The sequence below is a fragment of the Sphingopyxis sp. GW247-27LB genome (assembly GCF_002277025.1).
In the GTDB taxonomy this organism is placed as follows: domain Bacteria; phylum Pseudomonadota; class Alphaproteobacteria; order Sphingomonadales; family Sphingomonadaceae; genus Sphingopyxis.
This window is the reverse complement of the sequence record NZ_NIWD01000009.1, coordinates 1-55,222: the sequence shown is the minus strand read 5'-3', so window position 1 is coordinate 55,222 and position 55,222 is coordinate 1. Positions and strand designations below refer to the sequence as shown.

57 protein-coding genes and 1 tRNA gene (1 of these 58 cut by a window edge) are annotated in these 55,222 nt (G+C 64.6%); 36 read left to right on the top strand and 22 right to left on the bottom strand.

Annotation, left to right across the window (positions count from 1 at the left end):
• From CD928_RS12585 to CD928_RS12580, 3 genes are all read right to left on the bottom strand, one after another.
• A protein-coding gene (locus tag CD928_RS12585) for a hypothetical protein (RefSeq protein ID WP_095387474.1) crosses the window boundary here: on the bottom strand, positions 1-371 show its 5' portion. Its footprint begins 127 nt before the window's first position; only the first 371 of its 498 coding nucleotides appear in the window; its start codon is at positions 369-371; its stop codon lies beyond the left edge, outside the window.
• A 186-nt stretch (positions 372-557) separates the two neighbouring features.
• A complete protein-coding gene (locus tag CD928_RS23405) occupies positions 558-707 on the bottom strand; it encodes a hypothetical protein (protein WP_176473571.1) in 150 nt (49 codons plus the stop codon).
• A 64-nt stretch (positions 708-771) separates the two neighbouring features.
• Positions 772-1,857: a DUF2332 domain-containing protein gene (locus CD928_RS12580; protein ID WP_095387473.1), complete on the bottom strand. Its 1,086-nt coding sequence runs from the start codon at positions 1,855-1,857 to the stop codon at positions 772-774.
• Positions 1,858-1,895: 38 nt separating this feature from the next.
• Between CD928_RS12580 and hisG the strand changes: the two genes are divergently transcribed.
• The 5 genes from hisG to CD928_RS12555 all read left to right on the top strand — a co-directional run bounded on the left by hisG (position 1,896) and on the right by CD928_RS12555 (position 7,661).
• The gene (gene hisG, locus CD928_RS12575) at positions 1,896-2,552 is read left to right on the top strand and encodes an ATP phosphoribosyltransferase (protein ID WP_095387472.1); all 657 of its coding nucleotides are present in this window, start codon (positions 1,896-1,898) and stop codon (positions 2,550-2,552) included.
• Positions 2,539-3,837, top strand: coding sequence for a histidinol dehydrogenase (hisD, locus tag CD928_RS12570; RefSeq protein WP_095387471.1), 1,299 nt, complete (start codon positions 2,539-2,541; stop codon positions 3,835-3,837). The genes hisG and hisD overlap by 14 nt, the downstream gene beginning before the upstream one ends.
• Positions 3,834-4,280 carry a transcription antitermination factor NusB gene (gene nusB / locus CD928_RS12565; protein WP_095387470.1) on the top strand — a complete coding sequence of 149 codons (447 nt, stop codon included), beginning with the start codon at positions 3,834-3,836 and terminating at the stop codon, positions 4,278-4,280. The genes hisD and nusB overlap by 4 nt, the downstream gene beginning before the upstream one ends.
• A 146-nt stretch (positions 4,281-4,426) precedes the next feature.
• Positions 4,427-5,356, top strand: coding sequence for a thiamine-phosphate kinase (gene thiL, locus CD928_RS12560; RefSeq protein WP_095387469.1), 930 nt, complete (start codon positions 4,427-4,429; stop codon positions 5,354-5,356).
• 193 nt (positions 5,357-5,549) lie between these two features.
• A complete protein-coding gene (locus tag CD928_RS12555; RefSeq protein ID WP_095387468.1) occupies positions 5,550-7,661 on the top strand; it encodes a sodium-translocating pyrophosphatase in 2,112 nt (703 codons plus the stop codon).
• 250 nt (positions 7,662-7,911) lie between these two features.
• On the opposite strand, the gene CD928_RS12550 is transcribed toward CD928_RS12555, so the two are convergent.
• Positions 7,912-8,730, bottom strand: coding sequence for an SDR family NAD(P)-dependent oxidoreductase (locus CD928_RS12550; RefSeq protein ID WP_095387467.1), 819 nt, complete (start codon positions 8,728-8,730; stop codon positions 7,912-7,914).
• A gap of 315 nt (positions 8,731-9,045) precedes the next feature.
• Between CD928_RS12550 and CD928_RS12545 the strand changes: the two genes are divergently transcribed.
• Positions 9,046-9,573 carry a CarD family transcriptional regulator gene (locus CD928_RS12545; protein ID WP_095387466.1) on the top strand — a complete coding sequence of 176 codons (528 nt, stop codon included), beginning with the start codon at positions 9,046-9,048 and terminating at the stop codon, positions 9,571-9,573.
• A gap of 83 nt (positions 9,574-9,656) precedes the next feature.
• Here the strand turns inward: CD928_RS12545 and truA are convergent, their stop codons facing one another.
• Positions 9,657-10,397, bottom strand: a complete 741-nt coding sequence (gene truA / locus CD928_RS12540; RefSeq protein ID WP_095387465.1) for a tRNA pseudouridine(38-40) synthase TruA — start codon at positions 10,395-10,397, stop codon at positions 9,657-9,659.
• Entirely contained in the window at positions 10,394-11,314 is a 921-nt protein-coding gene (fmt, locus tag CD928_RS12535; protein WP_095387464.1) for a methionyl-tRNA formyltransferase, read from the bottom strand. Before fmt ends, truA begins: the two co-directional genes overlap by 4 nt.
• A gap of 176 nt (positions 11,315-11,490) precedes the next feature.
• Between fmt and recR the strand changes: the two genes are divergently transcribed.
• Genes recR through def form a run of 3 tightly spaced genes read left to right on the top strand, consistent with a single transcriptional unit; the run spans position 11,491 to position 13,080 of the window.
• Complete coding sequence (recR, locus tag CD928_RS12530; RefSeq protein ID WP_095387463.1) at positions 11,491-12,087, top strand: recombination mediator RecR; 597 nt, start codon at positions 11,491-11,493, stop codon at positions 12,085-12,087.
• Between the two features lie 8 nt (positions 12,088-12,095).
• The gene (locus CD928_RS23045; protein WP_141237152.1) at positions 12,096-12,515 is read left to right on the top strand and encodes a hypothetical protein; all 420 of its coding nucleotides are present in this window, start codon (positions 12,096-12,098) and stop codon (positions 12,513-12,515) included.
• 31 nt (positions 12,516-12,546) lie between these two features.
• On the top strand, positions 12,547-13,080 hold the full coding sequence (gene def / locus CD928_RS12520; RefSeq protein ID WP_095387461.1) for a peptide deformylase: 534 nt from the start codon (positions 12,547-12,549) through the stop codon (positions 13,078-13,080).
• A gap of 106 nt (positions 13,081-13,186) precedes the next feature.
• Here def and grpE read toward each other — a convergent pair whose 3' ends face one another.
• Together grpE and hrcA are read right to left on the bottom strand one after the other, a co-directional pair.
• Complete coding sequence (gene grpE / locus CD928_RS12515; RefSeq protein WP_095387460.1) at positions 13,187-13,735, bottom strand: nucleotide exchange factor GrpE; 549 nt, start codon at positions 13,733-13,735, stop codon at positions 13,187-13,189.
• A gap of 4 nt (positions 13,736-13,739) precedes the next feature.
• Positions 13,740-14,783, bottom strand: coding sequence for a heat-inducible transcriptional repressor HrcA (gene hrcA, locus CD928_RS12510; RefSeq protein WP_095387459.1), 1,044 nt, complete (start codon positions 14,781-14,783; stop codon positions 13,740-13,742).
• A 126-nt stretch (positions 14,784-14,909) separates the two neighbouring features.
• On the opposite strand from hrcA, the gene CD928_RS12505 reads away from it, so the two are divergent.
• The 6 genes from CD928_RS12505 to CD928_RS12480 all read left to right on the top strand — a co-directional run bounded on the left by CD928_RS12505 (position 14,910) and on the right by CD928_RS12480 (position 19,975).
• Entirely contained in the window at positions 14,910-15,710 is an 801-nt protein-coding gene (locus CD928_RS12505) for a dienelactone hydrolase family protein (protein WP_095387458.1), read from the top strand.
• Between the two features lie 48 nt (positions 15,711-15,758).
• Positions 15,759-16,475 carry a ribonuclease PH gene (gene rph / locus CD928_RS12500; RefSeq protein WP_095387457.1) on the top strand — a complete coding sequence of 239 codons (717 nt, stop codon included), beginning with the start codon at positions 15,759-15,761 and terminating at the stop codon, positions 16,473-16,475.
• Positions 16,476-16,571: 96 nt separating this feature from the next.
• A complete protein-coding gene (gene rdgB / locus CD928_RS12495; protein ID WP_255247154.1) occupies positions 16,572-17,216 on the top strand; it encodes an RdgB/HAM1 family non-canonical purine NTP pyrophosphatase in 645 nt (214 codons plus the stop codon).
• Positions 17,217-17,274: 58 nt separating this feature from the next.
• Entirely contained in the window at positions 17,275-17,787 is a 513-nt protein-coding gene (locus tag CD928_RS12490; protein WP_095387455.1) for a DUF2239 family protein, read from the top strand.
• Positions 17,788-17,819: 32 nt separating this feature from the next.
• Entirely contained in the window at positions 17,820-18,965 is a 1,146-nt protein-coding gene (gene hemW, locus CD928_RS12485) for a radical SAM family heme chaperone HemW (protein WP_095387454.1), read from the top strand.
• A 119-nt stretch (positions 18,966-19,084) separates the two neighbouring features.
• Positions 19,085-19,975 (top strand): tyrosine recombinase XerC, encoded by an 891-nt coding sequence (locus tag CD928_RS12480; protein WP_176473570.1) that lies wholly within the window; start codon positions 19,085-19,087, stop codon positions 19,973-19,975.
• On the opposite strand, the gene CD928_RS12475 is transcribed toward CD928_RS12480, so the two are convergent.
• Genes CD928_RS12475 through rsmI form a run of 4 tightly spaced genes read right to left on the bottom strand, consistent with a single transcriptional unit; the run spans position 19,972 to position 22,762 of the window.
• Entirely contained in the window at positions 19,972-20,571 is a 600-nt protein-coding gene (locus tag CD928_RS12475) for a DedA family protein (RefSeq protein ID WP_095387452.1), read from the bottom strand. The two genes, CD928_RS12480 and CD928_RS12475, sit on opposite strands and share 4 nt — an antisense overlap.
• Before the next feature lie 23 nt (positions 20,572-20,594).
• Positions 20,595-21,545, bottom strand: coding sequence for a glutathione synthase (gshB, locus tag CD928_RS12470; protein ID WP_095387451.1), 951 nt, complete (start codon positions 21,543-21,545; stop codon positions 20,595-20,597).
• Between the two features lie 9 nt (positions 21,546-21,554).
• Positions 21,555-21,905 carry a YraN family protein gene (locus tag CD928_RS12465; protein WP_095387450.1) on the bottom strand — a complete coding sequence of 117 codons (351 nt, stop codon included), beginning with the start codon at positions 21,903-21,905 and terminating at the stop codon, positions 21,555-21,557.
• Entirely contained in the window at positions 21,902-22,762 is an 861-nt protein-coding gene (gene rsmI / locus CD928_RS12460; protein ID WP_095387449.1) for a 16S rRNA (cytidine(1402)-2'-O)-methyltransferase, read from the bottom strand. The genes CD928_RS12465 and rsmI overlap by 4 nt, the downstream gene beginning before the upstream one ends.
• Positions 22,763-22,823: 61 nt before the next feature.
• Here rsmI and CD928_RS12455 point away from each other — a divergent pair, with 61 nt between their 5' ends.
• A complete protein-coding gene (locus tag CD928_RS12455; RefSeq protein WP_095388031.1) occupies positions 22,824-23,951 on the top strand; it encodes a penicillin-binding protein activator in 1,128 nt (375 codons plus the stop codon).
• A gap of 173 nt (positions 23,952-24,124) precedes the next feature.
• Positions 24,125-24,661, top strand: a complete 537-nt coding sequence (infC, locus tag CD928_RS12450) for a translation initiation factor IF-3 (protein ID WP_095387448.1) — start codon at positions 24,125-24,127, stop codon at positions 24,659-24,661.
• 228 nt (positions 24,662-24,889) lie between these two features.
• On the opposite strand, the gene CD928_RS12445 is transcribed toward infC, so the two are convergent.
• Complete coding sequence (locus CD928_RS12445) at positions 24,890-25,585, bottom strand: NRDE family protein (protein ID WP_095387447.1); 696 nt, start codon at positions 25,583-25,585, stop codon at positions 24,890-24,892.
• 124 nt (positions 25,586-25,709) lie between these two features.
• Between CD928_RS12445 and CD928_RS12440 the strand changes: the two genes are divergently transcribed.
• Positions 25,710-26,156 (top strand): hypothetical protein, encoded by a 447-nt coding sequence (locus CD928_RS12440; protein WP_095387446.1) that lies wholly within the window; start codon positions 25,710-25,712, stop codon positions 26,154-26,156.
• Between the two features lie 41 nt (positions 26,157-26,197).
• Here the strand turns inward: CD928_RS12440 and CD928_RS12435 are convergent, their stop codons facing one another.
• From CD928_RS12435 to uvrB, 4 genes are read right to left on the bottom strand one after another with little or no spacing between them, the layout of a single operon-like run.
• A complete protein-coding gene (locus tag CD928_RS12435; RefSeq protein ID WP_095387445.1) occupies positions 26,198-26,485 on the bottom strand; it encodes an addiction module antidote protein in 288 nt (95 codons plus the stop codon).
• On the bottom strand, positions 26,463-26,828 hold the full coding sequence (locus CD928_RS12430) for a type II toxin-antitoxin system RelE/ParE family toxin (protein ID WP_095387444.1): 366 nt from the start codon (positions 26,826-26,828) through the stop codon (positions 26,463-26,465). The genes CD928_RS12435 and CD928_RS12430 overlap by 23 nt, the downstream gene beginning before the upstream one ends.
• A complete protein-coding gene (locus CD928_RS12425) occupies positions 26,825-27,259 on the bottom strand; it encodes a hypothetical protein (RefSeq protein ID WP_095387443.1) in 435 nt (144 codons plus the stop codon). Before CD928_RS12425 ends, CD928_RS12430 begins: the two co-directional genes overlap by 4 nt.
• A gap of 47 nt (positions 27,260-27,306) precedes the next feature.
• Positions 27,307-29,493: an excinuclease ABC subunit UvrB gene (gene uvrB, locus CD928_RS12420; RefSeq protein ID WP_095387442.1), complete on the bottom strand. Its 2,187-nt coding sequence runs from the start codon at positions 29,491-29,493 to the stop codon at positions 27,307-27,309.
• Positions 29,494-29,591: 98 nt separating this feature from the next.
• Here uvrB and CD928_RS12415 point away from each other — a divergent pair, with 98 nt between their 5' ends.
• The 9 genes from CD928_RS12415 (at position 29,592) to CD928_RS12375 (ending at position 38,379) form a co-directional block, all read left to right on the top strand.
• The gene (locus tag CD928_RS12415) at positions 29,592-30,137 is read left to right on the top strand and encodes a DUF3617 domain-containing protein (RefSeq protein ID WP_176473569.1); all 546 of its coding nucleotides are present in this window, start codon (positions 29,592-29,594) and stop codon (positions 30,135-30,137) included.
• Positions 30,138-30,706: 569 nt separating this feature from the next.
• A complete protein-coding gene (locus CD928_RS12410) occupies positions 30,707-32,443 on the top strand; it encodes a tetratricopeptide repeat protein (protein WP_095387440.1) in 1,737 nt (578 codons plus the stop codon).
• A gap of 183 nt (positions 32,444-32,626) precedes the next feature.
• Positions 32,627-32,863 (top strand): acyl carrier protein, encoded by a 237-nt coding sequence (locus CD928_RS12405; RefSeq protein WP_003039428.1) that lies wholly within the window; start codon positions 32,627-32,629, stop codon positions 32,861-32,863.
• 168 nt (positions 32,864-33,031) lie between these two features.
• A complete protein-coding gene (gene fabF, locus CD928_RS12400; RefSeq protein WP_095387439.1) occupies positions 33,032-34,294 on the top strand; it encodes a beta-ketoacyl-ACP synthase II in 1,263 nt (420 codons plus the stop codon).
• A gap of 3 nt (positions 34,295-34,297) precedes the next feature.
• Positions 34,298-35,227, top strand: a complete 930-nt coding sequence (gene mltG, locus CD928_RS12395; protein ID WP_095387438.1) for an endolytic transglycosylase MltG — start codon at positions 34,298-34,300, stop codon at positions 35,225-35,227.
• A 117-nt stretch (positions 35,228-35,344) separates the two neighbouring features.
• The gene (locus CD928_RS12390) at positions 35,345-36,097 is read left to right on the top strand and encodes an alpha/beta fold hydrolase (protein WP_095388030.1); all 753 of its coding nucleotides are present in this window, start codon (positions 35,345-35,347) and stop codon (positions 36,095-36,097) included.
• A gap of 225 nt (positions 36,098-36,322) precedes the next feature.
• Entirely contained in the window at positions 36,323-36,814 is a 492-nt protein-coding gene (locus CD928_RS12385) for a 2'-5' RNA ligase family protein (protein ID WP_095388029.1), read from the top strand.
• Between the two features lie 56 nt (positions 36,815-36,870).
• A tRNA-Met gene (locus CD928_RS12380) sits at positions 36,871-36,947 on the top strand.
• A 178-nt stretch (positions 36,948-37,125) separates the two neighbouring features.
• Positions 37,126-38,379 carry an integrase arm-type DNA-binding domain-containing protein gene (locus tag CD928_RS12375; RefSeq protein WP_095387437.1) on the top strand — a complete coding sequence of 418 codons (1,254 nt, stop codon included), beginning with the start codon at positions 37,126-37,128 and terminating at the stop codon, positions 38,377-38,379.
• 15 nt (positions 38,380-38,394) lie between these two features.
• Here CD928_RS12375 and CD928_RS23400 read toward each other — a convergent pair whose 3' ends face one another.
• Complete coding sequence (locus CD928_RS23400) at positions 38,395-38,592, bottom strand: DUF5818 domain-containing protein (RefSeq protein WP_255247153.1); 198 nt, start codon at positions 38,590-38,592, stop codon at positions 38,395-38,397.
• Positions 38,593-38,604: 12 nt separating this feature from the next.
• The gene (locus tag CD928_RS12370; protein WP_095387436.1) at positions 38,605-39,264 is read right to left on the bottom strand and encodes a lytic transglycosylase domain-containing protein; all 660 of its coding nucleotides are present in this window, start codon (positions 39,262-39,264) and stop codon (positions 38,605-38,607) included.
• Positions 39,265-39,390: 126 nt separating this feature from the next.
• Here CD928_RS12370 and CD928_RS12365 point away from each other — a divergent pair, with 126 nt between their 5' ends.
• From CD928_RS12365 to CD928_RS12350, 4 genes are all read left to right on the top strand, one after another.
• Positions 39,391-40,299, top strand: coding sequence for a toprim domain-containing protein (locus CD928_RS12365; protein WP_095387435.1), 909 nt, complete (start codon positions 39,391-39,393; stop codon positions 40,297-40,299).
• A 103-nt stretch (positions 40,300-40,402) separates the two neighbouring features.
• Complete coding sequence (locus CD928_RS12360) at positions 40,403-44,635, top strand: strawberry notch family protein (RefSeq protein ID WP_095387434.1); 4,233 nt, start codon at positions 40,403-40,405, stop codon at positions 44,633-44,635.
• Between the two features lie 61 nt (positions 44,636-44,696).
• The gene (locus CD928_RS12355; RefSeq protein ID WP_095387433.1) at positions 44,697-45,110 is read left to right on the top strand and encodes an MbcA/ParS/Xre antitoxin family protein; all 414 of its coding nucleotides are present in this window, start codon (positions 44,697-44,699) and stop codon (positions 45,108-45,110) included.
• Positions 45,107-45,826, top strand: a complete 720-nt coding sequence (locus CD928_RS12350; protein WP_095387432.1) for an RES family NAD+ phosphorylase — start codon at positions 45,107-45,109, stop codon at positions 45,824-45,826. The genes CD928_RS12355 and CD928_RS12350 overlap by 4 nt, the downstream gene beginning before the upstream one ends.
• 105 nt (positions 45,827-45,931) lie before the next feature.
• On the opposite strand, the gene CD928_RS12345 is transcribed toward CD928_RS12350, so the two are convergent.
• A complete protein-coding gene (locus CD928_RS12345; RefSeq protein ID WP_095387431.1) occupies positions 45,932-46,702 on the bottom strand; it encodes a hypothetical protein in 771 nt (256 codons plus the stop codon).
• A 53-nt stretch (positions 46,703-46,755) separates the two neighbouring features.
• The gene (locus CD928_RS12340; RefSeq protein ID WP_095387430.1) at positions 46,756-46,941 is read right to left on the bottom strand and encodes a hypothetical protein; all 186 of its coding nucleotides are present in this window, start codon (positions 46,939-46,941) and stop codon (positions 46,756-46,758) included.
• Between the two features lie 209 nt (positions 46,942-47,150).
• Here CD928_RS12340 and CD928_RS12335 point away from each other — a divergent pair, with 209 nt between their 5' ends.
• Both CD928_RS12335 and CD928_RS12330 read left to right on the top strand, forming a co-directional pair.
• A complete protein-coding gene (locus CD928_RS12335) occupies positions 47,151-48,530 on the top strand; it encodes a DUF4365 domain-containing protein (RefSeq protein WP_095387429.1) in 1,380 nt (459 codons plus the stop codon).
• Positions 48,527-49,984 (top strand): hypothetical protein, encoded by a 1,458-nt coding sequence (locus CD928_RS12330; protein ID WP_095387428.1) that lies wholly within the window; start codon positions 48,527-48,529, stop codon positions 49,982-49,984. Before CD928_RS12335 ends, CD928_RS12330 begins: the two co-directional genes overlap by 4 nt.
• Positions 49,985-50,410: 426 nt before the next feature.
• On the opposite strand, the gene CD928_RS12325 is transcribed toward CD928_RS12330, so the two are convergent.
• The gene (locus CD928_RS12325; protein ID WP_095387427.1) at positions 50,411-51,493 is read right to left on the bottom strand and encodes an IS5 family transposase; all 1,083 of its coding nucleotides are present in this window, start codon (positions 51,491-51,493) and stop codon (positions 50,411-50,413) included.
• Positions 51,494-51,743: 250 nt separating this feature from the next.
• Between CD928_RS12325 and CD928_RS12320 the strand changes: the two genes are divergently transcribed.
• Genes CD928_RS12320 through CD928_RS12310 form a run of 3 tightly spaced genes read left to right on the top strand, consistent with a single transcriptional unit; the run spans position 51,744 to position 55,025 of the window.
• Positions 51,744-54,077 carry a heavy metal translocating P-type ATPase gene (locus tag CD928_RS12320; RefSeq protein WP_095387426.1) on the top strand — a complete coding sequence of 778 codons (2,334 nt, stop codon included), beginning with the start codon at positions 51,744-51,746 and terminating at the stop codon, positions 54,075-54,077.
• Positions 54,074-54,499, top strand: coding sequence for a Cu(I)-responsive transcriptional regulator (gene cueR / locus CD928_RS12315; protein ID WP_095387425.1), 426 nt, complete (start codon positions 54,074-54,076; stop codon positions 54,497-54,499). The genes CD928_RS12320 and cueR overlap by 4 nt, the downstream gene beginning before the upstream one ends.
• A gap of 10 nt (positions 54,500-54,509) precedes the next feature.
• Complete coding sequence (locus CD928_RS12310) at positions 54,510-55,025, top strand: DUF411 domain-containing protein (protein ID WP_369679305.1); 516 nt, start codon at positions 54,510-54,512, stop codon at positions 55,023-55,025.
• The last annotated feature ends 197 nt before the right edge of the window (positions 55,026-55,222 follow it).

Sequence of the window (55,222 nt, the reverse complement as noted above, 5' to 3'; positions counted from 1 at the left end):
GCCGAGAGCGGGATGTTGTAGAGCTTGCCGTCGCTGACGACGACGGCGTTGTCGCCATCGATGCTCTGCACCGTGCCGATGCTGTTGCCCTTGGAATCGCTCACATTGGCGCCCGCGCGCACCTCTTCACGCGTCGCGAGCTTGAGGTCGGCGGTGTCGGTCGCGTCTTTCGCGGTCTGGTCGACCTGGTCGACCGCGTCGCCGACGGGCTGGGTCGCGTCCTGCACGACGTCGCCGGCCATCCGGCCTGGATCGACGCTGCCGCCGACCGTTCCGCCGACCTGGCCTGCGACGCCGGTATCGACCTGAGCGAAGGCGGGAGCGGTGAAGGCTGCGGTGCTCGCAGCGAGAAGGATGAGGGTCTTGCGCATGATCGGTCTCCTGCTGTTCCCCTGTTCCTGAAATCGGATCGGCCGCCCGCGCGAAGGGACCCGCGCGGGCGGCGTTGCGAGGAGGTAACGAACGGAGACGCCCGCTTGTTTCCTTGCGGACGCGCGAACGCGGCGGGCGGGTGCAGCGATGCGACGAACGCCCGCCGCCTTCGCGCCGATGGGCCGTCAGTGCGGCTTGCGGGTGGGGGCGATCAGCTGGTTGAGCGTCGCGATTCGTTGCCGCTCGCGGGTCCAGTCGCGTTCGGGATGCGCCTGGATCTGGTCGAGGAGGACGGCGAGTTCCTTGCGGCGGTCGCCTTCGGTTACGGCCTGCATGGGCTTTCTCCTTTCCGCGCGCAGCATAGCATGAGTCGAGGTTATGCCCAAAAGCGCGGGCGCTTCATTGCGGCGCGGTCCATTCGATCCACGCGCCGTGCGGGTGCGCGTGGCCGAGCATCACCGGCTCGCCGCCGCCGGGCCAATAGCGCACCGTCATCTCGTGCCGGTGCATCGTCCGGTTGGCCTCGAGCGCGATCCAGGCGAGCGGCCGCTCGGGCGTGGCGCGCGCGCCCGCCGCCTCCATCGCCGCCGTCACCCGCGCCTGCTGATCGGCCGGAACATATTGCCAGACGATCGAGTGCATCAGCACGCGCGTCGTCCCCTCGGCCTGCGGCTTCGCCAGCTCGGCTTCGACGAAATCGGCGGCGGTCATCCGTACGAGATCGGGCGGATCGGCCTCGGCGGCGGCGATCGCGGCCTCGATGCGGCCGAAGCGGATGTGATGCTCGGGCCAGATATAGGCCTTGAGCCGCAGCGCCTGCGCGGGATCGGTGAGGTCGACCGGCGCGACGTCGCATCCCCTGGTGCTGTCGATGGTCATCGCATGTTGCGGCGGATGCGCGCCGTGCCATTCGGGGACGAAGGCCATCACGCCGGGCTGGGGCCCCACCTGCACCCCGGCGAGGTCGTAATGATAGCGCCCGAGCATCAGGTTGATTCCCGCGCTCGACCCGATTTCGAGGCATTGGAAGCACGGCGGCAGTCCCTTGTCGGCGAGCCACAGCATCGCCGCGACGAAGTTCGACGAACGCCCCGCCTCATTGGTTTGCGGCGGCCCGTCGAGCCAGGGGAGCAGCGCAGCCTCGTGCCGCTGCACGACCCCCGCGACGATCGCGGCGTCGTTGATATCCTCGGCATCGGCATAGATGGGCGCGAGCTCGGGCGCCGCGCCGGTCAGGTGCAGCGCGTGGAGCCCACCGGCGACGCGCAGCGGCAGGGCGTCGGCGAGCGGCGCGCCCGGCCAGTCGGCGATGTGGCGCGCGAAGCCGGTCGCGGGATGGTCGAGCAGGCTCGCGGCCGCGGCGACGATCCGCGCGGTCACCGGCGCCTCGGCGGCGCGGCAATAGGCGACCTGGTTCGAGAAGGCGGTGCGTACCGCCTCGCGCCCGGTCTCCGCCATGTCGACAAACTGATAGCGCTCGCTCATTGCCCTTTCTCCCGCTGCCGCTTAAAGGCACGGCGCTTATGCCCGAACCGATCATCTTTGCCATCCCCAAGGGACGCATCCTCGACGAGGCGCTGCCGCTGCTCGCGCGCGTCGGCATCGAGCCCGCGGCGGACTTCTTCGATCCGAAGAGCCGCGCGCTGGTGTTCGGGACGAACCAGCCGCATATCTCGCTGATCCGCGTCCGCGCCTTCGACGTCGCGACCTTCGTCGCGCACGGCGCGGCGCAGCTCGGCATCGTCGGGTCGGACGTCGTCGACGAGTTCGACTATTCGGAGCTTTACGCACCGGTCGACCTCGGCATCGGTCATTGCCGGCTGTCGCTCGCCGGGCCCGAGGGCAGCGCGCCGCCGGGGCTGGGCGAAAGCCATATCCGCGTCGCGACCAAATATCCGTCGACCACGCGCCGCTGGTTCGAGGCGCAGGGCATCCAGGCCGAATGCATCAAGCTCAACGGCGCGATGGAGATCGCGCCGAAGCTCGGGCTCGCCTCGCATATCGTCGATCTCGTCTCGACCGGGCGCACGCTGGTCGAGAATGCGCTCGCCGAGCAGACGGTGATCAGCGAGGTGTCGGCGCGGCTGATCGTCAATCGCGCGGCGTTCAAACTGCGCTCGGCCGAAGTGCCCGCGCTGGTCGAGAAATTCCGGCAGGCGGTCGGTCATGCGGCGGCTTGACGCCTCGGATCCCGGTTTTGCCGCCGAGTTCGACGCGCTGGTGAACGACCGGCGCGAGAGCGCGTCCGACGTCTCGGCCGACGTCGCCGCGATCGTCGCGCGGGTGAAGGCCGAGGGCGACGCGGTGCTTGCCGACTATACGGCGCGCTTCGACCGCTTCGATCTCGACGCGAGCGGCTGGAGCATCTCGAAAGAGGAATGCGCCGCCGCCTATGACGCGCTGGCACCCGAGCTTCGCGGCGCGCTCGATCTCGCCGCGGAGCGCATCCGCGCCTATCACGCCGCGCAGCGGCCCGAGGATCGCGACTATCGCGATGCCGCCGGTGCCCGGCTCGGCGCGCGCTGGCGCGCGGTCGACGCGGCGGGGGTCTATGTCCCCGGCGGGCGTGCCGCCTATCCCTCGTCGGTGCTGATGAACATCATTCCCGCGAAGGTCGCGGGGGTCGAACGGATCGTCATGGTCACCCCGACGCCCGACGGCGCGGTCAATCCGGTCGTCATGGCGGCGGCGCATATCGGCGGGGTCGACGAGATCTGGCGTGTCGGCGGCGCGCAGGCGATCGCGGCGCTCGCCTATGGCACGCAGAAGATCGCGCCAGTCGACGTCGTCACCGGCCCCGGCAACGCCTGGGTCGCCGAGGCGAAGCGCCAGCTTTACGGCGTCGTCGGTATCGACATGGTCGCGGGGCCGAGCGAGATCGTCGTCGTCGCCGACGCGAAGAACGAACCGCACGTCATTGCCGCCGATTTGCTCAGCCAGGCCGAGCATGACCCGACCAGCCAGTCGATTCTGTTCACCGACGACGGCGATTTCGCCGATGCGGTCGCGGCGGCGGTCGCGCATGTCATCCCGGCGCTGGGTACCGCGCCGACGATGCAGGCGAGTTGGGCCGACAATGGCGCGGTGATCGTCGTGCCGCGCCTCGCCGACGCCATCCCCTTGTGCGACCGGCTCGCGCCCGAGCATCTCGAGCTCGCCGTCGACGCGGCCGAAGCCGACGCGCTCTTCGCCAAGGTGCGCCATGCGGGCTCGGTCTTCCTCGGCCGCCAGACCCCCGAGGCGATCGGCGACTATGTCGGGGGGCCCAACCACGTCCTCCCCACCGGACGCCGCGCGCGCTTTTCGAGCGGGCTGTCGGTCACCGACTTCATGAAGCGCACCAGCTTCCTCGCGCTCGACGAGGCCAGCCTCGCGGCGATCGGCCCCGCCGCGGTCGCGCTGGCGACCGCCGAGGGGCTGCCCGCCCACGCGCTCAGCGTCCAGAACAGATTGAAACAGCCATGAATAAACGCGCCGTATCCCGCTCCGCCGCCCGCCTCGCCGCCGTGCAGGCGCTCTATCAGCACGAGATGGAGGGCACGCCGGTCGCGCAGCTCATCCACGAATTCCATCAGCATCGCATCGGCAAGATCATCGAGGACGCTGAATATGCCGACGCCGACGTCCCCTTCTTCGACGACATCGTGAAGGGCGCGCTCGCGCGGGCGGACGAGGTCGACGCCGCGATCACCGCGCGCCTCGCGAGCGGCTGGACGATGGAGCGGCTCGACCGCACGATGAAGGCGATCCTGCGCGCGGGCGCCTATGAACTGATCGCGCGCGGCGACGTGCCTGTCGGCGCGGTGGTCAGCGAATATGTCGACGTCGCGAAGGCCTTCTTCGACGCACGCGAGGCGGGCTTCGCCAACGGCCTGCTCGACGCGATCGGCAAGGATGTGCGCGCTTAGTTGGCGCGTGCGCTCCCGCGAAGGCGGGAGCCCGGAACGGAAATGAGCCGAACGGTGGCGCAAATGCGCTCTGGGCTCCCGCCTTCGCGGCGACGCACCTCTGCGGTATCTTTTATACCATTCGGCTATTCGCTACCCATGCCAGCATGAGCGAAGCCGATTTCATCGCCCGCATGCGCGCCATCGCGACCGATCCCGCGGCGCGCGGGCTCGCCGACGATGCGGCGGTGTGGGAGGGGCTGGTGCTGACCCACGACATGATCGTCGAGGGCATCCACTTCCTCCCCGACGAAAAGCCGCAGGACGTCGCGTGGAAGCTCGTCGCGGTGAATCTGTCCGATCTCGCCGCTAAGGGCGCGGCGCCCGTCGGGGTGCTCGTCGGCTACAGCCTCGGCGACGAAGCGTGGGACAAGGCGTTCGCCGACGGGCTCGACATCGCGCTCCGGCGCTTCGGCCTGCTGCTGCTCGGCGGCGACACGGTGCGCGTGCCCGCGGGTGCGCCGCGCAGCTTCGGCCTGACCGCGATCGGCCGCGCGCCCGAGGGCGGGGTGCCGTCGCGCGATGGAGCCCGGCCGGGCGACCAGATCTGGGTCACCGGGACGATCGGCAACGCCGGCGTCGGCCTTGCCATGCGGCTCGGCGAGATCGAGCCGAACGAGACCTGTCTCGACGCCTATCGCCGCCCGCAGCCGCAGTTGACCTTCGGCCAGGCGGTCGCGGGTCATGTCCATGCGATGATGGATGTGTCGGACGGCCTGCTCATCGATGCCGAGCGGATGGCGGCGGCGAGCGGCTGCCGTTTCGGCATCATGCTCGAATCCTTGCCCTTGTCGGCGGCGCTGCTCGCGGCGCGCCCCGACGTGCCCGACACGCGGCTCGCCGCCGCGACCGCGGGCGACGACTATCAGCTTCTCTTCGCGGCCGATCCCGGCGAGGCGGCGGCGATCCGTGAGATCGCGGCGAGGCTCGATGTCCGGATCACGATGCTCGGCCATACGGCGGTGGGTGAGGGTGTCATGCTGACCCACAAGGCGCAGCGCGTCCCACTTCCCGAGCGACTGGGTTTCATGCACTGAAATGTCGCTCGATCGGCATCCTGACGGATGACGGCCATTGCGGGCTTGTGCTTGGCATTCTTTCTTCCCATAACCCGCCCGTCCAAATTTGGGGCGGTCGCATCAGGGGAGAGAGCGAGCCGGCATCAATAAGTCGGACGTTCGACTGCTATCTTTGCGTTCGCCCTTCTCAATGGGGAAGGAACAGACACGCATGAACGATCCGGTTTTGATCGCGATAGTGTGCGGCCTTTTGGCCGTGCTCTATGGCTTCATTACCTCGCGGCAGGTGCTCGGCGCCTCGGCGGGTAATGAAAAGATGCAGGAAATCGCCGCGGCGATCCAGGAGGGCGCGCAGGCCTATCTGAAGCGCCAATATACCACCATCGCCATCGTCGGCGTCGTCGTCGCGATCATCGTCGCCTGGGCGCTCGGCCCGGTGTCGGCGGCCGGGTTCGTCATCGGCTCGATCCTGTCGGGGGTCGCCGGATTCATCGGCATGAACATCTCGGTGCGCTCGAACGTCCGCACCGCCGCGGCGGCGCAAAAGGGGCTGCAGTCGGGTCTTACGCTGGCGTTCCGCGCCGGTGCGATCACCGGGCTGCTGGTCGCTGGTCTCGCGCTGCTCGCGATTTCGGTCTTCTACTGGTTCCTGACCACGCAGATGGGCAAGACGGTGGGCGGCGACGACCGCACGGTCGTCGATGGGCTCGTCGCGCTCGCTTTCGGCGCCTCGCTGATCTCGATCTTCGCGCGTCTCGGTGGCGGTATCTTCACCAAGGCCGCCGACGTCGGCGCCGACCTGGTCGGCAAGGTCGAGGCGGGCATTCCCGAGGACGATCCGCGCAACCCCGCGGTGATCGCCGATAACGTCGGCGACAATGTCGGCGATTGCGCCGGCATGGCGGCCGACCTCTTCGAAACCTATGTCGTCACCGTCGGCGCCACGATGGTGCTGACCGCGCTGCTGCTCAAGGGCGCGGGCGAACTTCTCGGGGGCCTGATGGCGCTGCCGCTGCTGATCGGCGGCGTGTGCATCATCACCTCGATCATCGGAACCTATTTCGTCCGCCTCGGCCGGTCGAACAATGTGATGGGCGCGATGTACAAGGGCTTCCTGGTCTCGGCCGTGCTTTCGGTCTTCGGCATCTGGTTCGCGACCAGCTATGCGCTCGGCGGCATGGAAACGGTGATCCCGGGTACCGATTATACGGGTCGCGCGCTCTTCTATTGCTCGCTGCTCGGGCTCGTCATCACCGGGCTGATCATTTGGATCACCGAATATTACACCGGCACCAATTTCCGTCCGGTGCGCTCGATCGCGAAGGCGTCCGAAACGGGCCACGGCACCAACGTGATCCAGGGTCTCGCGGTCAGCCTCGAGGCAACCGCGCTGCCGACGCTCGTGATCGTCGCCGGCATCATCATCGCCCATCAGCTCGCGGGGTTGATCGGCATCGCCTATGGCGCGACCGCGATGCTCGCGCTCGCCGGCATGGTCGTCGCGCTCGACGCTTATGGTCCGGTGACCGACAATGCGGGCGGCATCGCCGAAATGGCGGGGCTCGACGACAGCGTGCGCGAAAAGACCGACCTGCTCGACGCGGTCGGCAACACCACCAAGGCGGTGACCAAGGGCTATGCCATCGGCTCGGCGGGCCTCGCGGCGCTGGTGCTCTTCGCGGCCTATACGACTGACCTTCGGGAATTCTTCCCGAACCTGACGGTCAATTTCAGCCTCGAAAACCCCTATGTCATCGTCGGGCTTCTGCTCGGCGCCCTGCTTCCGTACCTGTTCGGCGCGATGGGCATGACCGCGGTCGGGCGCGCTGCGGGCGACGTGGTGAAGGACGTGCGCGAGCAGTTCGCGAACGACCCCGGCATCATGGCGGGCACCTCGAAGCCCAACTATGCGCGCACGGTCGACCTCGTCACCAAAGCGGCGATCAAGGAGATGATCATCCCGTCGCTGCTGCCGGTGCTCGCGCCGATCGTCGTCTATTATGTGATCAGCTGGGTCGCGGGTGATCAGGCGGCGGGCTTCGCCGCGCTCGGCGCGCTGCTGCTCGGCGTGATCGTCGGCGGCCTGTTCGTCGCGATCTCGATGACCGCGGGCGGTGGCGCGTGGGACAATGCCAAGAAATATATCGAGGACGGCAACCACGGCGGCAAGGGCAGCGAAGCCCATAAGGCCGCGGTGACCGGCGATACCGTGGGCGATCCCTACAAGGACACCGCGGGTCCGGCCGTGAACCCGATGATCAAGATCACCAACATCGTCGCGCTGCTCCTGCTCGCGGCGCTTGCGGGGCATGCCGTCGGCTGACGCCTGCTTTTGGGTGAAGAAGAAGCCCCGCCGGAGCGATCCGGCGGGGCTTTTCTTTGGTGGTCTTGGGGTGGCTGCTGATGATCCTCCCCACTTGTGGGGAGGTGGCAGCCCCGCAGGGGCTGACGGAGGGGGGTCGCGTCCTTACGCGACGCCGTTTCAGGCTGCCCGCCCCCTCCACCGCCTTCGGCGGTCCCCCTCCCCGCAAAGCGGGGAGGATATCTAAGGCCGCAACCGCCCGAAAGCCGCCTCAGGACGCGGACGTCGCCCCCATCTGCCGCGCATAGCCTGCCTGCACCATCGCGCTCATCCGGTCGAACAGCGCGTCGGGGTCACCGCGGCGGAGCGCCGCGATTTGGGATTCGGCGCCCTCGGCGACCACGATCTCGCGCTTGGCGGCTTCGACTGCATCCAATATCTGCGCCGCGGCCGCATCGGGCGACAGGCCGTTGTCGATCGCAGCGTCGCTCGTCCCGCGCACGCTGCCGTCGGCGTTGAGCGCGTTGCGGCTGACGTTGGTCGCGACCGATCCCGGCGCGACGACCAGCACCTTCAGTCCCAGATGCTCATTCTCCGCGCGCACCGCGTCATGATAGCCGATCAGCCCGTGCTTGGCCGCCGAATAGGCGCTGCGCAGCGGGACGCCGGCGATGCCTGCGACGCTGGATATCGCGACGATCTGCCCGCCGCCCGCGCCGACCATGCGAGGCAGAAGCTGCTGCGTCAGCGCGATCGGTGCGAGCAGGTCGACGTCGATGATCTTCTCATAAACCGAAAAGTCGGTCTCGATCGCCAGGCTGCGCTGCGAGATGCCGGCATTGTTGATCAGTCCGTCGATGCGGCCGCACCAATTCCACGCTTCTTCCACCATGCGGGGCAGGGCGGCATAGTCGGTCGCCTCGAAGGGCAGGATCATCGTGCCGGGGCCGATGTCCTTGGCGACTGCCTCGAGTGCCGCGACGTTGCGCCCCGACAGGATCAGCTTCGCGCCGCGCGCCGCCAGACCCCGCGCGAGCGCCGCGCCGATTCCCGACGACGCGCCCGTAACCCACCAGACTTGATCCTGCATATCGACATCCCCATCTGTGATTCCGTCTCAAGGTGAAACGGACCGGAATCGCCGTCAACCCGCCGATCTCGCGGATTTCCGCGCGGGGGTGGCAATTTTGTTGCGACTCTGCTATAATAAATGTCAACGCGTCGAACTTTTCCCCCGCTTCGCCGTTTGCGGCGGGGCATCGTCCGGCGTTCCGATGGAGCCATATCCCTTGTCACTTTAACGGGCTAGCGCCGACCGAACTGCTCGATCCCCCTCTCGCACGAGGGCCGGATGCACCGGAGTTTTGACGCTGATCCTGGGGCAAGGCCAATGAAAGGAACTTGCATGTCCGCAAATACCCTCCTCTTCGAAGTCGGGGACTATGTCGTTTATCCGAAGCATGGCGTGGGGCGCGTCATCGAGCTGCAGAAGTCGGAAATCGCCGGCATGCAGCTCGAACTTTATGTCCTGCGCTTTGAAAAGGAAAAAATGACCCTGCGCGTCCCGACCAACAAGGCCGAGGGCGTGGGGATGCGCAAGCTATCGTCGGACAAGACGCTGAAGGAAGCGCTGCAGGTGCTGACCACCAAGCCGAAGGTCAAGCGCACCATGTGGTCGCGCCGCGCGCAGGAGTATGAAGCGAAGATCAATTCGGGCGACCTCGTGTCGATCGCCGAGGTGACCCGCGACCTGTTCCGCGCCGACGACCAGCCCGAGCAGAGCTATTCGGAGCGCCAGATCTTCGAAGCGGCGTCGAGCCGCCTCGCGCGCGAACTCGCAGCGATGGAGGAAAGCGACGAAAAGACCGCGCAGGCGAAGATCCTCCAGATCCTCAACGAACATGCGCCGCTCTACTACGCCGAAAAGGTGTAGCGGGTCGCAAAGCGATAAAGGAAAGGGGCGGCCTGAGAAGGTCGCCCTTTTTTCTGCCCCTCTCCCCCAAGGGAAGAGGGGAGCTACGGATATTTCGCGCTCACGAAATACAACCCGTCGGGCGGCGCATTGAGCCCCAGCGCGCTGCGATCCGCGGCATCGAGCGCGGCCTTCAAATCGCGCGCCGTCCATTTGCCTTCGCCTACCATGGAGAGGCAGCCGACCATCGAGCGCACCTGATGATGGAGAAAGCTCCGCGCCGCGGTCTCGATGATGATTTCCTCGCCGTGGCGGCTGACGCTGATCCGGTCGAGCGTCTTCACTGCACTTTCGGCCTGGCAATGCACCGAGCGGAAGGTCGTGAAATCGTGCCGCCCGACCAGCGCCTGCGCGGCGCCGTGCATCGCCTCGGCATCGAGCGGTTTCGCGAACTGCCACGACAACCCCTTGTCCCAGGTCAGCGGCGCGCGGCGGTTGACGATGCGATATTCATAGGCACGCCCGATGCACGAAAAGCGCGCGTGCCAGTCGTCGGCGACCGTCTCGCACGCGAGCACCGCGACCGGGGCGGGGCGAAGCTGCGCGTTCAGGGCCTCCATCAGCCGGAAGGGGGTGAACGGCTTTGCGATATCGACATGCGCGCGCATCGCGATCGCATGAACCCCGGCATCGGTGCGCCCCGCGCCGTGCACCGCGGCCTCCTCGCCGGTGATGCGCGTGACGGCCTCCTCGATCGCCTGCTGGACGCTCGGCCCGTGCGACTGGCGCTGCCAGCCCATGAAGGGGCGGCCGTCGAACTCGATGGTGAGGGCGAAGCGGGTCACGCCAGCCGCGTCCCTTTGGGAATCGCGCGCCCGCGCAGCAGTTCAGCCGCGTCCATTGCCGGCTTGCCCGCGCGCTGCACGCGTAGCGCGCGGATCGCGCCTGGGTTGCACGCCACCGTCAGGGCATCGTCGAGCGTCACGCCGGGCGTGGCGCCCGCGATCGTGTCGGCCGGATGGACGACCTCGACTGCGAGCAGCTTGTAGCGTTCGCCGTCCAGCTCGAAGAAGGCGCCCGGCACCGGATTGAACGCGCGGATCTGCCGCTCGACCTGCACCGCGCTGGTTAGGAAATCGAGTCGCGCTTCGCTCTTGTCGATTTTCGCGGCATAGGTGACGCCGGCCTCGGGTTGCGGTTCGGGCGCGAAGGCATGAAGGTCGCTCAGCACCTTCCCCATCAGGCTGGCGCCCATCGTTGCCAGTTCGTCGGTCAGCTCGCCCGCGGTCTTGCGATCGATCGGCGTGCGCCCGACCAGCCGCATCGCGCCGGTGTCGAGCCCCGCGTCCATCTGCATGATCGTCACGCCCGTCTCGGCATCGCCCGACAGGATCGCGCGCTGCACCGGCGCCGCGCCGCGCCAGCGCGGCAGGATCGAGCCGTGGACGTTGAGACAGCCCTCGCGCGGCGCGTCGAGCACCGCCTGCGGCAGGATCAGGCCGTACGCCGCGACCACCGCGACGTCGAGGTCGAGCGCGGCGAATTCGGCCTGTTCCTCGGCGCCTTTGAGGCTCTTCGGCGTGCGGACGTCGAGGCCGTGCGCCTCGGCCCAGAGATGCACCGCGCTCCGCTGCAATTTCTTGCCGCGCTGTGCGGGACGCGGCGGCTGGGTGTAGACGGCCACGATCTCGTGCCCCGCCGCATGCAGCGCGGCGAGCGTCGGCACCGCGAAGGGCGGCGTTCCCATGAAGGCGATGCGCATGGCTGCGCCTTTGGCGAAGGAAAGAGCGCGGTGCAAGACTAACGCTCTTTACTGTCGTCACCCCGGACTTGATCCGGGGTCCCGCTTTCGGACGTTGCTGAGCGGGACCCCGGATCAAGTCCGGAGTGACGGGAAGGGATATTGTGCACCAACTGCACACCCACTACCACCACCGCATGGCCTCCACCGAAATCGAAGCCCTCGTTCAGCAACTCGCCCGGCTCCCCGGGCTCGGCCCGCGCTCGGCGCGGCGCGCGGTGCTCCATCTGATGAAGAAGCGCGAGAGCGCCTTCGCGCCCTTGCTCGCCGCGCTCCAGACGGTATCGGAACGGCTCGTCACCTGTGGGATTTGCGGCAATGTCGACACGCAGGATCCCTGTGCGATCTGCGCCGACCCGCGCCGCGACGCGCGTAGCCTGTGCGTCGTCGAGGAGGTGTCGGACCTGTGGGCGCTCGACAAGTCGCGGCTCTTTCCCGGCAAATATCATGTCCTCGGCGGGCGACTGTCGGCACTCGAGGGCGTGCGCCCGCAGGATCTCAGCATCGACGCGCTCGTCGCGCGCGTCGCCGCGGGCGGCATCGACGAGGTCGTGCTGGCGATGAACGCGACGCTGGAGGGGCAGACGACCGCCCATTATCTGGCCGAGCGGCTGGAAGGCTATCCGGTGCGGCTGACGCAGTTGGCGCACGGGCTGCCGGTGGGCGGGGAGCTCGATTATCTCGACGAAGGGACGCTGGCGCAGGCGCTGCGGGCGCGGAGGCCGGTGGGTTGACTATAAGGATGCTAACAACAAGCCTTCTTTGTGCTCTGACATTATCCGGCTGTTCTTCTTCGACGGACTTTAATCCAACGGATGCTGAAATTGCGAAACTGGAAAAGCGTCTTGATCGGCATAGGTGCGTAGGAAAGCTTGAAAACTGGCGAAGAACTTATGTTCGCCTACCGATTTTTACCCAAGAAGAAGTTGCCGCCGCAAAGCGCGAAAAGCGGTTGGAGCGAGTGGAAAATTTCGACAAACGTTTCGTTGAGTTCAAACTGGAGCGTGCGGACGGGCGATCGATTGTAGCGGGTCGCGTGAAGCCGAAAAGCTACGATGATTTGCCCGCCGGTGGATGCGTCGAACCCAATTGCCTCGGGGGTGGTTTCGCGATCCCTCGGGACGAACTCTATCTCGATTGCGAGAAACGCGCAGCCCCTTGACCCCGCGCCCCCGCGATCATACCTCGCACCCATGGCCCTGCTACCCATCATAGAGACCCCGGACCCCCGGCTGCGCGTCATTTCGAAGCCCGTCGAGACCTTCGACGCCGAGCTGAAGACGCTGGTCGCCGACATGTTCGAGACGATGTACGACGCCCCCGGCATCGGGCTCGCCGCGATTCAGGTCGGGGTGGCGAAGCGCATCCTGGTGATCGACCTGCAGGAACCCGATCCCGAGGACGAAGAGGGCAAGCGCGTGATCCGCGATCCCCGCGCGTTCATCAACCCGGTCTTCTCCGACTTTTCGGAGGAGCATAGCGTCTACCAGGAAGGCTGCTTGTCGGTCCCCGAGCAATATGCCGAGGTGACGCGCCCCGCCGAGGTCACGGTCGACTGGCAGGACGCCGACGGCCGGCATCACAAGGAGCGCATGACCGGCCTGATGGCGACATGCATCCAGCACGAGCACGACCATCTGGAGGGCATCCTCTTCATCGACCATCTGTCGCGGTTGAAGCGCGAGATGGTGCTGAAGAAGCTCGCGAAGCTGCGCAAGGCGGCCTGACCATTAAACATTCGTCACCCCGGACTTGATCCGGGGTCCCGCTCAGCAACGGTGACAAGCGGGACCCCGGATCAAGTCCGGGGTGACGATATTGCGTAAGCCAGTCTCAATCCGCCTTCTTCGCCACCCCGACCATCGCGGGGCGCAGCAGGCGGTCCTTCATCATGTATCCCGCCTGCATTTCCTGCACGATCGTGCCGGCTTCCTTGTCGCTCGGGATTTCGAGCATCGCCTGATGCTGGTTGGGATCGAGCGGCAGGCCGATCGCCGCGATGCGGGTGATGCCGTGGCGTTCGAAGACGCTCATCAGCTCGCGCTCGGTCGCCTCGAGGCCCGCGACGAAGGGCTTGAATTTTTCGTCCTCGCGCTGATCCTCGCCGATCGCGGCGAGCGCGCGGCCCAGATTGTCGGCGACCGACAATATGTCGCGCGCGAATTTGGTCGCGGCATAGGCGTGCGCGTCGGCGATCTCCTTGTCCTTGCGGCGCGTGACGTTCTGCGTCTCGGCGCGCGCATAGAGCAGGTCCTGCTGCAGCGACGCGACCTGTTCGGCGAGCTTCGCCGTCTCGTCCTGTTCGGCGGCCGGCGCTTCGGCGGTCTCGGCTTCGGGGGGCGTTCCGTCGTCGACGGGCGTCTCGTTTTCGATGTTCGTCATAAACCTATCGTATCAGTCTGGAGAGCGATTGGGCGGTGAAATCCACCATGGGTACGATGCGCGCATAGTTCAAGCGCGTCGGGCCGATCACCCCGACGACGCCGACGACGCGCCCATCCGATCCGCGATAGGGCGCGGCGATAACCGACGAGCCCGAGAGCGAAAAGAGCTTATTCTCCGACCCGATGAAAATGCGGGTCGCGCTGCCCTCGCGCGCGCTGTCGAGCAGGTGGGCGATGTCCTGCTTTGTCTCGAGTTCGTCGAGGAGCTGCCGCACCCGGTCGAGGTCGCCGACCGCGCTCTCGTCGAGCAGGTTCGCCTGCCCACGCACGATCAGCACCGGCCGGTCGGCGCCGTCCGACGACCAGATCGCAAGACCCCGCGACACGAGGTCGGCGGCGGCGCGGTCGATCGCGATGCGCTCGGCCTCGATCTCGCGCCGCACCCGCGCCATCGCCTCGGTCAGCGTCAGGCCGGACAGCATCGCCGAGACATAATTGCCCGCCTCGACCAGCGCGGAGGGGTGGAGCCCGGCCGGAATGTCGATCACGCGATTTTCGACCGTGCCGTCGCCCGCGACAAGGACGACGAGTGCTTGGCTCGCCGACATCGGCACAAAGGCGACCTGTTTCAGCACTCGCTCATGCTTGGGGACAAGGACGAGCCCGGCGCAGGCCGACAGGCCCGAAAGCGCCGCGGTCGCCTGCGCGAGCGCGCTTTCGATCGGCCCGGCGTCGGACAGGCTCGCCTCGATCTGCGCGCGGTCCTCCGCGCTCGGTTCGGCGACCTGCATCATCCCGTCGACGAACAGCCGCAGCCCCTGCTCGGTCGGCAGCCGCCCGGCGCTGGTGTGCGGGCTCGCGAGCAGGCCGAGCTCCTCGAGGTCCTGCATCACGTTGCGGATCGACGCGGGCGACAGGTTGAGCGCCGCGAGCTTGGAGAGCGTGCGCGACCCGACCGGCTGCCCGGTCTCCAGATAGGCGTCGACTACCAGCCGGAACACGTCGCGCGCACGCGTTGTGAGTTCGGTGATCGGCGGCGTGGTCATGCGGAGGATGTAGGGGCGGCGAGGGGGAGGGGCAAGGATGCAAACCCTTCTCCCGCAAGCGGGATAGGAAAAGGGACTCGCGGTCATCGGCCTCTGTCGTTAGCCTCCCTACGGGGGAGAAACCGCATGACCACACGCCCGCTGACCCAGGACGATCCGCTCGACGATTTCGAGCACCGCGACATCGCGCTGCTCGGCCGCAAGCACCGCGTCTATGCAATGGGTAGCGGTCCCGCGGTGATCGTGATGACCGAAATGCCCGGCATCAGCCCGCACGTCGCGCGCTTCGCCCGCTGGGTCCGCGACGCCGGCTTCACCGTCTATATGCCGCATATCTTCGGCAAGGATGGCGCGGTGCCGCGGATGCCCGGTGCGCTGTTCACGATGATCGGCGGCTGCATCAGCCGCCAGTTCCGCGCCTTTCAGGCCAATGAAAGCTCGCCCGCGACGCGCTGGCTGCGCGCGCTCGCGGCGCTCGCGCACAAGGAATGCGGCGGCCGGGGCGTCGGCGCGATCGGCATGTGCTTCACCGGCAATTTCGCGCTGTCGATGATGCTCGAACCCGCTGTGCTCGCGCCGGTGCTCTCGCAGCCCTCGCTGCCGCTGAACGACGCCGCGGGGATGCACATCGCCCCCGATGAGCTGGCGGCGGTCAAGGCGCGGATGGAGGCCGAGGATCTGACCGTGCTCGCCTATCGGTTCGAGGGCGACACATTCTGCAAGGCCGCGCGCTTCGCGGCCTATGAGGATGCGCTCGGCGACCGCTTCGTCGGCCGCGTATTGCCCGACAGCGCCGCCAACCCCGACAGTCCGATGAAGAACCCGCACAGCGTCGTCACTATCCATCTGATCGACGAGGCGGGACAGCCGACGGTCGCGGCGCGCGACGAAATCCTCGATTTCTTCCGTATGCGGTTGAGCGATTGAGCGCGCGCGCCTAAGGGCGGCGACAATCTTCAATCGAAAGGATCATCCATGCGCCCTTCCGGCCGCGCGCCCGACCAGATGCGCTCCATCGCCATCGAACCCGAATTCACCATCCATGCCGAGGGCAGCGTCCTCGTCGCCTTCGGCAACACCAAGGTTCTGGTGACCGCCAGCGTCGAGGAAAAGGTGCCGCCCTTCCTGCGCGGCAAGGGGCAGGGCTGGGTGACCGCCGAATATGGCATGCTACCGCGCGCGACTCACACGCGCGGCAGCCGCGAGGCGGCGAAGGGCAAGCAGTCAGGACGGACGCAGGAAATTCAGCGGCTTATCGGCCGCAGCTTGCGCGCCGTCGTCGATATGGCGAAGCTCGGCGAGCGGCAGATCGTCATCGACTGCGACGTCATCCAGGCCGACGGTGGCACGCGCACCGCATCGATTTCGGGCGCGTGGGTTGCGTTGCGCCTCGCGGTCGACAAGCTGATCGCGGCGGGCGCGCTGACCGCCGACCCGATCGAGGACAAGGTCGCGGCGATCTCGTGCGGCATCTACAAGGGCACCCCGGTGCTCGACCTCGACTATGACGAGGATTCGAACGCCGAGGCCGACGGCAATTTCGTCCTCACCGGCAAGGGGCAGATCGTCGAGGTTCAGGCGAGCGCCGAGGGCGCGACGTACGACGAGGAAGGCCTGCTCCGCCTGCTCCGCCTCGCGCGCATCGGCTGCGCCGACATCTTCGCCGCGCAGGCGAAGGCGGTAGGGCGCTGAATCCATTTTCGTCACCCCGGACTTGATCCGGGGGCCATCGACGGTGAAGAATGGATGCCGGATCAAGTCCGGCATGACGAAGATTTGGAGACGCTGTTGACCCACCGCAAACTGCAGCCGGGCAAGCTCGTCATCGCGAGTCACAACGCGGGCAAGGTGCGCGAGATTCGCGCGCTGCTCGCACCCTTCGGCATCGATCCGGTGTCGGCGGGCGATCTCGGCCTGCCCGAGTCCGAAGAGACCGGAACGACGTTCCGCGACAATGCGCTGCTCAAGGCGTACGCCAGCGCTACGGCGTCGGGGCTGCCCGCGCTCGCCGACGACAGCGGGCTCGAGGTCGCGGCGCTCGGCGGCCGGCCCGGCGTCTACACCGCCGACTGGGCCGAGCGACAATGGTTCGAGGGCGAGCCGGGAAAAGATTGGGCCGGACGCGACTGGTATCTGGCGATGGGCAAGGTCGAGGGGCTGCTCGCCGAACAGGGGCCGGGCGCCGACCGCAGCGCCCGCTTCGTCTGCACCCTCGCGCTCGCCTGGCCCGACGGCCATGCGGAAGTATTTGAGGGCACGGCGGACGGCAGCCTGACCTGGCCACCGCGCGGGACGCTGGGTTTCGGCTATGATCCTGTCTTCGTTCCGGCTGGTAAGTCGCTGACTTATGCCGAGATCGATCCTACGGAAAAACATGCGATCAGCCATCGTGCCGATGCCTTTGCGAAGCTGGTAGCAGGGGTTTTCGGCTGACGGCCAATTTTACCCGGATATTATTGACAGATATTTTATCCGGGTGTAATTTCCCCGCATGAACGATATTCCAACCGTAACCGCCTTTCTTGGCGACAGGAAACTCGCATCGGGATCGCGCGCGACCGTCCAGCATATGCTGGAGGAACGCTACGCAAGTGACTTGGGGTCGATCCTCGTTTTCGACGACGCGACCGGCAAGCTTGCCGACCTCGATTATTGGGACGCCGCGACGCCGGCGCCCGCGCCGTCGGCGGGCCGCCCCAGGCTCGGCGTCAAGGCGCGCGAGGTGACGCTGTTGCCGCGGCATTGGGACTGGCTCGCGGCGCAGCCCGGCGGCGCCTCCGCTGCGTTGCGACGGCTGGTCGAGGCGGCGAGCAAGGAGGGAGGCGACGGCCGGATGCGCCGCGACGCGGCCTATCATTTCATGAGCCATATGTGCGGCAACCTGCCGGGCTATGAGGAAGCGCTGCGCGCGCTCTATCGCGACGACGACGCGGCGTTCGACGGGCTGATCGCGGAATGGCCCGAGGATGTGCGCGGACATATCCGGCATCTGATCGCCGGCTGACATTCGCGCGCCGCGGGCCTATGGGGCCTCGCATGGCCGAACCGCTCGTCCTCTATGTCCACTGGCCCTTCTGCGTGTCGAAATGCCCCTATTGCGACTTCAACAGCCATGTCCGCGAGCGCGTCGACCAAGCGGCGTGGCGCGCGGCGCTGCTCGCCGATCTGCGGCACGAGGCGGCGCTGCTGCCGGGCCGCAAGATCTCCTCGATCTTCTTCGGCGGCGGCACGCCCAGCCTGATGCCGCCCGAAACCGTCGCGGCGGTGATAGCGGCGGCGGATGCGGCGTGGGGGTTGGCGGCGGATTGCGAGGTCACGCTCGAAGCCAATCCCAATTCGGTCGAAGTCGCCAATTTCGCGGCGCTGGCGAGCGCGGGGGTCAACCGCGTGTCGATCGGCGTTCAGAGCTTCGATCCGCAAATCCTTGAATTTCTAGGCCGTGCGCATAGCGGCGACGAGGCGCGCCGGGCGATCGCTTCGGCGCAGGCTCATTTCGCGCGGGTCAGCTTCGACCTGATCTACGCGCGTCCCGGCCAGTCGCTCGCTGAGTGGGAGACCGAGCTCGGCGAGGCGCTTGCCTTCGGCACCGGTCATCTCTCGCTCTACCAACTGACCATCGAGCCCGGCACGCGCTTCGCGACGCTGGCGGCAAAGGGCGAACTCGTCATTCCCAACGGCGACGCCGCGGCCGATCTGTTCGACGCGACGCAGGCGCTGACCCGCGGCGCGGGCCTGCCGCGCTACGAAGTGTCGAATCATGCACGGCCGGGCGAGGAGAGCCGGCACAATCTGACCTATTGGCGCTATGGCGACTATGCCGGCATCGGCCCCGGTGCGCACGGCCGCCGGCTGGCGCAGGCGACAGAGCGCCACAAAAAGCCCGAGAATTTCCTCGCGGCGGTGACACGCAGCGGCCACGGGCTGAAGGTCGAAACCGACCTGCCGCCCGCCGAGCGCGCGACCGAGGCGATGCTGATGGGGTTGCGGCTGACCGAGGGCATCGACCTGTCGCGGATCGAGGCGCGGAGCGGACTGGAGCGGGGAGCCTTCGTCGATGCGGACGCTGTCGCGCGATTGGCGGGGCAGGGGCTAATCGCGCAGGCGGGGGACCGGTTGCGCGTGACCGACGAGGGGATATTGCTGCTCGACAGCATCCTTTCCGAGGTGGTGCGAACAGGCTAGACGTTTTCCAAGCCCGTTCGCCCTGACCCCGGTCTTGATCCGGGGAAAGGGTCGTTCTTTCTTTGCGAGGCTGGAAGAAGAACGGGGCTTCGACAAGCTCAGCCCGAACGGAATTGGTGTTGGCTGATCAACTAATACGTGAATGGGATGTCCATCTGGCGCATGAGAAGCGCCGGTCGGACCATACGCGCCGTGCCTATATCGCGACCGCCGAACGCTTCTGCGCCTTTCTGTCGCGGCATCATGGCGGCGCAGTCGACAAGGCGATGCTCCGATCGCTGACCCCGAACGACCTGCGCGCCTATCTCGCCGAGCGGCGCGGCGAGGGGCTGGGCAATGCCTCGGCGGCGCGCGAACTGTCGGCGCTGCGGACCTTCCTGCGCTTCGTCGGCGGATCGGGCGCGAGCGTGCCGCAGATGCGTGGGCCGCGCGTCAAGAAGGGCCTGCCGCGCCCGGTCGCGCCCGCCGAAGCGCTGGACCTCGCGCAAGACGTCGCGGACAACGCCCGGCAGGGCTGGGTCGGCGCGCGCGATTTCGCGCTGCTCCTGCTGCTTTACGGCGCGGGGCTGCGCATCGGCGAGGCGCTGGCGCTGACCGGCGCGGCGCTGCCGCTCGGCGAGACGCTGCGCGTCACCGGCAAGCGCGGCAAGACGCGCATCGTGCCGATCCTGCCCGCCGTCGCGTCGGCCGTGTCGCGCTATGCCGAGGCTTGCCCTTGGCCGATCGGTAAGGAGACACCGCTGTTCCTCGGCGCGCGCGGCGGGCCGCTCGCGCCCGGAGTGGTCCGCGCCAGCGTCCGCTCCGCGCGGCGCGCGCTGGGCCTGCCCGAGCGCACGACCCCGCACGCGCTGCGCCACAGCTTCGCGACGCACCTGCTCGCAGGGGGCGCCGATCTCCGCAGCCTGCAGGAACTGCTCGGCCACGCGAGCCTCGCGTCGACGCAGGTCTATACCGCGGTCGATGCGGCGCATTTGCTCGACATCTATCGCAGCGCGCACCCGCGCGCCTAATTCCTTGGCCGCCAGGTGACGACGCGCCAGAGATAGATCAGCACCAGCGACCCGATCGCGACCAGCGCGACCGGCCCCACGAAGGCGTCAAGATTGGCGAAGCGGTCGCCGAACCAGCTTCCGGCGCCCGCCAGCGCTGTGATCCAGATCGTCGAACCCGCCGCGGTCCAGACCAGGAATTTCAGCTGGTTCATCCGCACCATCCCCGCGGGCAGCGACACCATCGTCCGCGCGACCGGCATGAAGCGCGCCGCGAAGACGATGCCGGGGCCATATTTGAGGAACCAGCCGTGCAGCCGCTCGACTTCCGCCCAGTCGAGTGTCAGCCAGCGCCCGTGCCGGTCGATGAAAGGTTTCAGGCGCTCATAGCCGATCCAGCGCCCGATCGCGTACCAGACCCAATTGCCCGCGGTCGTCCCCGCGACCGCGACCGCGATCAGCGTCCAGAAATCGAACCGGCCTTGCGCGACGGCGATGCCGCCAAGGCCCATGATCACCTCCGACGGAATCGGCGGGAAAACATTTTCCAACACCATCAGCACGAAGATGCCGAGATAGCCCCAGCCCTGGATCAGATCGAGAATGAAACCGGTCATGCGAAAGTTTACGCCGGCGGGCGTCAGCCGATCCGCCGCGCGATCGTGTCCCAGATCATCGCCGCCGTGTCGGTGCCGTTGAAGCGATCGATCGCGACGATGCCGGTGGGCGAGGTGACGTTGATCTCGGTCAGCCATTCGCCCCCGATCACGTCTATGCCGACGAAGATCAGCCCGCGCTCCCTGAGTTTCGGGCCGAGCGCGGCGCAGATTTCCTTTTCGCGCGGGCTCAGTTCGGCCGCCTCGGCATAACCGCCGACCGCGAGGTTCGAGCGGAACTCGCCCTCGCCGGGCTTGCGGTTGATCGCGCCCGCCACCTCGCCATCGATCAGCACGATGCGCTTGTCGCCTTCGCGCACGCTGGGCAGGAACTGCTGGACCATGAAGGGTTCGGGCCACACCTGTCCGAACATCTCGACGAGCGCGCCGAGGTTGGTCCCGGCCTCGTCGATGCGGAACACCGCCTTGCCGCCGTTGCCGTGCAGGGGCTTGATGACCAAGGCGCCGTAACGTTTGTGGAAATCTTTGACCGCCTCGAGGTCGCGGGTCACCATTGTCGGCGGCATATAGTCGGCGAAATCGAGCACGAACACCTTTTCGGGGGCGTTGCGGACCGAGACGGGGTTGTTGACGACGAGCGTCTCATGCGCGATCCGTTCGAGCAGCCAGGTGCCGGTCAGATAACCGAGGTCGAAGGGCGGGTCCTGCCGCATCAGCACGACGTCGACGTCGCGGCCGAGGTCGAGGGTCAGCGCGTCGCCGAAGCGGTAATGCGCGCCCGTTTCGCGCTGGACGTCGAGAACCGGGTGCGCGCGCGTGGTCAGCCGCCCCGCCTCCCAGGTCAGCGAGCGCACGTCGTAATGATAGAGGCTGTAGCCGCGTTCCTGCGCGCTCAGCATCAGGGCGAAGCTGCTGTCGCCGGCGATGTTGATGCCGTCCATCGGGTCCATTTGCACCGCGGCGCGCAGGGTCATCGGGGTCTCCTAGGGTTGCCAGACGTGGACCAGATGGCGCGGCAGGCGCCCCGGCGCAAGGAGCATCACGTCGATCCGGATGCTGTCGGCGGCGCGCGCGAAGCGCGGGCTCAGCATTTCCGCCGCCGCCGCGACGCGGCGCAACCGATATTCGTCGATCGCATGGTCGAGATCTTCGGCGCGGTCGCGCCACTTCACCTCGACGAAGGCGATCGTGCGCCCACGCCGCGCGACCAGGTCGACCTCGCCCACCGGCACGCGCAGCCGCCGGCCGACGATGCGCCAGCCGTGGAGGCGCAGCCACCAGGCGGCGCGGCGCTCGGCCCGGCGCCCGCGCGCTTCGGCGGCGGCGCGGTTCATTCGCCTCCCTTCAGCGTCAGCGCGCGGGCGTAGAGATCGTGCCGGTCGCGCCCGAAGCGCTTCGCCACCTCCTTCGCGGCCTTGGCGACCGGCTGCTCGGCCAGCGCCGCGCGCAGCGCCGTATCGATGGTCGCGTCGTCGGCCTCTTCGGCGACGCCGTCGGCGGGCGGCGCGACGACGATCACGATCTCGCCCTTGGGCGTCGCCTCGGCGTAGCGCGCCGCGAGCTCGGCGAGGGGGCCGGTCACGCATTCCTCGTAGAGCTTGGTGATCTCGCGCGCGACCGCCGCGTCGCGGTTGCCGAGCCCCCCGGCGAGCGCGGCGAGCGACGCGCCGAGGCGCGGCCCGCTTTCGTAGAAGACGAGGCTGGCGCGCAGCCCCGCGAACTCGGCGATCGTGTCGGCGCGCGCCTTCGCCTTCGAGGGCAGGAAACCGGCGAAGAGGAAGCGGTCGCTTGGCAGTCCCGACAGGGTGATCGCGGCGATCGCGGCGCAGGGGCCGGGCAGGGTGATGACAAGCCGCCCCGCCGCGCGGGCGTCGCGCACGAGTTTGTAGCCGGGGTCCGAAATCAGCGGTGTTCCGGCGTCCGACACCAGGACCACGACTTTGTCGGCCATCTGCGCAACCAAGGCGGCGCGGGTGCGTTCGTCGCTGTGATCGTGATAGGGGGTCATCGGAACACGCAAACCCAGATGCGACAGCAGCTTCGCGGTCACCCGCGTGTCTTCGGCCGCGATCAGGTCGGCGCGCGCCAGCACCGATGCGGCGCGCGCGCTGATGTCGCCGAGGTTGCCGATGGGGGTCGCCACGATATAGAGACCGGGCAAGGGAGAATTGGAAATGGTCGAATCCGGCATGACGCCGAAAATGGCAGAAACTGCCGTCCGGCGCCAAGACAATGCGTCGCCGCGGCGGCATATGCTGCGCGGGCTGGGCGTTCTGGCGCTCGGCGGACTGCTCGCGGCGTGCCAGGTCGTGCCGAAAACCGCGGGTCCGCCGCCGCCGCCCGAAAAGCCAGACACGATCGAACCCGGTCTGCCGACCGATACCGACCGCCACCGCGTCGCGCTGCTGGTGCCCGAGACGGGCGCCAACGCCGATGTCGGCACCGCGATCGCCAATGCGACGACGATGGCGCTGCTGGCGTCGCGCGCCGAAAAGGTCCGCATCACCACCTACGACACCGCGCTCGGCGCCGCCGCCGCCGCGCGGCAGGCGGTCGCCGACGGCAACAAGCTGATCCTCGGGCCGCTGCTCAGCGAGGATGTCGCCGCGGTCGCCCCGATCGCACGCGGGGCGAAGGTGCCGGTGATCAGCTTCTCGAACGACAGCAGCGTCGCCGGCAACGGCGTCTTCATCATGGGCTTCGTGCCCGGCCAGTCGGTCGAGCGCGTCGTCTCCTATGCGCGCGGCAAGGGGCATGTGCGCTTCGGCGCGCTGGTGCCCAAGAATGTCTATGGCGAGCGCTCGGCCGCCGCCTTCCGCTCGGCGGTCGCCGATGCCGGGGGCACGCTCGTCGCCGTCGAATCCTATGATCATAGCGCGGCGGCGATGTCGGGCGCGGCGCGGCGTCTCGCCAATGCGGGCGAGATGGACGCGGTGCTGATCGCCGACGCCGGCGGCAATGCGGTGCGCGCGGTGCCGGTGATCAAGAGCAATGGCGACCGGCAGATCCTCGGCACCGAGCGCTGGAACACCGATGCCTCGCTGGGCAGCAGCGCGGCGATGCGCGGTGCCTGGTTCGCCAGCGTGTCCGACGGCCTCTATGGCCAGATGGCGACGCAGTACCGCCAGCGCTACGGCAAGGCGCCTTACCGCCTGTCGAGCCTCGGCTACGATGCGGTGTTGCTGACGGTGCGAATCGCGCGCGAGTGGAAGCCGGGGACGAACTTCCCGACGGGCCGCTTGCTGGCGCCCGACGGGTTCGGCGGGATCGACGGGATTTTCCGTTTCGACAAACGCGGGATCGCGGTGCGCGCGCTCGAGGTCAGCGAAGTCGGCGCGGGCGGATTCCGCGTCGTCGACCCCGCCCCGACGAAGTGGTGACAGCCGCCGGGGCGTGACATCACCGCCACAGTCGGGCGAAAACTGCGGTCGCTTTGCCACAGGCAGCCTTTACGACGCGCCCGCGTTCACTATATGAGCGCGAGACGCGCCGCATGGCGATGCGCCGCGCTCGCCCGTCAATGATTTCAGGAGATACAGCTATACGCCCGCCCATGACCCGCCGCCCGCTTGGACCAACACCGCCCAAGAACGGCCCGCGATACAATGAATTCATCGCCTCCCCCAAGGTCCGCGTGATCGACGAGGAAGGCGAAAATCTGGGCGTAATGCTGACTGCCGAAGCGATCGAACAGGCGGCCGAAGTCGGTCTCGATCTGGTCGAAGTGTCCCCGAACGCCGATCCGCCGGTGTGCAAGTTCCTCGACGTCGGCAAATTCAAATACGAAGCGCAGAAAAAGGCGAATCTGGCGCGCAAGAGCCAGAAGACGCAGGAGATCAAAGAGATCAAGATGCGTCCGAACATCGACGATCATGATTTCGATGTGAAGATGAAGAAGGTCTTCGACTTCCTTGAGGAAGGCGACAAGGTCAAAATGACCATGCGCTTCCGCGGCCGCGAGATGAGCCACACCCAGCTGGGCCTCAACGTCCTCCAGCGCGTCGCCGAGATGACTGCCGAGGTCGCGAAGGTCGAGGCGCACCCCCGCACCGAGGGCCGCCAGATGCTGATGGTGCTGGCGCCGAAGTGACCGGCCGACCCCTCCGTTGGAGGGGGTTATATCGATTGCAAGCGCAAGCGAGGGCGCCTGCTTCGGAGTGGATTTGAGCCATTCCCCTCCCTTTCAGGGAGGGGTAGGGGTGGGTGCGCGAGCGGAGCGAGCCCACGAAAGAACGCCGCCTTCGGCGGCTACCCACCCCCAGCCCCTCCCTTTTAGGGAGGGGAGAAGGTATGGGCCCTACCGGCCGTTTCCAGACCTTCACCCGATCGGAAAGTCCAGCGCGGTGGTTCCATCGGGACGGCCGCCCGCTTCGTATCGGCGCTCGGTGACCCGCGCGGTGCCGTCGGCGGCGACCGCGATCAGTGTCGAGCAGCGCGTGCCATAGACCTCGCCGCGCAGGAACAGCGCCGGGTCGCTCGTCGCCGTCAGCGTGTCGAGCAGGCCGTCGGGGGCGATGCCGGCGTCGACCACCGCGCCGAGCGCCGCGCGCAGCCGCTCGGCGCGCGGGCAGGGCCGGTCGATCGGCTCGTTGGCGAGCGCATGGACGCCGGGTTCCAGCGACAGGATGCGCGCGCCCGGCCGGTTGGTGAGCAGGCGCGCCTCGCCGTCCACCGCGAACAGGTTGAAGGCGTTGAAACGATCGAGATCGGCCGCAGCCGGGTCGGCGAAGCGCCCCTCGCCGCGCAGCATGTCGACGACGAGCGCGCCGCGCGATTCCTTCGCCGGATCGGGCATGGCGCCCCGCACGTTGGTCACGACGACGACGCGTCCGCTCGGGCCGTGTGCGCCCAGCCAGGTGCCGCCGGCCTGCAGATCGCGTCCCGCGACGATACCGCTGCCGTCGTCCCATGCGGCGAGCGCGGCGCTGGGGCGTTCGTGAAACTCGTCGCGATTGCCGACGAGGATCAACGGCCAGTCCGGATGGACCCGCCAGGCAAGGGCGACGACGCACATCGCGCGCCTATCGCGCGGCGGCGGGCGCTTGCCAAGAGCCCTGCGCTGTCCTGACAAAATAATACAGTTCCGCACGGGGCCGAAGCGTGGTAGATTGCGCCGGTTCAATGGGGAGGGGTTCGCCATGAATAGCATCGTCAAAACGCCGTGGCACTTGTGGGTCGTCGGAGTGCTGTCCTTGTTGTGGAGCGGCTTCGCCGTGACCGACTATACGATGACCAACATGAAGAATATGTGGTGGCTGAGGGACTTCGCGCAGCTGACGCCCGAGCAGATCGCTTATTTCGACACATTTCCGGGCTGGGCCACCGCGGCGTGGGCCTTTGGGGTGTGGGGGGCGTTCGCCGGATCGCTGCTGCTGCTGCTGCGCAGCCGCCATGCGGTCACGGCCTTCATCGTGTCGCTCGCGGGCCTCGCGGTCAGCACCTTCTCTCAGTTCGGGCTGTCTTCGGTCGATCCGACGGAATTGTTCGGTCCCGGCCCGATGTGGACGACGCTGGTCATCTGGGTGATCGCGATCGCGCTGCTCTATTACGCCCGGCGCCAGACGGCCGCGGGAGTGCTGCGCTGAGCTGAATTGGGCGGGGCCGGCAGGTCCGTCCCCGAACCCTGTCACGCCGCCTTGGGCTGCACCGTCAATTGCAGCCCCAGCGCGTCGAGCACCGCGGTCAAGGTTTCGAGCGTCGGATTGCCGTTTTCCGACAGCGCGTTGTAGAGCGCCTGTCGTCCGAGGCCCGCCTTACGCGCAATTTCGCTCATGCCCTTTGAGCGTGCGACGTCGCCGAGCGCGCTGGCGATATGCTTGGGATCATTGCCCTCCAGTGCCGCTTCCAGATAATGGAGAATATGCTCCTCGGTCGTGAGGTAGCTTGCTGCATCAAATGGTCGGAGCTTCGTCACGGCTTTCGATTTCTTCCTTCAACCGCTTTGCGCGGGCAATATCCTCATTCTGACTGCGCTTGTCGCCACCGCACAGCAGGATGACAAGCTCGGTGCCGCGGCGGAAGAAATAAACCCGATAACCCGGTCCGTAGTCGATCCGCATTTCGAACACGCCGCCCTTGACGGACTTATGGTCTCCGAAATTGCCATTCGACGCGCGCTTCAGGCGGTCGGCGATTCTCGCAACCGCCCGAATGTCTCGCAACGAGCCAAGCCAACGGGCAAATTCGGTTGTTTCTAACAGCCGGTAGGCTTGTCCTATATAGAGGACGTTTTGAGAATTGTCAAGGTTTCGGGTCATGACTTGAGGGCGTCCATCCTCACCCAATCCTCGTCGATCGGGCGCCGAACGTACCAAAAACGCCATCCGTTTACATTCGTTCGCGAGATTGCGCTGGCAGCATCAGAGGGGCTGGTCCGGATATTCCCAAACTCATCGATCCACTGAGACCCTCTGATCTGTGCACGATGAGTACGCCCTTTATAAGTAGCCCTAAAAAACGTCCCGTCGGGAAAAAACACGTTGGAAAACCAAGCGCCGCTGACGGTGCTTCCGCCTGGGAGGGGGAGGGTATCCGGAAGGCCGGGCGTGTCAATTTCGCCGAAACCAGGGCTTACTTCCGTGGCTGGCAAATTCAGCAAACGGCGAATCGCCTCGTTGTAATTGTCTCTTTCGTTCTGGAGTCTAGCCGTGAGCGCCTGCCAGACCTCAAAATCTATCTCGATTTGCATGCCGATTCCCCTAATAGTCGGCAATCTATCTCAGATAGAGAAAATAGTCAACGCCCCCACTTCGTACGGCTCTGTTTCCCGAAGCGCCCCTTGCGCGTGCCGGGCTTGCCCTCGTTCGAGCGCCCGACCCGCGGCGCCACTTGCTGGTCCGCCGGCAGTCCCAGTTCGTCGGCCTCCAGCTTGCGGATTTCGTCGCGCAACCGCCCGGCTTCCTCGAATTCCAAATCGGCCGCCGCGTCGCGCATCCTCTTTTCGAGGTCGGCGATATAGGCGCGCAAATTGTGGCCGACCATATGGTCGGGCTTGTCGTCGCCGAGGTCGATCGTCACCTGATCCTTCGACGCGACATGCGCGATGATGTCGCCGATGTTGCGCTTGATCGTCGTCGGGGTGATGCCGTGTTCGTCGTTATACGCCTGCTGCTTTTCGCGGCGGCGGTCTGTCTCGCGCATCGCGCGTTCCATGCTGCCGGTGATGCGGTCGGCGTAGAGGATGACGCGGCCGTCGACGTTGCGCGCGGCGCGGCCGATCGTCTGGACGAGGCTGGTCTCGCTGCGCAGAAAGCCTTCCTTGTCGGCGTCGAGGATCGCGACCAGCCCGCATTCGGGAATGTCGAGCCCTTCGCGCAGCAGGTTGATCCCGACGAGCACATCGAACACCCCGAGGCGGAGGTCGCGGATGATTTCGATGCGCTCCAGTGTCTCGACGTCAGAGTGCATGTAGCGGACCTTGAGCCCCGCTTCGTGGAGGAACTCGGTCAGGTCCTCGGCCATCCGCTTGGTGAGCGTCGTCACGAGCGTGCGGTAGCCAGCCGCCGCGGTCTTCTTCGCCTCGGCGATCAGGTCGTCGACCTGCTCCTCGACCGGCTTGATCTCGACCGGCGGGTCGATGAGGCCGGTGGGGCGGATCACCTGCTCGGCGAAAATGCCCTGGGTGCGGTCCATCTCCCAGGTCCCCGGCGTCGCCGACACGCTGACCGTCTGCGGGCGCATCAGATCCCATTCGGCGAAGCGCAGCGGCCGGTTGTCGATGCAGGAGGGCAGGCGGAAGCCATATTCGGCGAGCGTGATCTTGCGGCGATGGTCGCCCTTCGACATCGCGCCGATCTGCGGGATCGTCTGGTGGCTCTCGTCGACGAACAGCAGCGCATTGTCGGGCAGATATTCGAACAGGGTCGGCGGTGGCTCGCCGGGCATGCGGCCGGTGAGGAAGCGGCTGTAATTCTCGATCCCCGCGCACGACCCCGTCGCGGCGATCATCTCGAGGTCGAAATGGGTGCGCTGTTCGAGGCGCTGGGCTTCGAGCAGCCGGCCCTCGGCCTCGAGCTCCTTCAGCCGCTCGGCGAGTTCGTGGCGGATCGCCTCGGTCGCCTGCTTGAGCGTCGGGCCGGGCGTCACATAGTGGCTGTTCGCATAGATGCGGACGTAATTCAGGGTTGCGATCTTCTTGCCGGTCAGCGGGTCGAACTCGGTGATCTCCTCGATCTCGTCGCCGAAGAAGCTGACGCGCCACGCCATATCCTCATAGTGCGAGGGGAAGATCTCCAGAGAGTCCCCGCGCACGCGGAAGTTGCCGCGCGCGAAGGCCTGATCGTTGCGCTTGTATTGCAGCGCGACGAGCTTGCGGATGATCTCGCGATTGTCGACGACCTGGCCCTTCTTCAAATCGAAGATCATCGCCGAATAGGTCTCGACCGACCCGATGCCGTAAAGGCACGACACCGACGCGACGATGATCACGTCGTCGCGTTCGAGCAGCGCGCGCGTCGCGGAATGGCGCATCCGGTCGATCGCCTCGTTCACGCTCGACTCTTTTTCGATGTAGGTGTCGGAGCGCGGCACATAGGCCTCGGGCTGGTAATAGTCGTAATAGCTGACGAAATATTCGACCGCGTTGTTCGGAAAGAAGCTCTTGAACTCGCCATAGAGCTGCGCCGCGAGAATCTTGTTGGGCGCGAGGATGAGGGCGGGGCGCTGGAGCTCGTCGATGACCTTCGCCATGGTGAAGGTCTTGCCCGATCCGGTGACGCCGAGCAGCACCTGGTCGCGCTCGCCCGTCCGGGCGGTCGTCACCAGTTCCTCGATCGCGGTCGGCTGGTCGCCCGCGGGCTGATAGTCGCTGACCAGCTCGAACCGCTTGCCGCCCTCGACCTTGTCGGGGCGCGCGGGGCGGTGCGGGACATAGCCCTCCGCGGTGTCGATTTCGTCGAGCGAGGTGCGAATCTGGATGGCCATCGAAGCCAATATGGGACCGCCGGCGCGCCACGGCAATCGGCGCGCAACCATCCGGCCGCACGCGGGTTTCAACTCTGCCCAACAGGAGAATGATACCCATGAGGAAATTCGTGACGGTGGCGGCGCTGGGCGTCGCTTTGGCGGTGGCCGGCTGCGGCAAATCGGACGATGCCGGGAAAGCGGGCGACACCGCGGACGCGGGCAAGACCGAGAGCACCGCAGCCGCGGGGTCGATGAAGCGCGAGCCCGGCAACTGGAAAACCGAAGTGAAGCTGGTCAAGTTCGACATGCCGGGCGCGCCCGCTGCCATGAAGGACCAAATGGCCAAGCAGTTCGCTTCGGCAGGCAGCACCGAAACCTGCCTGACGCAGGAGCAGGCCGACCAGGAAGATATCGCCAGCGCCATGTCGAAGGGCTACGGCGATGCCTGCACCTGGTCGAAGAACGACATCGGCGGCGGCAAGGTCGACGTCGCCGGCACCTGCACCGCAAACGGCCAGAAGGTCGATCTGGCGATGGCGGGGACGGTCGGGTCGAAAAAGACCGACATGACGATCACGACCAAGACCGCGGCCCCCACCGGCGGCCAGATGGAAATGCAGATGCAGGTCACCAACACCAACATCGGTCCCTGCAAGGCCTGACACGGCCGATCATCGACAAGGCGAGGCGCGCGGCCGGTGGTCGCGCGCCTTTCTTTTTGGGCAAGCGTCTTTCGCGGCCGAGCCGGCCGCAGCGCGACGGTCGCGCCAAACGGAAAGAGCGGGAGATGGCGGGGGAGCGGACTTGCCGATCGGGAGTAGGTGGGGCTACAGCCCGATCGGCGAAGTCTCAGTGTATGAAGCCGGCGAATCTTGCGAATGGTGCCAGGGACCAGCTCGCGCCATTCAACCCACCGACCTCAATTCGTCCACCTGAGACCGAGTCTCAGACCAGACCGCGGCATTGTGGGGAATGCCGCGTCGAGGAAAGATTGACAGCTTCGGTTCGAATGCGGCAGTTACATGGGGTCACGAAGCGGCGTGTAGCCATTTGATAATCAATTATTAACCTCGTTCGACGCTTTTTTCCGGCCGAAAAAGCTGGAACCATGCCGGTTCGGAGGCGTTTGGGACCACTTGTTACCGTTACATGGCAGTAACTATGGCTGGTCGAAGGGGCAGTTTGGCGTATCTACCGTGTTCCGCGTTGTCGGGGGGCGTATAGGGTTAGCATGGACCGCACCAAGGATAGTGGGACGTCGGATGCCGGCGATACCGACCAGATCATCGCCGATGAGCTGGAGCAACTGCTTGCGTCGCCCCTGTTCGTGCGCTCGCCGGTCCTCTCCCGCCTGCTCCAGTTTCTGGCCGAACACCGGCTGCAGGGCGGGCGCAGCGCACCCAAGGCTTATGCGATCGCGACCGAAGCGCTCGGCCGCAGCGCCGATTTCGATCCCGCCGTCGACAGCTATCCGCGCGTCATGGTCGGGCGGCTGCGCAGCCTGCTCGACCGCTATTATGCCGATACGCCGTGGATTCATCGCCTGCGGGTGCCGCAAGGCAGCTACGAGATCGTCGTGCAATATCGCGCATCGCCGCCTTCGCGGTCGGGCGATGCTCCCACCGCGGGCGAGGGGCCGGGGATCGAACGGCCAGCGGCGCCCGGCCCGGAAAGCGATCGCCGGCGATCGCCGTTCTGGTGGTGGGCGGCGATCGCCGCGGCGGCGCTGATCGCCTTCTTCGCCGCTTGGTGGACATTCGGCGGCAACGGAAAATTGCTCGGAAAGGCGCCGACGCCGATGCCGCTGCTCGAAGTCAGCGCGCCGGTCGCCGGCGAAACGCCCGAATCGCGCGCGATGGCGCGGGCGCTCGACGGCAAGCTGCGCGACGGGTTGCGCCGGTTCGAACTGGTCGACCTGCTCAGCGCGCGCGCGCCCGATGCGAGGGCCGCGGGCCGCGCCGCCGACTATCGGCTCGACACGTCGATCGTGCGGACGGCGGAAGGGCCGGTCGACGTCACGCTCGTCCTCAACCGCGTCGCGGATCAGCGCGCTATCTGGTCGGACCAGATCCGGGTCGCCGCCGACCAGCTTCCCGAATTCGGCGCCATCGCCCCATCGATCGCGCAGATCGCGGGCGATTATGGGGTGATCGTGCGCGACCAGGTGCAGCGCGAGCCCGACAATTTCGCGGCGGGCTTTCCCTGCCTCGCGCAATTCAACCGCATGCGCCAGATGCGCAACGCGACGACGGTTCGCCAGGTCGGCGGATGCCTGCGCGCGTCGCTGGCCGAATCACCGCGCGATCCGGTGCTGCTCAACGCCCTGTCGCTGCTGCGTTTCGGCGACTGGCAGCCGCAGCGCAGCAGCGCGGCGGGCAAGGTGGCGCTGGCCGAAGCGCGGCAACTCGCCGAGCGCGCCTACGACAGCGCCCCGGCATCGAGCGCGGGGTTGTTCGCGATGGCGCGCGCGCATTTCTATGCCGGCGATTGCGCGGCCGGAACCCCGATGGGCGATGCGGCGGTCGCGCTCAATCCCTACGACCCCGACCTTGCGGGCTTCCTCGGGCTGTTCAAGGCGTCGTGCGGCGACCTTGCCGGGGGCGAGCCGCTGCTGCGCCGGTCGATCGAGCTCGACTCCACCTACGCGGGCGTTCCCGCGGTCACGCTGGCGTTCATGCTGTCGCAGCGGGGCGAAACCGACGAAGCGCTCGCGATCCTCGATCGCATGCCGTCGCCGAGCAATCTCGAGCCGCAATATCTGATGGTCCGGGCGATCGTGCTCGCGCGCAAAGGCGACGTCGCGGGCGGGCGCCGCCTGTGGCGCCAACTGCTCGACTATACCGGCCAGCCGGCGGGCACGCCGCCCGAAAAGGTGCTGCGCCAGTTCATGATCACCCCCGCGGTGATCGCGCGATCGGCCGCCACCTTGCGCGATTCAGGCATTGTCGCGGCGAAACCGGCGAGCTAGGGTCCTTGCCAATGGAGTATGGACCCTAGGGAGATCAGCGGAAACCCGGGGCGATCCGCGGGACGGGGCGAAGGCGCGAAGCCGTTCGGGCCGCCGGCCGGTGCCAGCCCTCTTGCCAGCCCCGTCGCTGCGCTCTAGGGCGAAATTCAACATTCACGCCATAGTCAGAAAAAGGAACTGTGCATGAGCGATTCGGCCGAAAAGGTTAAAAAGATCGTCGTCGAACATCTGGGCGTCGAAGCCGACAAGGTGACCGAGGAAGCGAGCTTCATCGACGATCTGGGCGCCGACAGCCTCGACATCGTCGAACTGGTGATGGCGTTCGAAGAAGAATTCGGCGTCGAGATTCCCGACGACGCGGCGGAAAAGATCGCCACCGTCAAGGACGCGATCGACTATATCGAAGCGAACAAGGGCTAAGAGAGCCCTGTCCGGCGTGGCCGGACGCGGCGGCGACGCCGCCCACGCGTTTCCGGCTTCCCGGTCCCGAGCGCTCGCGCGCAGTGGCTGGGAAGCCTTTTTTATCGATGCGCGTCTGCGAATCTGATGTGGACCCTTGCGGGGGCAGGGCCGACGAAAGGAATGACTATGCGCCGGGTTGTGGTGACGGGACTGGGTTTGGTGACGCCGCTGGGCGGAGACGTCGAAACCAGCTGGGCCAATCTGCTCGCGGGAAAGTCGGGCGCGGGGCAGATCACCCGCTTCGACGCTTCGGACCAGAAATGTACGATCGCGTGCGAGGTGAAGCCGGCGGACCATGAATATGGCTTCGACCCCGGCAAGCGCGTCGACCACAAGGTCCAGCGTCAGGTCGATCCCTTCATCGTCTATGGCATCGATGCCGCCGGGCAGGCGCTCGAGGACGCCGGCCTCACCGACATGAGCGAGGAAGAGCGGCTCAACGCGGGCTGCTCGATCGGCTCGGGCATCGGCGGCCTGCCGGGGATCGAGAGCGAAAGCCTGCTGCTCGCCGAAAAGGGGCCTAGCCGCGTCAGCCCGCACTTCGTTCACGGCCGCCTGATCAACCTGATCTCGGGTCAGGTCAGCATCAAATACGGCCTGATGGGCCCGAACCACGCGGTCGTCACGGCTTGCTCGACCGGCGCCCATTCGATCGGCGACGCGGCGCGGATGATCAAGGACGGCGACGCCGACATCATGCTCGCGGGCGGCTCCGAATCGACGATCTGCCCGATCGGCATCGCTGGCTTCGCGCAGGCGCGCGCGCTGAACATGAGCAGCAACGACGCCCCCGAAAAGGCGAGCCGCCCCTATGACAAGGACCGCGACGGTTTCGTGATGGGCGAGGGCGCGGGCGTCGTCGTGCTCGAGGAATATGAGCATGCGAAGGCGCGCGGCGCCAAAATCTATGCCGAGGTCGTCGGCTATGGCCTGTCGGGCGACGCGCATCACGTCACCGCGCCGCATCCCGAGGGCTTCGGCGCCTATCGCTCGATGGAAATGGCGCTCCGAAAGGCGGGCATGACCCCCGCCGACATCGACTATATCAACGCCCACGGCACCTCGACGATGGCGGACACGATCGAACTCGGCGCGGTCAAGCGGCTGTTCGGCGACGCGATCGGCGGCGTGTCGATGAGCTCGACCAAGTCGGCGATCGGCCATCTGCTCGGCGGCGCCGGCGCGGTCGAGGCGATCTTCTGCATCCTCGCGATCCGCGACCAGATCGTCCCGCCGACGCTCAACCTCGACAATCCCGACGAGGGCACCGAAGGCGTCGACCTCGTCCCGCACAAGGCGAAAGCGCGGCCCGTCAAGGCGGCGCTCAACAATAGCTTCGGCTTCGGCGGCACCAACGCCAGCCTCGTCCTGAAGGCGGTCGAGGGCTGAGCCATGCGCTGGCTGCTCGCAGCCTTGCTCGCCCTTATGCTCGCCGCCTGTTCGGGCGGCGCACCGCGCGACACCGTCGTCGTCATCCCGCCGGGGGCGAGCATCGCCAAGGCGGGCGAGATCCTCGAACAGGCGGGCGCGACCTCGGCCTCGGGCTTCGTCAATCACGCGCGCTTCTTCGGCGGCGATGCACCGATCAAGCCCGGCGAATATGAGGTGAAGAAGGGGATGAGCGCGGGCGACATCCTTTCCCTCCTCCAGTCGGGCAAGACCGTCCAGCGCTTCGTCACGGTGCCCGAAGGCATGCCGTCGATCATGGTGTGGGAACGGCTGATGGCCGAAAAGCGGCTGAAGGGCGAGGTCGCGGTTCCCGCCGAGGGCAGCGTGCTCCCCGACACCTATGCCTATACCACCGGCGAGACGCGCGCCGCGGTGCTGAAACGGATGCAGGCGGCGATGGACAAGACCTTCGCCGAACTGTGGGCGAAGCGCAGCCCGCGGACCGCGGCGAAGGACCGCAACCAGGCGATCACGCTCGCCTCGATCGTCGAGAAGGAAACCGGCGTTCCCGCCGAGCGCCGCACCGTCGCGGGGGTCTATACCAACCGTCTCGCGGTCGGGATGCGGCTCCAGGCCGATCCGACGATCATCTATCCGATCACCAGGGGCAAACCGCTCGGGCGGCGCATCCTGCGGTCGGAGATCCTCGCGGTGAACGACTATAATACCTATGCGATGATCGGCCTGCCCAAGGGGCCGATCGCCAACCCCGGCAAGGCGTCGATCGCCGCGGTGCTGAACCCCGAACCCAACGATTATCTCTTCTTTGTCGCCAAGGGCGACGGCGGCCACATCTTCGCGCGCACGCTCGCCGAGCATAATGCCAATGTCCAGAAATGGTATGAGATCCGCCGCGACAGGGGGGAGATGTAGGCGCGGCAACCGATGATCGTCGCCCCCGCGAAGGCGGGGGCCGCTGTCGTTTTACGCAGCGCCGCAGGAAAGGCCGACAGCGGCCCCCGCCTTCGCGGGGGCGACGGAGAAGGACAGATGACCACCGCGAAGCTCTTTCTCCACGGCGTTCCCGACAGCCCCGCGATCTGGCGCCCGCTGCTTGGCCAACTCGATCTTGGGGATGCGCCCGTCGCGGTGCCCGCGCTGCCGGGCTTCACTGGCTCGCTCCCCGCCGGCTTTCCGGCGACTAAGGAGGCCTATGCCGACTGGGCGGTTGGGGAGGCGGAGGCGCTGTTCGCGGCGCACGGCCCGATCGACATCGTCGGCCACGACTGGGGCGCGCTGATCGCGCAGCGCACCGCGATGCTGCGCCCCGGCCTGATCCGAAGCTGGGCGGTATCGAACGCGGTGATCGACCCCGACTATCGCGGCCATCGCATCGCGCGCATCTGGAACACGCCGATCCTCGGCGAAATCTTCATGGCGCTGAGCCGGCCAGCGGCGCTCGCCAGGGGGCTTGCCGGACAGGGGATGCCTGCCGACATCGCGGCGGAGGAGGCCGTGCAATGGGCGAACAGGGACAAGCGGCGCGCGATCCTCCGCCTCTATCGCTCGGCGAAGGGACTGAGCTTCGAGCATGACTGGGCGCGCGACATCGGCCGGCTACCCGCGAACGGCGCGCTGATCTGGGGTGCGAACGACCCCTATGTCGAGCTTGCGGTGGCGGAGCGTTTCGCCGCGCGCACGGGCACGCCGCTGACGGTGATCGACGGCGCGGGGCATTGGGCGATCGCCGAACGGCCCGCCGAGGTCGCCGCAGCGCTGACGCGCTTCTGGAACAGCCTGTAGATGTGGCGTTTTTCGCCGTGATTGGCGTGGCCGATCATTGTGACCCAATAAATCGATTGGATCGTTCGCCGGCGATCGGCGAAAGGCGCTGTCAATGAGACAGGGCGTCCCATGGACGATGGCTATCCCCCTCCCGCCACTCCATCCCGTCTCGTGATCGGCGACCCGGGCCTCCCCCCTCCCGTCCGGGCCACTGAGGCCGCGCCCATCATCGTCACCGCGACGATGGGCGCGGCGGACCAGCGCTTCTTCGACGGCCTTCGCGCGGCGCATTTCCCGCCCGGCCGCAACCGCGTTCCGGCGCATATCACGCTTTTCCACCAACTCCCGCCGTCGAGCCTGGCCGAGCTGGAGGAACTGGTGTGCCGCATCGCCGGCGACACGCCGCCGCCGCCGGCGATCCTCGCGGGCGCCTATTCGCTCGGAACCGGCGTCGCCTTTCGTGTCGACAGCCCTGATCTCCTTGCCGTCCGCGCCCGGCTCGCCGACCGCCTGGCAGGCCTGCTCGGCGCGCAGGATCGCGGCACGCCGCGGCTGCACGTGACGGTGCAGAACAAGGCCGCGCCCGCCGCCGCCCGGACATTGCTCGCCGCTCTGGCGCGCGATATCCGCCCGCGCCCGCTGGCGATCACCGGCCTCGCCGTGCATCACTATCGCGGCGGCCCCTGGGAACGCGCCTTTTCGCGGAATTTTCGCGGTCGGCGCGGAGCATATTGACCGCGGCTACGGCCGTGCCTATAGGCGCGGCTCGCCCGAATGCGGCGGCCTTTCGGGGCGGAGTAGCTCAGCCGGTTAGAGCAGCGGAATCATAATCCGCGTGTCGGGGGTTCGAGTCCCTCCTCCGCTACCATTCCTTGATCCGGAAGCTTCCACTAGCTTCCGCATTTTTCCAAAAATTGAAAGAAAAGCAGAGGGTTGCGGGTGATTCGCGTCCGCATGCGCCCATGGTCTTCCACATGCAGCCAGATTTGGTGTGGGGGTATTTTGGGGGTATTTTCGCGGAGTATCGGAAAGGAGCGATACCCCCAATGCCTCTCACGGAGATTCAGGCCCGAAATTCCAAGCCACGCGAGCGCGCCTACAAGCTGGCCGACGGGGAGGGCTTATTCCTGTTCGTCCAGCCGAACGGGTCAAAGTTGTGGCGGATGAAGTACCGCTTCGCGGGCAAGGAGAAGTTGCTCTCGTTCGGCGCTTACCCAGACCTCGGGATAGCTGCAGCGCGCGACAAGCGGACAGCCGCAAAGGCGTTGTTAGCCGAGGGCAAGGATCCAATGAAATCCAAGGGGGAAGTGATCTCGCAGGAGGGAGCCACCTTCTTCGAGGTCGCAAAGCGCTGGCATGAAAATCGAAAGAGCGCGTTGAATGCCGCGCATGCCGAACGCGTCTGGTCGCGGATGGAAAGGGACGTCTTTCCAGCCATCGGCGAGAAGCTCGTGCATGAAATCACGGCGCCTGATGTCCTGGCAATGATCCGCAAGATCGAAGCAAGAGGCGCGCTCGATATCAGCCGCCGTGCAAAGCAAGGGGTGGGGCAAGTCTTCCAGTTTGCGATCGCGTGTGGCTTGGCAACGAACGATCCGACGACACATTTGCGTGGGGCGCTAAAGCCGCGACCAAGAGTGAAGCATATGAGCCGGCTGCCGCTCAGCGAATTGCCCGCTTTCATCGACAAGCTGCATGCCTACCAAGAAGAGGGCGAACGACGGTCCGCGATCACCCGTGACGCAGTTCTCTTTGCGCTCCTGACTTGGGTTCGAACCAAGGAGCTCCGCTTCGCCGCCAAATCCGAGTTTGAAGACCTGGGCGGCAAATCACCTGTCTGGCGCATACCAGCAGAGCGAATGAAGATGGGACGAGAGCATTTGGTGCCCCTCTCGCAGCAGGCAACGCACATCGCGAAATCTATGATAGCAGCAGCGCCTGGCGAGTTTCTCTTCCCGGGCAACGGCCCGAACAAGCCGCTTTCAGAGAACACAATGATCTACGCGCTCTATCGTCTTGGATACCACAGCCGCCAAACCGTGCACGGCTTCCGGGGCTTGGCGAGCACCTGGGCCAATGAGCAGTTGGTCGAGTTTGGTAAGCCGCCCATGTGGATCAGGAAATACCATGAGGATTGGGTCGAACTACAGCTCGCGCATTCGGAGAAAAACGACGTGCGTGGAGCTTACAATGCCGCTGAATACCTGGCTCCCCGGCGCCGGATGATGCAGGACTGGGCTGACTATCTGAGCGGCGGGAAGGTGATCGACATCAAGAAGGCAGGGAAGCGCGCAGCCTGATAACTATGGCTTCGATCAGACCAGTCCAATCCAGTCTGCGCGCAAACGATCTCGACCTGTGACAACCCCCTCGACAATCACCGCTGATCCGACGAATTCGCATTCGGGTTCTTCGCTCTCGATGATCCAGACGACTTCGTCTGTCGTGGTCAGGAACATCCCGCGTCTACCGCGGCTCAAAATTCCCGAGATGCGTATTCGACCCGCGCTCACAACGCCCCCCGTTCAAAAACGCCAATGGCGCAGCACTTCGCGCACATAGGCCGGCGTCTCGCCATTGCGAGGAATACCGCCGGCGCGCTCGACGGCACCTGGACCTGCGTTGTAGGCAGCGAGGGCCAGATGAACCACCCCGAACTTGTCCAGCATCTGGCGTAGGTATCGGGCCGCACCCAAGATGTTCGCCTTGGGATCGAAGCGATTTGAAACGCCAAGGTCCCGCGCTGTCCCTGGCATCAATTGCCCCAAACCTGCGGCGCCGGCCTTGCTGATGGCCAAGGGATTATATCGTGATTCCGTCCATACAAGAGCGTCGAGAAGGCCGCTTGGTAGCGAGTACTGAGCCTCAGCAGCGTAAACATGAGGAAGGTAGCTTGCCCGACGGAAGCCTGACGGCGCGCTGCCTTGGGGCTTTGGATATCGATAGGGCAGATAGGTTCGACTTGCATCGGCAGCCGGCGGCTCGAACGAGCCCGCTGGAGGCATTCTCCAAATGCCGTGTTCGACGAGAAGAAAGCCATCGGTCCCTTCTGCGACGCGGAAGCCACCGGTCGTCGACTCCGATGCAACGGTCATCTGAGGGGACTCCAGATCCTGCGCGTGAGCGGGGAGGACGAACCCAAATCCTGCCGTTGCCACTGCGGCTAATGCCCATTTCAGTCTCATTCCCGAATCCTTTGGTGTCGAATCGGGAAAGAACATATATAGAACATATGATGTAGGAAAATGAAACGTCAGCGACGCAGAGCGGAGGCTGCGCGGGTGGAGGCACGTTACGATGGAGATGCCCCAATGCACCAACACCGAACATCCCAATTCCAAGGCATGCAGCTGGAAACCCGCGCACGCAAGATAGTCGAGCAGCTGGGCGGCACCTGGTCGCGTTCGCGCGGGATGTGCTGCTGCCCGGCCCACGACGACCGCACTCCTTCGCTAAGCATCACCCTCGGAAAGCGTGCAATTCTTGTTCATTGCTTTGCCGGCTGCGCGAACGAGGCGGTGATAGAAGCCATGGCCGGGCACGGAATACGAATTGCGGACCTGTTCGATGGGACGAGTGATCCGATCGTGACCGAACCGCGCGAGGAAGTCGCCAATCGTAATGCGCTGAGGCTCTGGCGTGAGGCATCGAGCATCGCCGGTAGCCCTGTCGAGCGATACCTCGAGACCAGAGGTATCACGATTTCGTCGACCGAGCTGCGTTTCCACCCGCGCATGCCTCTGGGGCCAAAGGGTGCTGTCCGGTTTCTTCCCGCGATGATCGCGGCCGTGCGCAGTGATGCCGGGATTCTGGCGCTGCACCGCTCCTTCCTAAATCTGGAAAAAGGCAGCTTGGCTTCATTTGATCAGCCCAGGCGTGCGTTAGGCAGTCCCGGTTCTGGCGCGGTGCGTTTCGCATACCCGGATGAGGGACGCCTTGGCCTCGCAGAAGGAAACGAAACGGCCCTTTCAGCGATGCAAATGTTCAATGTTCCCTGCTGGGCGACGCTGGGAAACGAACGCTTCGGCCAGGTCACAATCCCGGAATCGGTGCGCCAGCTGTATCTCTTTGTCGACAATGATGCGGGTGGGCGCCTTGCTGAAAAGCGCGCGAGAAAGGCTTACGCTTGCGAAGGGCGGCTGATTGTCACCAGGCGTCCGCAGCAGACCGGCGATGATTGGAATGATGTGCTCATGCGCTCAGTCCGAGCTGCGGTCTGAATGTCGGTGAGAGGAAAGCGGGCTTGGGGCCTTGTGAGGCCCCCGGACGGATCCATCTGAACGGACACCCGGACAAACCCAGGGCCTCTTCAGGAGGTCTCTCATGTCACATGCAAATACCGCTTTCGCATTCTCCGATCCAGCCGAGCCGCAAGTGTTGGCAGCGGCGAGGGCGCTGGCCGCGCGGCTCGCTGCAGATCAAGCAATCTCACGGGTCACTGTGAATGCAACAATGGCCGATCACTTCGGCGGTAGCGACGCCGAAGGACGCTGGTCCGTACGTGATGCCCATGCCGCACTTGAACTGGCGCAGGTGCTTTTCCTGGCGCAGGCAACTGAATTCTCACCTGCGATGTCATCCAGCTTCGCCGATGAGGCATTCACGCACTTCGAACGCCTGGTCCCCACCCAGTCCAACCGGAGCGATGAGCAGATCGAGTGGCAACAATTCGCAACGCCGCCCCGTTTGGCCTGGATGGCTGCAAAGGCATCCGCGATTTCTGTCAACGAACTGGTTCTCGAACCTTCGGCCGGGACCGGGATGCTGGGCGTATGGGCGGCAAAGGCAGCGGCGCGTCTTGCTCTCAACGAGATATCGCCGCTGCGCCGCGAATGCCTGGGCGCCGTGTTTCCGGACGCGACAGTCACGGGATTTGACGGGGAACTGATCGACGAACTTCTCACGCCCGACGTGGGTCCGAGCGTGGTGCTGATGAACCCGCCCTATTCGCACGGTATCGAGAGGGGCCACGATAGTCGCACTGGCGATCGCCATTTGCGTTCTGCCTGGAAGCGCCTTCTGCCCGGTGGCCGCCTAGTCGCAGTGATGCCCGAATGGTTCGAGCTTCCGAAGTTCCTTGCCGGGATCGCCGGTCCCGTTTCATTGCGCCTCAACGCGACGATCGAGCGAGGTTTCGTCAAGCAGGGCACATCAATCTCTACCCGGCTCCTGGTTCTCGACAAGGCTGATGATGGTACCAGCCCGATCATCGCCCAGCCTGCAAACTTTGCCGAGCTTCATCTGCTGATCGATCTGCTGCCTGACCGGGTAAGCCTGCCCGCCGAGCCCAGCATCGGCATCAAGCCAGCCTTGCCGCTTCGACTGGTGGCGAACAGGACAAAACCGGTTCCACTTAAGGTCCATCCAGCCGCTGCGGCGCCGTCGATACTGCCGCTTGAATTTACTCCGCTCGAAGCACCTGCGCCGATCGAATGCCAGGTTGGGCATTATTTGCCTTACCGACCGAGCCGGATCTCAATTGCAAATGCGGTCTCCCACCCGACCCCGCTGGTAGAATCCGTCGCAATGGGTTCGATAACCGCACCCGTGCCGGAAGTGGTGCCTCAGCTTCCTTCGAGTATCATTGCTGAAGGCGTCTTATCCGCTGCGCAGGCCGAGACCCTGATCTATGCCGCAAGCGCCCATGCCCGCGATCTGCCGGGCCGGTTCGAGCCCGACGACAAGGGCTGCGCCCTCAAGGCGAGCGCCGAGGGGCACGCCTATCGCATGGGCTACTTTCTTGGTGACGGAACTGGCGCAGGCAAAGGCCGGCAAGTCGCATCTGTCATCCTCGACCGGTGGGTGAGGGGTGAACGGCGCCACATCTGGATTTCCAAAAACGAAGCTTTGCTCGAAGATGCCCGCCGCGATTGGAGCGCGCTCGGTGGCCTTCCCATCGACATCCAGCCGCTCGGCCAGTGGAAGCTCGGTGTCCCGATCGGGATGCGCGAGGGCATACTCTTCGTTACTTATCCGACACTGCGCTCGGGCCGCAGCGACGCGACTAGGCTCGAGCAAATTCTCGAATGGTCAGGAGAGGACTTCGACGGCGTCATCGTTTTCGACGAAGCCCATGCGATGGCCAATGCCGCTGGCGGGGAGGGCTCACGTGGTAAGGTCAAGGGATCGGAGCAGGGCATTGCCGGTGTTCGCATCCAGAATCTGTTGCCGCGCGCCCGCGTGCTCTACGCTTCTGCGACCGGGGCATCCGACGTCAATAATCTCGCCTATGCGACCCGTCTCGGTCTGTGGGGTCCCGAAACGGCCTTTGCCAATCGCGAAGCCTTCGTCGCGGACATCCGCGATGGCGGTATCGCTGCAATGGAACTGGTCGCCCGTGATCTGAAGTCACTCGGACTGTACGCGGCGAGGGCACTTTCATTCGCCGGAGTTGAGTACGAGATTCTCGAGCATTGCCTGACCAACGACCAGGTAGCGGTTTATGATGCCTATGCAGACGCCTGGGCAATCATTCATGCCAACCTGCGCGAGGCACTCGAGGCAACCCGGCTCGTAGACACTGACAATGGCGAGACCCTAAATTCAGGCGCCAAATCGGCGGCGCTTTCGGCGTTTGAAGGAACCAAGCAGCGCTTCTTCGCGCAGCTCCTTCTATCGATGAAGCTGCCTAGCCTGCTGCCTGCGATTGATGTGGCACTTGCCGACGGCAACGCGGTTGTGGTGCAACTCGTCTCGACCGCCGAAGCCATGCTCAATCGCCGCCTCGCTGATCTCTCCGATGCAGAACGTGAAGCGCTCGAAATCGATCTCTCCCCCCGCGAATACGTGGTCGATTACCTCACTAAAAGCTTTCCCGTGCGGTTGATGTCCGTGTTTACGGACGAGAACGGCAATGCTCGGTCTGAACCGATGAGTGATGAGAACGGTGCTCCTGTTCTCTGCCGTTCGGCGCTTGCCGCGCGCGATCGCATGATCGAGCAGCTCTGTGCCTTACCGCCGATCGCGACGGCGCTCGATGCGATCATTGAACGGTTCGGTGTCGATCAGGTCGCCGAAGTCACGGGCCGTACTCGCCGCCTGATTGTCGGACGCGATGGACGCCAGGTGCTCCAGTCGCGCTCTCCGCGCGCCAATGTCGCCGAGACGCGAGACTTCATGGACGGCACCAAGCGAATTCTGGTTTTCTCCGATGCTGGTGGCACCGGCCGCAGCTATCATGCCGACCTCGCGGTGAAGAACCAGATGCGCCGCGTCCACTTTCTGCTTGAGCCCGGCTGGCGGGCCGATGCCGCAATTCAAGGGCTTGGCCGTACCAACCGCACCAATCAGGCATCTGCCCCGCTGTTCCGCCCGGTGACCACCGATGTGCGTGGCGAACGTCGGTTTATATCGACCATTGCACGTCGGCTCGATAGCCTCGGGGCACTGACCCGCGGGCAGCGCCAGACTGGTGGGCAGAACCTCTTCGATCCCGCCGACAATCTCGAGAGCACCTACGCCAAGGAGGCGCTTCATCGCTGGTTCGGCCTGTTGTTCGCAGGCAAGCTGGAAGCCGTTACGCTTTCTCGGTTTGAGGAATTGAGCGGGCTCAGGGTCGAAGGGCCCGACGGCGGGATGGTCGATGACCTGCCAACAATCCAGCGCTGGCTCAATCGCATCCTCGCGTTGCCGATTGCTTTACAAAACGGCATATTTGACGAGTTTCTCGGCCTCGTCGAAGCGCGGATCGATGCAGCACGGCAGGCCGGCACGCTCGACATTGGGGTCGAGACCATTGCGGTAGAGCATTACGAGGTGCTGACCGACACGCTACTGCGCACCGATGCGCTGTCGGGTGCGACTACGCATCTCCTGGAACTCGAGATCGCCCGCGCGCTCAAGCCTTTGCGTCTCGAACGCCTCGAGGAGCTCTACGGCTTTTCAGGTGCGCGTCAGCAGCTTCTGCGTAATGCGCGCTCAGGCCGGATCGGGCTGCTTGTGCCAGCGCGCAGCCTGCTCACAGACGAAGGTATGCGGGTGGCCCGCTTCGAGCTTGTCCGTCCCTTGAAGCATGGGCACATCACCGCCAATCAACTCGAGGAGAGCAACTGGGAAACGGTGGATGCAACTGAATTTCGCCGCCTCTGGCAGGCTGAGGTCGATGACGCCGCCTCCCATCTCAAGCGCGAGCGATTGCACCTTGCAACCGGCCTGCTGCTTCCGGTGTGGGACAAACTGCCTTCCGACTATGTTCGGGTCAGCCGGATCTCGGCGCGAGACGGACGCTCGCTATTAGGTCGGGAGGTTCCGCTCCATTGCGTGCCCGAACTGTGCCAGGCGCTTGGACTCGAAGACGAACATGCCTTTTCGGCAGAGCAAATCGTCGATGCGGTGATCGGGACCGGGCGGCCGATGCAAATCAAAAGCCGCGAAGCGCTCACGCTCAAGCGCAGCCTCGTCAATGGCGCGCAGAGGCTCGAACTGGCTGGTTGGTCGGCGTCGCGCCTCGACTGGTACAAGGCACATGGGTGCTTCACCGAGATCATACGCTATCAGACGCGACTTTTCGTCCCGACGACGAGCGCGGCGGCGGTCTTGGCGGAACTTTTCGCCTGAGTAACCGCTATCTTGCCACTTGGCATTCAAATTGATATATGATGCCATATGGAGAAAGCTCATGTTGGCACTGCAACCCATTGATACCTTCCCCCAAGCATTCCGGCCCGATCCTGTAACCCAGGAGGAAGCAGCGGCGATGTTCCGCGCCGTGCTGAACCTGTTTGGGAAATGGGAACTCACCGACGATCAGGCAGCGACTTTGCTCGACATGCCGGTTCGCTCCTATCGGCGGTGGAAAGCTGAGGGGCCGGGCCGTGTCTCGCGCGATGGTGCGGCGCGGCTCTCCAACCTAATGGGTATCCATAAGGCGCTGAGGATCATGTTTTCAGAAGCCCAGCGTGGCTACGCCTGGATCAAGGCAGGCAACGCCGCCTTTGCCGGAGCGAGCGCGCTTGATGTCATGCTTGGCGGGGAGCTGACTGATATCATGCGGGTGCGTCGCTATCTTGATGCCGAACGTGGTGCCTGGTGATTGATCCCAAGGCGATTCCGGTTGCCCAGGTCGAGTGGAAAGGTGCTGTACGGATTATCCGCAGTGCCTTTCCACCGATCGACCTGTTCGAAGATATCGCAGACCCCGCAGACTGGCCGCTGCTGACCTCTGCCGAGCAAAAAACCAATCCCCGCATCATGGCGACGATCGGCAATCTCGATCTGGTACCTGCTGACCGCCGGGTAGGGGGCAACGGCGCATCCTATCTGATGGCCCCGTTCACGCATGTCAGCACTGACCGACCTAGTCGCTTCACCGATGGGACCTACGGCGTCCTATACGCGGGGGATGCATTCGAAACTGCGCTGTTCGAGACAATCCATCACCATGCCCGCTTCATGGCTCGCACTGTAGAAGCGCCAGGCTGGACCTCACAGTTCCGTGAGATCATCCTTTCGGTAAGCGCTGATCTTCACGATCTCAGGAGCCTTGCGGCAGGCGATCCCGCGCTAGATCCCGACAACTATGCTGCATCGCAAGCCCTCGCTGTTGAACTCAAAGGGGGCGGGGCCGAAGGTCTTGTCTATCCGAGCATCCGGCATCCGGGTGGTGAATGTGTCGGCTTGTTCTACCCGGATTGTGCATCCGACCCCACTCAGGGACGTCACCTCGACTACCACTGGGACGGAATGGGTGTCGATCTGGTTCGAGACGCTGGCACAGGGGCGGTGTTTCGGGTGGTGGACACTGACTGAATATCCAACATCCGGCTTGCGCTGCGGCGACTCCGGCAGCTTTGCGCCTCTCTAAGGCGTATCAAATAACCTGCACTTGACCTTGAAAGCTGACATCAAATTGGCTCAAGATCGGGCGTTCTCGCGCTTTCGGTTGAATGCTTCTTTGATTCGCTCGGCCATCATGCCCCATGCCGTGCGCTTTCTGGCCAACGAAGCTCGCATGGAATGCAGAGATTTTTCACGCCAGCGTTCGTCGAGGCGCTCGTCATTTTGGAATGTATCGAGGACCGCTGACGGATCGTTGCGCATGTGCTTGTGCGCCTTGCGGCCTACGATGTCGCTCGAAAGGTAATCATAGAGGGCTTGAAGAACGCCTGTAACGTGTTTGCTCTGGCCATTATCTAGTTGCTCGAGAAGAAATTCGCGCAGAACAATTGGTGAAGCGTTGAGCTGATTAAGGGCCAGGTCGGTTTCCCTTTTGAGCTGGACAACGTTGGCTAGGCGGCTTTGCAGGCAATGAAAGGGATGCATTATCGGGACATGGAGCTCAGCCGTCCCTTCAGTCATCCTGACATTCATTCTTATCTGGATGGCCTGCTTCTTTAGCTTGGCGTCATCGACGCCCATGACATGCCAGAGAAAATCGATTTCAATTGGGTGCCCATCGATCTCAGCATGCACTATGGCCGTCTGCGGTGTGTGGTTGTCGGCGTCGGGGATGGCAACGGAACCACCAAGAGCGTTTGCAAGCTTCTCTGCGGCTTCGCGCTGACCAAAGTAGTCAATATCTTTGGATGTGTAGGGCCCGTAGGCATCGAGCTCGGCAACATGGCTGTAGCGCTCTGCCCACAGGTTGAGCGCTTGGCCTCCGACGATGAAGGCATCGTCACTCAATTTCAGGATGCTTGCTAGATCATAGACGATCTTGGCAGGTAGAACTGCTTGATTCAGGCGAAAGCCTCTTCGCAGATGATCGACGATTCGACGATGTCCAGCGAGGAGAAAAAACCATTGCGGGCACGCAGCTCGTCGCGCGAAATACGGCCAGAACGCAGGTCGTCGGCGTCGGAAGCGCGTTGACGCTCCTTCTCCTGCTGGCGTTCTGCCGGGCTGTAGTAGCAAGCCTGCTGCATGGTTTTCTCCGTCAGTTGATATATTCCGCGGAAGGTTACCAGTCAATGAACTGTTTAATTCTGCCCTCGTTCCCTTTTCCTACCTCAGATCTCTCTTTCGCGTCACAGCATTGAAAGCGGCCTTGGCGCCACTCCTACCTAGCGGGGGAAACGCGTTTTCAAGAACTTGCTACGAAGGCCTCGGCACCGTATATTCTTGATATGTTCTCATGGCCGCGCCTTCGATGAAGACTCTCACGGACAACCAGCTGACTGGCGAGTTGGGCGAAACCGTAGTCAAAAGCAAGATTCTTGAGCTCGGCCACGTTTTCGAAGGCCGTGGGCGCCTGGAAACGGGCATCGATGGGACGATCGAATTTCGAGATCCCGTTACGCGCTCCATGACCGGTCTCACCGTCGCAGTTCAAGTGAAGACGACGAAGTCCACCAAATATGTCGGCGAAAGTGACGACGAGTTTGAATACAGCGTTCGCCAGCAGGATATCGATTATTGGAAGCGTTGCAGTCTCCCTGTCGCACTGATCCTCTACCGACAGGAAGACGGATCACTCTATTGGCGCGACGTTGAGGCTGGAGAGGAAGGCAATGAACGGCGCCTCAAATTTCGCAAGGATCGAGATCGCCTCGATTCCAGCTCGATCGAGCGCCTGGCCGCAATGGCAGTCCGCCGCGGTAAGGATGGCACATTCCTCCCATCGCTTCGAGTGGGCGAGCAAGCGCATCTAAATCTGATGCACGTCGGACTGCCTTCATCGATCTTCGTTGGCGAAAGTCCTTTTGCCTCGGGCCGTGACGCGGTTCCGGAGTTATTGCGCGCTGACGGCCATCACTTCGACTGGGTTATTCGCGGCCGCCGTTTTCTGTCCTTTCGCAATCCCAAAAGTACACCGCTCGAAGCGATTGTCGATATCGACACGGTCGAGGAAGTCGATACGGAAGACGTGTCGATTAGCGATGATCATGATGATGCGGTGATGATGATCGAACTGCTGCGCCGGACAATGGCCGAACAGTTCTCGGATATCCTCGCTTTCGACCGAAAAGCCCGGCTCTTCTATTTCAAGGCCGAAGAGAGGTATCAGCCGAGGCGATATTTCTATCGATCCCTGCGCGAAACGACATCCGCGACGGTCGTCCAAGTTTATGACTACAAGAAGGGAAAACGCAAAGGACAGGTCAACTACCTTCGCCACCACGCTTTCTCACCTCGCTTCCAACAAATCGGGAGCAATTGGTTTCTATCGATTTCCCCTACCTTTGTTTTCACCGAAGACGGTTTCCGCGCTCATAGGTTCGCCTCCGATCTCCTTGCTGGGAAGAAGAGGCTCGATCGTAACGGATCGATACGTGGACAGATGATGATGTTCCGCTTTCTGCTTTCAGGAATTGATCTTCAGCCGCACGCGAAGTTCGATCTTTTTCAAGAAGCAGAGGAAGTCAGCCCGGTTCTGACATTCAACGTCGTTGAACCCGTAGCCATGGAAGCGGCCGTTCCTGAGAACGCTTGGTCCGAAACAGATCCGAACGCCAAGCGGATGAAGGTTCAGGACGATGAGCCCACACAGGGCGAGCTGGGAGTAGGCGTGTGACATTCACATTCGAAACTCGCTGTATTCCCGAGCCAGATCTCGAATTTGGGGATGGCGGCCTGTTCCTCGACCCGCGTGTCGGATTGATGCGCCACGGTCCTCTGCAGCCAAAGCCTGGCGACCTGATTCGAATCGGAGTGGTAGGCACATCTGATACGGTCGATGGGTTTGCCAAATACATCGACCGGGCGATGCAAGGTATCCCGAGCGACAATGAAAAACTGGGGAATTTGCATCCAGATTTCCCCGGGCTTGGAAACCAGAACCCCTTTCGCTGTCGCTTCGAAGTGCCTCGGGAAGCCTGCCAGACGGTTCTTCAATCCGAGATAAAGAGGATTGTTGCGATAAGGAACCACGAGGAAGCGGTTCGCGCCGCTGTCGATCTGCTGATCGCGCAGGCGCGCATTTTGCTTGAGGGCACTTCGCGTCCCGAGGTGATCGTCATCGCCCTACCGAAAGTTCTGATCGAAAAGGTGGTCAACGCACGTAGCATCGTGTCCGAAGATGATGATGACGATGATGAGGAGGAAGCCGGCCCTACCGAGCTCAATTTCCGTGATCTGTTCAAGGCAAAGGCGTTGAGCCTTAGCGTCCCGACGCAGATTGCTTGGCCTTCGGTCTGGGATGACGCCTTCAAGCTTTCCAGGAAGATGAAAACCACTGAGCGCAAGGTGCAAGGCCCAGCTACGCGGGCTTGGAACCTGCTCAACGCGATTTTCTACAAGGCCGGTCGCGTGCCGTGGCGTCTACCCAAGTCCGACGGATATGAAACATGCTATCTTGGTATCGGATTTTATCGGGACCTGGACGGCCATCGGCTTTGGACAAGCACCGCTCAGATGTTTGACGAGCGGGGTAAAGGGCTGATCCTTCGCGGAGCGAGGGCTCGTACTGATCGGCCAGGAAAGCACCCCTATCTGGCCCGCGAAGATGCTTACGATCTCGTCAAGCGCTCGCTCGAGACTTATTTTGAGCATCACCGCACGATGCCGGCGCGGATCGTCATTCTGAAGACGTCCCGCTTCGAGAATAGCGAATCTCATGGCTTCGCAGAAGCTATCGAAGAGATGCGCGTCGCCATGACTGATATGGTTTGGGTATCGGAAGGTGGCCATGTAGCCCTCTTCCGGGAAGGTGATTACCCCGCGCTCAGGGGGAGCTTCGTCCGCATTGGACACGACGGCATCCTCTACACGCGGGGTAGCGTCCCATACTACGGCACCTACCCGGGCGCACGAATGCCCAACGCACTACAGCTTCGTCCCTACGAATGTGAAACCTCGCTGGACGAAATAGCTGCCGAAATCCTTGCCTTAACCAAGATGAATTGGAACTCGACCCAATTCGATCATGCACTTCCCATCCCCATCCGAGCAGCGCGGGAAGTCGGACGGGTTTTGAAGCACGTTAGCTATGCCGAGCGAGATCAGCCCGACTTTCGCTATTACATGTGAAGGCTGGCACGAGTTGGGGCTGCGGCCAATTCGTTACTAGCTGTCTGGCATCTACCCTTCATTCTCCCTCGCCATGTCTCAGTTTACGTATTTTCGCCGGAGGAGTTCGAGCAGGTCATCCGCCAGATGGCTGCGTTCGGCCCGCAATTCCATGCGTGTCCGGTCTGCCGGGGTGGGCAGGATAAGCGCGCGTTCTTCCTGGTCGCCGCGTGCGGCACGTCGTTGTGAGCCGACCTTAATTCGAACCTCCCGTGGTGAAAGGAGGAAACGCACACGCCCGTCAATGTGAGCTGGACACCTCGAAGAACCCAGTGATTTTATCGTGATCGCGTCAAAACGGGGCCCGAAGGCATTAAGGGCTTTGCTGTTTGCCCAATTTCCGGATGATTTTGATGTTTCCGGCACCTCCTTGGGGCCGTTTTGATGTCATGCAGACGCAGTTCGCCCCTCAAGCCATACCAGGCGTTGGAAGTTGTAGACCAGGTTGGCCATGCCGATCTTGATGGTGGCGCGGGCGATACCGATAGTGCGCACGACGAGACCCATCCGGTGCTTCTGCCCGGCGAACACATGCTCGACCTGCGCGCGGATTTTGGATCGCTTGGTGTTGGCCTTGGCGATCCGCTCGGGCATGGGCCGCATCGGCTTGCGCCTCTGGTGGATATGGCTCTTGAACATGCCGGCGGTGAGGAACGCTTCGTTCTTCTTCGACCGGTAAGCGGTATCCGCCCAGACGCCCGAGCCGGTATTGCCCTTGCTGATCAGGTCGGGCAGCCGCGCCCCGTCATGGGCGTTGGCGGCGCTGGCACCCCAGGTACGGATCAGACCGTGGGCCTTGTCGATGCCGATATGATTTTTGTAGCCGAACATCGGGATAGCGAGATCGACGGGCTTCGCTGCCTTGGGATCGGTCCCCTCGCGGACCTTGGCTTTGCTGTACTTGATCGACCAACGCGCATCCCTGTCCTTCTGTCGCGCCTTGGCCGGCTTCCAGTCCTCGGGGATGCGCCCTTCCTTGATGGCGGTCTTCTCGGCCTCGGTGTTACGTTGCTTGGGCGCCGGGACCACCGTAGCGTCGATGATCTGCCCGCCCATGGCAAGATAGCCGCGATCCTTGAGCGCAGTGTCGAAGCGGGCGAAGAGTTTATCGATCGCCTTGGCCTGGACCAGGCGCTCACGGAACAACCACACCGTCGTCGCATCCGGCACGGTGCCGTCGAGGCCGAGGCCCAGGAAGCGCTGGAACGACAGCCGGTCCTTAATCTGGAACTCCGTCGCCTCGTCTGACAGCGAGTAAAGCGCCTGAAGCACCAAGATCTTGAACATCAGCACCGGGTCGAACGGCGGCCGCCCGCCCTTGCCGCGAACGCTGCGTCGAAGCGCTGCCACTAGCGGCCCGCGGAAAACCTCGAAGTCAACCACCGCCGCCAAGCGCTCCAGCGGATCGCCCGCCGCACTCAGCGCTTCATAACGGTCCGAAAGATCAAAGAAACCGGGCTGTCCCGCCATCACTGCCTCCGCCGTATCACCGGCGAAGTGAATCAAATCTACACCTCAAAGACCAGAGTTTTTCGAGGTGTCCAGCTTTCTGGCATTTCGCTCTCAATTACGGGCCGACCGCAATCGGCCCAAAACTCGCCAAAGTCGAGGTGCGATGCGCCTGCACTCTCAGACAGAGTAGCCGACCGATTTAAATTGCCGTCTTGACCCTGACATCATGTCAGGCCCTATATGAGTCGTCGGCAAGGAGATTAGGCCGATGGACGAACGTCAGCACTGTAGTCACGATCACGCAGCGGCAGGCGGCGCGACAGTCACCGATCCGGTATGCGAAATGCAGGTCGATCCGCAGACGACGGCGCATCGCGCCACCCACGATGGACAAGATTATCATTTTTGCAGCGCCCGCTGTCAGACGCGCTTTGCCGAAGATCCGGATCGATGGCTGAACGGCGCGGCTGAGGAACAATCCGCACCAGAAGGGGCGATATGGACATGTCCGATGCACCCGGAGGTGCGCCAGGACCACCCGGGATCGTGCCCTATTTGTGGTATGGCGCTCGAACCGGAGAGGGTCGATCCCGATGCCGGTCCAAACGAAGAACTGGTCGATATGACGCGGCGGTTCTGGATCGGTCTGGCGCTGACCTTGCCTGTGTTCCTGCTGGAAATGGGCGGGCATCTGTTTCCGGCGCTCCACCATCTCGTCCCGATGGACATCTCGGTCTGGGTGCAACTGACTCTGGCGACACCGGTGGTTCTATGGGCGGGCTGGCCGTTCTTCACGCGGGCCGTTGCATCGGTCATCTCGCGAAACCTCAACATGTTTACCCTGATCGCGCTGGGGACCGGGGTAGCATGGTCCTATTCCGTGGTGGCGACCCTTGCGCCCGGGCTATTCCCAGACGCCTTTCGCGCCCCCGATGGTACCGTTGCGGTCTATTTCGAAGCGGCGGCGGTTATCACCGTGCTGGTCCTTCTGGGCCAGGTCCTTGAACTTCGTGCCCGCGAACGAACGTCCGGGGCGCTGAAGGCCCTACTCGGCCTGGCGCCCCGCACCGCACGCAGGATTGGCACAGACGGTGATGTGGAAGTCGCGCTGGAGGATCTGCAGGTCGGCGATCGTCTCCGTATCCGACCGGGCGAGAAGATCCCGGTCGACGGCAAGGTGGCCGAAGGCGCCTCCGCCATCGACGAGTCGATGGTGACCGGTGAATCCATGCCCGTTTCCAAACAATCGGGTGACTCGGTGATTGGTGGCACCATCAATACGACCGGTTCGCTGGTGATGGTCGCAGAGAAGCTGGGCCGCGATACGCTTCTTGCACGCATCGTGCAGATGGTGGCTCAGGCCCAGCGCTCGCGCGCGCCGATCCAGCGGCTGGCTGATCAGGTGGCGGGCTGGTTCGTACCACTGATACTGCTCGTCGCGCTCCTTGCATTTGCCGCGTGGAGCCTCTGGGGGCCGGAACCGCGCCTTGCCCATGCGCTGGTCGCCGCGGTGGCCGTGCTGATCATCGCCTGCCCCTGCGCGCTCGGTCTGGCCACGCCGATGTCGATCATGGTCGGCGTGGGCCGTGGTGCAGAGGAAGGCATACTCGTGAAAAATGCCGAGACGCTGGAGCGGATTGAGAAAGTCGATACGCTGGTTGTCGACAAGACCGGAACGCTGACCGAGGGCAAGCCGTCGGTAACCCGAGTCGTGCCGCTGGGCGAACTGTCGGAAGAACACGTGCTGCGGCTTGCCGCCGGTGTCGAGCAGGCCTCGGAACATCCGCTGGCTCTGGCGATCATGGCCGAGGCAGAGCGGCGCGGTATCGTCCCACCTGCCATCGAGGGTTTTGAATCGCCCACCGGCAAGGGGGCCATGGGCACGGTTGAGGGTAGTCGGGTCCTGCTCGGCAATGCCACTTTCCTGCGAGAGAACGGTGTCGACCCCAATCCCGCTGCCAGCGATGCCGACTTGCTGCGCCAGGACGGCGCAACGGTGATACTGATCGCCATTGCCAACAAGGTCGCGGGCGTCATCGCCATTGCCGATACGGTCAAGTCGACAACGCCCGACGCGCTGAAGGCCCTGCGCGCCGAAGGCATCCGCGTCCTGATGTTGACGGGCGACAACCGCACGACCGCAGAGGTCGTGGCAAGGTCTCTGGGCATTGACGAAGTAGAGGCCGATGTCCTGCCCGACCGGAAGAGCGCGGTAGTCGAGCGCCTGCGCGCGCAAGGCCATGTCGTCGCCATGGCCGGTGACGGGGTGAACGACGCCCCGGCGCTCGCCGCAGCAGACGTGGGCATCGCCATGGGCTCGGGTACCGATGTCGCGATCGAGAGTGCCGGGATCACCCTGCTCAATGGCGAATTGACAGGCATTGCACGGGCCCGCACGCTCAGCAGCAAGGTCATGTCGAACATCCGACAGAACCTCGTCTTCGCATTCGGCTACAACGCGCTGGGCGTGCCGGTGGCGGCAGGCGTGCTGTACCCGCACTTCGGCATCCTGCTGTCTCCCGTGATCGCGGCTGCCGCGATGTCGCTTTCCTCGGTCAGCGTGATCGGCAATGCCCTGCGATTGAAGGGGGCGCAGCTGTGAACATTGGCGATGCATCGCAGCGAACCGGCGTTTCGCAGCGGATGATCCGGCATTACGAGAAGATCGGCCTGATCCCGGCACCGCCACGCCGTGAAAGTGGCTATCGCGATTATTCCGATGCGGACGTGAACCGGTTGCGCTTCATCGCCAATGCCCGCGATCTGGGTTTTTCCATCGACGAGATCGGCGAGCTGCTGCAATTGTGGAGCGACGAGCATCGTGCCAGTTTCGAAGTCAAGGCGCTGGCTCTGGCAAAGGCCGACGAACTTGGCCGCAAGGTGGGCGCGCTGGCCGCGATGCGCTCCAGCCTGCTCCATCTCGCCCGCACGTGCCATGGCGACGATCGGCCGGATTGCCCGATCATCGACACGATTTCGGGAGAAAAATCGGCCGTTCATGCCAGTTCAGCCAAGGACAATTGACTCCTGTCCTATGGTGGTCATTGAATTTGTGGGCATTTACGAACCTGCTGCAAAGGAAAAGACGATGATCGCTTTCAAATCCGCAACGGCCCGCTTGCCTGCGACAGCGTTTGCCCTGTTGCTGGCGTCGTGCACCGGCGCCGCGCAGGCGGCACCGTACGTGATGTTCCGTGACCCCGGTTGCGGCTGTTGCCACGAATGGGCCGAGCACATCCGGACAGGTCTTCAGGCCGAGGTCGAAATGCGCGAAGACGTCCCCATGGCACAGGTGAAGGCCGATCGCGGCATTCCGGTTGAACTCGCATCGTGCCACACCATGGAAGTGGAAGGATACGTCATCGAAGGACACGTTCCTGCCGCCGATATCCAACGGCTGCTTCGGGAAAGGCCGAAGAGCGTCAAAGGGCTGGCGGTCGCGGGAATGCCGCTTGGCTCGCCAGGCATGGAGATGGGCGGTCGCACCCAGCCCTACCAGGTGATTGCGTTCGGCGATTTCGGGCAAAGAGTTTTTGCAACCTACCCGTAGCGAACCCCATGTCCGCAACTGGCGAATATTGCTAAATAGCGGACAGCCCTCTGTGGATGGCTCCCGCGTTGCAAGCATAAATTGACGTTCGGCGTTTTGGTCGGTTGCAGTCGTCTGTCCGGCCTGTTGATGCAGTCGGTAGGGACTGCTGGCCCTGATGGAGTCCGCGAACCCGGTCCCGATCGGCTTATCAGGCT

Coding starts and splice junctions, on each gene's coding strand:
- CD928_RS12335 (WP_095387429.1), top strand. CDS start 47,151: ATGGCCGCGCCTTCGATGAAGACTCTCACGGACAACCAGCTGACTGGC.
- CD928_RS12430 (WP_095387444.1), bottom strand. CDS start 26,828: ATGACCCGAAACCTTGACAATTCTCAAAACGTCCTCTATATAGGACAA.
- CD928_RS12545 (WP_095387466.1), top strand. CDS start 9,046: ATGTCCGCAAATACCCTCCTCTTCGAAGTCGGGGACTATGTCGTTTAT.
- CD928_RS23045 (WP_141237152.1), top strand. CDS start 12,096: ATGCTAACAACAAGCCTTCTTTGTGCTCTGACATTATCCGGCTGTTCT.
- CD928_RS12325 (WP_095387427.1), bottom strand. CDS start 51,493: ATGGCGGGACAGCCCGGTTTCTTTGATCTTTCGGACCGTTATGAAGCG.
- CD928_RS23405 (WP_176473571.1), bottom strand. CDS start 707: ATGCAGGCCGTAACCGAAGGCGACCGCCGCAAGGAACTCGCCGTCCTC.
- hemW (WP_095387454.1), top strand. CDS start 17,820: ATGGCCGAACCGCTCGTCCTCTATGTCCACTGGCCCTTCTGCGTGTCG.
- CD928_RS12415 (WP_176473569.1), top strand. CDS start 29,592: ATGAGGAAATTCGTGACGGTGGCGGCGCTGGGCGTCGCTTTGGCGGTG.
- CD928_RS12370 (WP_095387436.1), bottom strand. CDS start 39,264: ATGAGACTGAAATGGGCATTAGCCGCAGTGGCAACGGCAGGATTTGGG.
- CD928_RS12440 (WP_095387446.1), top strand. CDS start 25,710: ATGAATAGCATCGTCAAAACGCCGTGGCACTTGTGGGTCGTCGGAGTG.
- CD928_RS12455 (WP_095388031.1), top strand. CDS start 22,824: ATGCTGCGCGGGCTGGGCGTTCTGGCGCTCGGCGGACTGCTCGCGGCG.
- CD928_RS12310 (WP_369679305.1), top strand. CDS start 54,510: ATGGTGGTCATTGAATTTGTGGGCATTTACGAACCTGCTGCAAAGGAA.
- gshB (WP_095387451.1), bottom strand. CDS start 21,545: ATGACCCTGCGCGCCGCGGTGCAAATGGACCCGATGGACGGCATCAAC.
- CD928_RS12425 (WP_095387443.1), bottom strand. CDS start 27,259: ATGCAAATCGAGATAGATTTTGAGGTCTGGCAGGCGCTCACGGCTAGA.
- hisD (WP_095387471.1), top strand. CDS start 2,539: ATGCGGCGGCTTGACGCCTCGGATCCCGGTTTTGCCGCCGAGTTCGAC.
- hisG (WP_095387472.1), top strand. CDS start 1,896: ATGCCCGAACCGATCATCTTTGCCATCCCCAAGGGACGCATCCTCGAC.
- mltG (WP_095387438.1), top strand. CDS start 34,298: ATGCGCTGGCTGCTCGCAGCCTTGCTCGCCCTTATGCTCGCCGCCTGT.
- CD928_RS12465 (WP_095387450.1), bottom strand. CDS start 21,905: ATGAACCGCGCCGCCGCCGAAGCGCGCGGGCGCCGGGCCGAGCGCCGC.
- CD928_RS12475 (WP_095387452.1), bottom strand. CDS start 20,571: ATGACCGGTTTCATTCTCGATCTGATCCAGGGCTGGGGCTATCTCGGC.
- CD928_RS12550 (WP_095387467.1), bottom strand. CDS start 8,730: ATGCAGGATCAAGTCTGGTGGGTTACGGGCGCGTCGTCGGGAATCGGC.
- CD928_RS12505 (WP_095387458.1), top strand. CDS start 14,910: ATGACCACACGCCCGCTGACCCAGGACGATCCGCTCGACGATTTCGAG.
- CD928_RS12375 (WP_095387437.1), top strand. CDS start 37,126: ATGCCTCTCACGGAGATTCAGGCCCGAAATTCCAAGCCACGCGAGCGC.
- grpE (WP_095387460.1), bottom strand. CDS start 13,735: ATGACGAACATCGAAAACGAGACGCCCGTCGACGACGGAACGCCCCCC.
- CD928_RS12390 (WP_095388030.1), top strand. CDS start 35,345: ATGACCACCGCGAAGCTCTTTCTCCACGGCGTTCCCGACAGCCCCGCG.
- nusB (WP_095387470.1), top strand. CDS start 3,834: ATGAATAAACGCGCCGTATCCCGCTCCGCCGCCCGCCTCGCCGCCGTG.
- CD928_RS12410 (WP_095387440.1), top strand. CDS start 30,707: ATGGACCGCACCAAGGATAGTGGGACGTCGGATGCCGGCGATACCGAC.
- CD928_RS12580 (WP_095387473.1), bottom strand. CDS start 1,857: ATGAGCGAGCGCTATCAGTTTGTCGACATGGCGGAGACCGGGCGCGAG.
- uvrB (WP_095387442.1), bottom strand. CDS start 29,493: ATGGCCATCCAGATTCGCACCTCGCTCGACGAAATCGACACCGCGGAG.
- CD928_RS12555 (WP_095387468.1), top strand. CDS start 5,550: ATGAACGATCCGGTTTTGATCGCGATAGTGTGCGGCCTTTTGGCCGTG.
- hrcA (WP_095387459.1), bottom strand. CDS start 14,783: ATGACCACGCCGCCGATCACCGAACTCACAACGCGTGCGCGCGACGTG.
- CD928_RS12385 (WP_095388029.1), top strand. CDS start 36,323: ATGGGCGCGGCGGACCAGCGCTTCTTCGACGGCCTTCGCGCGGCGCAT.
- infC (WP_095387448.1), top strand. CDS start 24,125: ATGACCCGCCGCCCGCTTGGACCAACACCGCCCAAGAACGGCCCGCGA.
- rph (WP_095387457.1), top strand. CDS start 15,759: ATGCGCCCTTCCGGCCGCGCGCCCGACCAGATGCGCTCCATCGCCATC.
- recR (WP_095387463.1), top strand. CDS start 11,491: ATGGCCTCCACCGAAATCGAAGCCCTCGTTCAGCAACTCGCCCGGCTC.
- CD928_RS12405 (WP_003039428.1), top strand. CDS start 32,627: ATGAGCGATTCGGCCGAAAAGGTTAAAAAGATCGTCGTCGAACATCTG.
- def (WP_095387461.1), top strand. CDS start 12,547: ATGGCCCTGCTACCCATCATAGAGACCCCGGACCCCCGGCTGCGCGTC.
- CD928_RS12340 (WP_095387430.1), bottom strand. CDS start 46,941: ATGCAGCAGGCTTGCTACTACAGCCCGGCAGAACGCCAGCAGGAGAAG.
- CD928_RS12360 (WP_095387434.1), top strand. CDS start 40,403: ATGTCACATGCAAATACCGCTTTCGCATTCTCCGATCCAGCCGAGCCG.
- CD928_RS12320 (WP_095387426.1), top strand. CDS start 51,744: ATGGACGAACGTCAGCACTGTAGTCACGATCACGCAGCGGCAGGCGGC.
- CD928_RS12490 (WP_095387455.1), top strand. CDS start 17,275: ATGAACGATATTCCAACCGTAACCGCCTTTCTTGGCGACAGGAAACTC.
- CD928_RS12445 (WP_095387447.1), bottom strand. CDS start 25,585: ATGTGCGTCGTCGCCCTTGCCTGGCGGGTCCATCCGGACTGGCCGTTG.
- fmt (WP_095387464.1), bottom strand. CDS start 11,314: ATGCGCATCGCCTTCATGGGAACGCCGCCCTTCGCGGTGCCGACGCTC.
- rsmI (WP_095387449.1), bottom strand. CDS start 22,762: ATGCCGGATTCGACCATTTCCAATTCTCCCTTGCCCGGTCTCTATATC.
- fabF (WP_095387439.1), top strand. CDS start 33,032: ATGCGCCGGGTTGTGGTGACGGGACTGGGTTTGGTGACGCCGCTGGGC.
- CD928_RS12365 (WP_095387435.1), top strand. CDS start 39,391: ATGCACCAACACCGAACATCCCAATTCCAAGGCATGCAGCTGGAAACC.
- CD928_RS12355 (WP_095387433.1), top strand. CDS start 44,697: ATGTTGGCACTGCAACCCATTGATACCTTCCCCCAAGCATTCCGGCCC.
- thiL (WP_095387469.1), top strand. CDS start 4,427: ATGAGCGAAGCCGATTTCATCGCCCGCATGCGCGCCATCGCGACCGAT.